The sequence below is a fragment of the uncultured Aquimarina sp. genome, assembly GCF_947500065.1.
Classification (GTDB): Bacteria; Bacteroidota; Bacteroidia; order Flavobacteriales; family Flavobacteriaceae; genus Aquimarina.
The window spans coordinates 1-57,671 of sequence record NZ_CANMQT010000013.1; the positions used below are offsets into that span (position 1 = coordinate 1).

Annotated in this window: 55 protein-coding genes, 1 tRNA gene and 1 pseudogene (1 of these 57 running past the window's edge); 24 read left to right on the plus strand and 33 right to left on the minus strand. The window is 31.7% G+C overall.

All coding sequences use genetic code 11. The features are described 5' to 3' along the window. Nucleotides 1-803 (minus strand): annotated as a pseudogene (locus tag Q0975_RS24325) (hypothetical protein); the annotation flags it as partial. 355 nt (nt 804-1,158) lie between these two features. Between Q0975_RS24325 and Q0975_RS24330 the strand changes: the two are divergent. The 3 genes from Q0975_RS24330 to Q0975_RS24340 all read left to right on the plus strand — a co-directional run bounded on the left by Q0975_RS24330 (nt 1,159) and on the right by Q0975_RS24340 (nt 2,716). Further along, nucleotides 1,159-1,231, plus strand: a tRNA-Gly gene (locus Q0975_RS24330). Between the two features lie 184 nt (nt 1,232-1,415). Next, nucleotides 1,416-1,781, plus strand: a complete 366-nt coding sequence (locus Q0975_RS24335; protein WP_299442067.1) for a hypothetical protein — start codon at nt 1,416-1,418, stop codon at nt 1,779-1,781. Beyond that, a complete protein-coding gene (locus Q0975_RS24340) occupies nt 1,781-2,716 on the plus strand; it encodes a lysylphosphatidylglycerol synthase transmembrane domain-containing protein (protein ID WP_299442070.1) in 936 nt (311 codons plus the stop codon). Before Q0975_RS24335 ends, Q0975_RS24340 begins: the two co-directional genes overlap by 1 nt. Nucleotides 2,717-2,719: 3 nt before the next feature. Here the strand turns inward: Q0975_RS24340 and Q0975_RS24345 are convergent, their stop codons facing one another. Both Q0975_RS24345 and Q0975_RS24350 read right to left on the minus strand, forming a co-directional pair. Further along, a complete protein-coding gene (locus tag Q0975_RS24345; protein WP_299442073.1) occupies nt 2,720-3,820 on the minus strand; it encodes a glycosyltransferase family 2 protein in 1,101 nt (366 codons plus the stop codon). 22 nt (nt 3,821-3,842) lie between these two features. Continuing rightward, complete coding sequence (locus Q0975_RS24350; RefSeq protein WP_299442076.1) at nt 3,843-5,810, minus strand: tetratricopeptide repeat protein; 1,968 nt, start codon at nt 5,808-5,810, stop codon at nt 3,843-3,845. Nucleotides 5,811-6,139: 329 nt separating this feature from the next. Between Q0975_RS24350 and Q0975_RS24355 the strand changes: the two genes are divergently transcribed. Together Q0975_RS24355 and Q0975_RS24360 are read left to right on the plus strand one after the other, a co-directional pair. Then, on the plus strand, nt 6,140-6,715 hold the full coding sequence (locus tag Q0975_RS24355; RefSeq protein WP_299442079.1) for an acyltransferase: 576 nt from the start codon (nt 6,140-6,142) through the stop codon (nt 6,713-6,715). 3 nt (nt 6,716-6,718) lie between these two features. Continuing rightward, nucleotides 6,719-7,675, plus strand: coding sequence for a Gfo/Idh/MocA family oxidoreductase (locus tag Q0975_RS24360; protein ID WP_299442082.1), 957 nt, complete (start codon nt 6,719-6,721; stop codon nt 7,673-7,675). 25 nt (nt 7,676-7,700) lie between these two features. Here the strand turns inward: Q0975_RS24360 and Q0975_RS24365 are convergent, their stop codons facing one another. Further along, nucleotides 7,701-8,384 (minus strand): GNAT family N-acetyltransferase, encoded by a 684-nt coding sequence (locus tag Q0975_RS24365; protein ID WP_299442085.1) that lies wholly within the window; start codon nt 8,382-8,384, stop codon nt 7,701-7,703. Between the two features lie 46 nt (nt 8,385-8,430). Further along, nucleotides 8,431-9,351 carry a glycosyltransferase family 2 protein gene (locus Q0975_RS24370; RefSeq protein WP_299442088.1) on the minus strand — a complete coding sequence of 307 codons (921 nt, stop codon included), beginning with the start codon at nt 9,349-9,351 and terminating at the stop codon, nt 8,431-8,433. 188 nt (nt 9,352-9,539) lie between these two features. Here Q0975_RS24370 and rffA point away from each other — a divergent pair, with 188 nt between their 5' ends. From rffA to Q0975_RS24385, 3 genes are all read left to right on the plus strand, one after another. Then, nucleotides 9,540-10,670, plus strand: coding sequence for a dTDP-4-amino-4,6-dideoxygalactose transaminase (gene rffA, locus Q0975_RS24375; protein ID WP_299442091.1), 1,131 nt, complete (start codon nt 9,540-9,542; stop codon nt 10,668-10,670). Nucleotides 10,671-10,677: 7 nt separating this feature from the next. Further along, nucleotides 10,678-12,903 (plus strand): hypothetical protein, encoded by a 2,226-nt coding sequence (locus Q0975_RS24380; RefSeq protein ID WP_299442094.1) that lies wholly within the window; start codon nt 10,678-10,680, stop codon nt 12,901-12,903. Nucleotides 12,904-13,032: 129 nt separating this feature from the next. After that, nucleotides 13,033-14,226 carry a hypothetical protein gene (locus Q0975_RS24385; RefSeq protein WP_299442097.1) on the plus strand — a complete coding sequence of 398 codons (1,194 nt, stop codon included), beginning with the start codon at nt 13,033-13,035 and terminating at the stop codon, nt 14,224-14,226. Between the two features lie 714 nt (nt 14,227-14,940). Here Q0975_RS24385 and Q0975_RS24390 read toward each other — a convergent pair. Both Q0975_RS24390 and pepE read right to left on the minus strand, forming a co-directional pair. Continuing rightward, nucleotides 14,941-15,855: a glutaminase gene (locus Q0975_RS24390; protein WP_299442100.1), complete on the minus strand. Its 915-nt coding sequence runs from the start codon at nt 15,853-15,855 to the stop codon at nt 14,941-14,943. Between the two features lie 7 nt (nt 15,856-15,862). Next, nucleotides 15,863-16,570 (minus strand): dipeptidase PepE, encoded by a 708-nt coding sequence (pepE, locus tag Q0975_RS24395; RefSeq protein ID WP_299442103.1) that lies wholly within the window; start codon nt 16,568-16,570, stop codon nt 15,863-15,865. Nucleotides 16,571-16,677: 107 nt separating this feature from the next. Between pepE and Q0975_RS24400 the strand changes: the two genes are divergently transcribed. From Q0975_RS24400 to Q0975_RS24430, 7 genes are all read left to right on the plus strand, one after another. Then, complete coding sequence (locus Q0975_RS24400) at nt 16,678-17,466, plus strand: carboxypeptidase-like regulatory domain-containing protein (protein ID WP_299442106.1); 789 nt, start codon at nt 16,678-16,680, stop codon at nt 17,464-17,466. 141 nt (nt 17,467-17,607) lie between these two features. Further along, the gene (locus Q0975_RS24405; RefSeq protein WP_299442109.1) at nt 17,608-18,378 is read left to right on the plus strand and encodes a hypothetical protein; all 771 of its coding nucleotides are present in this window, start codon (nt 17,608-17,610) and stop codon (nt 18,376-18,378) included. Nucleotides 18,379-18,411: 33 nt separating this feature from the next. Further along, entirely contained in the window at nt 18,412-19,170 is a 759-nt protein-coding gene (locus tag Q0975_RS24410) for a hypothetical protein (RefSeq protein WP_299442113.1), read from the plus strand. A gap of 96 nt (nt 19,171-19,266) precedes the next feature. Beyond that, complete coding sequence (locus Q0975_RS24415; RefSeq protein ID WP_299442116.1) at nt 19,267-19,773, plus strand: DUF6702 family protein; 507 nt, start codon at nt 19,267-19,269, stop codon at nt 19,771-19,773. Nucleotides 19,774-19,834: 61 nt separating this feature from the next. After that, nucleotides 19,835-22,141 carry a M1 family metallopeptidase gene (locus Q0975_RS24420; RefSeq protein WP_299442119.1) on the plus strand — a complete coding sequence of 769 codons (2,307 nt, stop codon included), beginning with the start codon at nt 19,835-19,837 and terminating at the stop codon, nt 22,139-22,141. 89 nt (nt 22,142-22,230) lie between these two features. Next, nucleotides 22,231-22,524: a twin-arginine translocase TatA/TatE family subunit gene (tatA, locus tag Q0975_RS24425; protein ID WP_299442122.1), complete on the plus strand. Its 294-nt coding sequence runs from the start codon at nt 22,231-22,233 to the stop codon at nt 22,522-22,524. Nucleotides 22,525-22,857: 333 nt separating this feature from the next. Then, on the plus strand, nt 22,858-24,348 hold the full coding sequence (locus Q0975_RS24430) for a S8/S53 family peptidase (protein ID WP_299442125.1): 1,491 nt from the start codon (nt 22,858-22,860) through the stop codon (nt 24,346-24,348). A gap of 68 nt (nt 24,349-24,416) precedes the next feature. On the opposite strand, the gene Q0975_RS24435 is transcribed toward Q0975_RS24430, so the two are convergent. The 4 genes from Q0975_RS24435 to Q0975_RS24450 form a co-directional block, all read right to left on the minus strand. Then, nucleotides 24,417-25,058, minus strand: a complete 642-nt coding sequence (locus Q0975_RS24435) for an O-methyltransferase (protein WP_299442480.1) — start codon at nt 25,056-25,058, stop codon at nt 24,417-24,419. Between the two features lie 447 nt (nt 25,059-25,505). After that, nucleotides 25,506-25,679: a hypothetical protein gene (locus Q0975_RS24440; protein WP_299442128.1), complete on the minus strand. Its 174-nt coding sequence runs from the start codon at nt 25,677-25,679 to the stop codon at nt 25,506-25,508. 178 nt (nt 25,680-25,857) lie between these two features. Further along, entirely contained in the window at nt 25,858-28,566 is a 2,709-nt protein-coding gene (locus tag Q0975_RS24445) for a CHAT domain-containing protein (RefSeq protein WP_299442131.1), read from the minus strand. A 28-nt stretch (nt 28,567-28,594) separates the two neighbouring features. Next, a complete protein-coding gene (locus Q0975_RS24450) occupies nt 28,595-29,068 on the minus strand; it encodes a hypothetical protein (protein ID WP_299442134.1) in 474 nt (157 codons plus the stop codon). A gap of 125 nt (nt 29,069-29,193) precedes the next feature. On the opposite strand from Q0975_RS24450, the gene Q0975_RS24455 reads away from it, so the two are divergent. Together Q0975_RS24455 and Q0975_RS24460 are read left to right on the plus strand one after the other, a co-directional pair. Beyond that, nucleotides 29,194-29,754 carry a sigma-70 family RNA polymerase sigma factor gene (locus Q0975_RS24455; RefSeq protein WP_299442137.1) on the plus strand — a complete coding sequence of 187 codons (561 nt, stop codon included), beginning with the start codon at nt 29,194-29,196 and terminating at the stop codon, nt 29,752-29,754. Then, nucleotides 29,754-30,569: a hypothetical protein gene (locus Q0975_RS24460; RefSeq protein ID WP_299442140.1), complete on the plus strand. Its 816-nt coding sequence runs from the start codon at nt 29,754-29,756 to the stop codon at nt 30,567-30,569. The genes Q0975_RS24455 and Q0975_RS24460 overlap by 1 nt, the downstream gene beginning before the upstream one ends. A 92-nt stretch (nt 30,570-30,661) precedes the next feature. On the opposite strand, the gene Q0975_RS24465 is transcribed toward Q0975_RS24460, so the two are convergent. Together Q0975_RS24465 and Q0975_RS24470 are read right to left on the minus strand one after the other, a co-directional pair. Then, nucleotides 30,662-30,844 (minus strand): hypothetical protein, encoded by a 183-nt coding sequence (locus Q0975_RS24465; protein ID WP_299442143.1) that lies wholly within the window; start codon nt 30,842-30,844, stop codon nt 30,662-30,664. Between the two features lie 67 nt (nt 30,845-30,911). Further along, nucleotides 30,912-31,061 (minus strand): hypothetical protein, encoded by a 150-nt coding sequence (locus Q0975_RS24470; RefSeq protein WP_299442146.1) that lies wholly within the window; start codon nt 31,059-31,061, stop codon nt 30,912-30,914. Between the two features lie 196 nt (nt 31,062-31,257). Here Q0975_RS24470 and kynU point away from each other — a divergent pair, with 196 nt between their 5' ends. Continuing rightward, nucleotides 31,258-32,544, plus strand: a complete 1,287-nt coding sequence (kynU, locus tag Q0975_RS24475) for a kynureninase (protein ID WP_299442149.1) — start codon at nt 31,258-31,260, stop codon at nt 32,542-32,544. Nucleotides 32,545-32,548: 4 nt separating this feature from the next. Here kynU and Q0975_RS24480 read toward each other — a convergent pair whose 3' ends face one another. After that, a complete protein-coding gene (locus Q0975_RS24480) occupies nt 32,549-33,400 on the minus strand; it encodes an AraC family transcriptional regulator (RefSeq protein WP_299442152.1) in 852 nt (283 codons plus the stop codon). Nucleotides 33,401-33,538: 138 nt separating this feature from the next. Here Q0975_RS24480 and Q0975_RS24485 point away from each other — a divergent pair, with 138 nt between their 5' ends. Continuing rightward, nucleotides 33,539-34,702, plus strand: a complete 1,164-nt coding sequence (locus Q0975_RS24485; RefSeq protein ID WP_299442155.1) for an MFS transporter — start codon at nt 33,539-33,541, stop codon at nt 34,700-34,702. Between the two features lie 19 nt (nt 34,703-34,721). Here Q0975_RS24485 and Q0975_RS24490 read toward each other — a convergent pair whose 3' ends face one another. The 9 genes from Q0975_RS24490 to Q0975_RS24530 form a co-directional block, all read right to left on the minus strand. Then, on the minus strand, nt 34,722-35,432 hold the full coding sequence (locus tag Q0975_RS24490) for a hypothetical protein (protein ID WP_299442158.1): 711 nt from the start codon (nt 35,430-35,432) through the stop codon (nt 34,722-34,724). A gap of 90 nt (nt 35,433-35,522) precedes the next feature. Beyond that, nucleotides 35,523-35,891 (minus strand): cupredoxin domain-containing protein, encoded by a 369-nt coding sequence (locus tag Q0975_RS24495; RefSeq protein ID WP_299442161.1) that lies wholly within the window; start codon nt 35,889-35,891, stop codon nt 35,523-35,525. Between the two features lie 53 nt (nt 35,892-35,944). Next, complete coding sequence (locus Q0975_RS24500) at nt 35,945-36,493, minus strand: carboxymuconolactone decarboxylase family protein (protein ID WP_299442164.1); 549 nt, start codon at nt 36,491-36,493, stop codon at nt 35,945-35,947. Nucleotides 36,494-36,962: 469 nt separating this feature from the next. Continuing rightward, on the minus strand, nt 36,963-37,334 hold the full coding sequence (locus Q0975_RS24505; protein WP_299442166.1) for a DoxX family membrane protein: 372 nt from the start codon (nt 37,332-37,334) through the stop codon (nt 36,963-36,965). A gap of 28 nt (nt 37,335-37,362) precedes the next feature. Further along, nucleotides 37,363-37,836 (minus strand): hypothetical protein, encoded by a 474-nt coding sequence (locus Q0975_RS24510; protein ID WP_299442169.1) that lies wholly within the window; start codon nt 37,834-37,836, stop codon nt 37,363-37,365. A 387-nt stretch (nt 37,837-38,223) separates the two neighbouring features. Beyond that, nucleotides 38,224-38,505 (minus strand): UBP-type zinc finger domain-containing protein, encoded by a 282-nt coding sequence (locus Q0975_RS24515; protein WP_299442172.1) that lies wholly within the window; start codon nt 38,503-38,505, stop codon nt 38,224-38,226. 1 nt (nt 38,506) lies between these two features. Further along, complete coding sequence (locus Q0975_RS24520) at nt 38,507-40,171, minus strand: response regulator (RefSeq protein WP_299442175.1); 1,665 nt, start codon at nt 40,169-40,171, stop codon at nt 38,507-38,509. Between the two features lie 24 nt (nt 40,172-40,195). Next, a complete protein-coding gene (locus Q0975_RS24525; RefSeq protein WP_299442178.1) occupies nt 40,196-41,032 on the minus strand; it encodes an aldo/keto reductase in 837 nt (278 codons plus the stop codon). Between the two features lie 8 nt (nt 41,033-41,040). After that, on the minus strand, nt 41,041-42,429 hold the full coding sequence (locus tag Q0975_RS24530) for an ATP-binding protein (RefSeq protein ID WP_299442181.1): 1,389 nt from the start codon (nt 42,427-42,429) through the stop codon (nt 41,041-41,043). A 188-nt stretch (nt 42,430-42,617) separates the two neighbouring features. Between Q0975_RS24530 and Q0975_RS24535 the strand changes: the two genes are divergently transcribed. Next, on the plus strand, nt 42,618-43,418 hold the full coding sequence (locus tag Q0975_RS24535) for a class I SAM-dependent methyltransferase (protein WP_299442184.1): 801 nt from the start codon (nt 42,618-42,620) through the stop codon (nt 43,416-43,418). A gap of 152 nt (nt 43,419-43,570) precedes the next feature. After that, a complete protein-coding gene (locus Q0975_RS24540) occupies nt 43,571-44,944 on the plus strand; it encodes an NAD(P)/FAD-dependent oxidoreductase (RefSeq protein WP_299442187.1) in 1,374 nt (457 codons plus the stop codon). Here Q0975_RS24540 and Q0975_RS24545 read toward each other — a convergent pair. The 9 genes from Q0975_RS24545 to Q0975_RS24585 all read right to left on the minus strand — a co-directional run bounded on the left by Q0975_RS24545 (nt 44,934) and on the right by Q0975_RS24585 (nt 53,371). Beyond that, on the minus strand, nt 44,934-46,298 hold the full coding sequence (locus tag Q0975_RS24545; RefSeq protein WP_299442189.1) for an aldehyde dehydrogenase family protein: 1,365 nt from the start codon (nt 46,296-46,298) through the stop codon (nt 44,934-44,936). The genes Q0975_RS24540 and Q0975_RS24545 overlap by 11 nt on opposite strands. Nucleotides 46,299-46,331: 33 nt before the next feature. After that, nucleotides 46,332-47,273 carry a sterol desaturase family protein gene (locus Q0975_RS24550; protein ID WP_299442192.1) on the minus strand — a complete coding sequence of 314 codons (942 nt, stop codon included), beginning with the start codon at nt 47,271-47,273 and terminating at the stop codon, nt 46,332-46,334. Nucleotides 47,274-47,435: 162 nt separating this feature from the next. Further along, nucleotides 47,436-47,861, minus strand: coding sequence for a VOC family protein (locus Q0975_RS24555; protein WP_299442195.1), 426 nt, complete (start codon nt 47,859-47,861; stop codon nt 47,436-47,438). A gap of 50 nt (nt 47,862-47,911) precedes the next feature. After that, on the minus strand, nt 47,912-48,868 hold the full coding sequence (locus Q0975_RS24560; protein ID WP_299442198.1) for a DUF4440 domain-containing protein: 957 nt from the start codon (nt 48,866-48,868) through the stop codon (nt 47,912-47,914). Nucleotides 48,869-48,962: 94 nt separating this feature from the next. Continuing rightward, nucleotides 48,963-49,832, minus strand: coding sequence for a 23S rRNA pseudouridine(2604) synthase RluF (gene rluF / locus Q0975_RS24565; RefSeq protein WP_299442201.1), 870 nt, complete (start codon nt 49,830-49,832; stop codon nt 48,963-48,965). Between the two features lie 170 nt (nt 49,833-50,002). Beyond that, complete coding sequence (locus Q0975_RS24570; protein WP_299442204.1) at nt 50,003-50,842, minus strand: alpha/beta hydrolase; 840 nt, start codon at nt 50,840-50,842, stop codon at nt 50,003-50,005. Next, the gene (locus Q0975_RS24575; RefSeq protein ID WP_299442207.1) at nt 50,839-51,207 is read right to left on the minus strand and encodes a cupin domain-containing protein; all 369 of its coding nucleotides are present in this window, start codon (nt 51,205-51,207) and stop codon (nt 50,839-50,841) included. The genes Q0975_RS24570 and Q0975_RS24575 overlap by 4 nt, the downstream gene beginning before the upstream one ends. An 18-nt stretch (nt 51,208-51,225) precedes the next feature. Beyond that, nucleotides 51,226-51,792 (minus strand): hypothetical protein, encoded by a 567-nt coding sequence (locus Q0975_RS24580; protein WP_299442210.1) that lies wholly within the window; start codon nt 51,790-51,792, stop codon nt 51,226-51,228. Nucleotides 51,793-51,835: 43 nt separating this feature from the next. After that, complete coding sequence (locus tag Q0975_RS24585; protein ID WP_299442213.1) at nt 51,836-53,371, minus strand: helicase HerA-like domain-containing protein; 1,536 nt, start codon at nt 53,369-53,371, stop codon at nt 51,836-51,838. A gap of 157 nt (nt 53,372-53,528) precedes the next feature. Between Q0975_RS24585 and Q0975_RS24590 the strand changes: the two genes are divergently transcribed. Further along, nucleotides 53,529-53,981: a RidA family protein gene (locus Q0975_RS24590; protein ID WP_299442216.1), complete on the plus strand. Its 453-nt coding sequence runs from the start codon at nt 53,529-53,531 to the stop codon at nt 53,979-53,981. 68 nt (nt 53,982-54,049) lie between these two features. Further along, nucleotides 54,050-54,679 (plus strand): 7-carboxy-7-deazaguanine synthase QueE, encoded by a 630-nt coding sequence (locus Q0975_RS24595; RefSeq protein ID WP_299442219.1) that lies wholly within the window; start codon nt 54,050-54,052, stop codon nt 54,677-54,679. A 1,419-nt stretch (nt 54,680-56,098) separates the two neighbouring features. On the opposite strand, the gene Q0975_RS24600 is transcribed toward Q0975_RS24595, so the two are convergent. Then, entirely contained in the window at nt 56,099-56,632 is a 534-nt protein-coding gene (locus Q0975_RS24600; protein ID WP_299442222.1) for a DUF2911 domain-containing protein, read from the minus strand. Between the two features lie 260 nt (nt 56,633-56,892). Here Q0975_RS24600 and asnB point away from each other — a divergent pair, with 260 nt between their 5' ends. Then, nucleotides 56,893-57,671: the 5' portion of an asparagine synthase B gene (gene asnB / locus Q0975_RS24605; RefSeq protein WP_299442266.1), read on the plus strand. The gene runs 907 nt beyond the window's last position; 779 of the gene's 1,686 nt are visible here — the first part of the coding sequence; its start codon is at nt 56,893-56,895; its stop codon lies off the right edge, out of view.

Here is a 57,671-nt window from a genome sequence, read left to right on the forward strand (position 1 = left end):
TGAATTCCCTGTGCTCCAGTTATTCCTTGCGCTCCGGTTATTCCTTGTATTCCCTGCGCACCAGTTACTCCTTGTGCACCAGTGATTCCTTGTATTCCTTGTGCTCCAGTTACTCCTTGCGCTCCAGTGATTCCTTGTATTCCCTGAGCTCCAGTTATCCCTTGTGCTCCAGTGATTCCTTGTATTCCCTGTGCTCCAGTTACACCTTGGGCTCCAGTAATTCCTTGTATTCCCTGTGCTCCAGTCGCACCTTGCGCTCCAGTAGGTCCTACAACACCAATTACTGTTGTTGAACCATCCTCAGCAGTATATGTAAATGTCCCATCACCATTATCTAATAATGTAGATATTGTTTCCGTAATACTTCCTCCTCCATTTGATAGGGTTATTGTATTTCCGGTTTTACTTAATATCTGTATTTCGTTTGTTGGATCTGGATCGGGGTCGTTAACAAGAGATGTTAAATCAACAGATCCACCATCTTCAAGGGTAAGTATATTAGTAACAGGGTCAAATGATAATACCTGATTATCATTACCACTGCATAAGCTAGTCCAGCTATTATTATTAAATTGAAAAATGCAATTATCGTCGGTGTTATATATCAAAGCTCCATTTAAAGGAGTAAGGGCATTCATTTGACTAGTAGTGATCCTTGTTAAAACAAAAGCCTTGTCAACGCTTTCTAACTCTAATATAGATGAAGCATCTATTTGATTAGGGTTGTCACCAACCTTTACTTGAGAGTATACATGGGTTATAGACGAAAGAATACATATAAAAAGAAGTAATTTTACCTTCATAGGCTGTAGGAAATTTCTTTTCAAAAAGAGTTTTACCTCTTTTTATTTGGGGTTATCACGTAATTAAGTTTATTTAAACAAAATAAATCGCTTATCTAGGTAAATATAGATAAGTTGCTAATATATTAATATTTTCTTAACTACAAAAATACATATTTTATCCGATTAAACGCATTTTTTTTCGATTAAATGCTTTTTTTGAAAAATATTTGACTTTTTATTAAGTCGTTGTTAATCAGTTGAGATAGCACATTTATTAAGGGTGAGAGCTTTTGCTATAAAAAAAAATATGTTAAAAATAATTTACTTTTTGTTTTGATTATTGAAGAAATCTAATACATTTGCCATTATAAAAGCGGGAGTAGCTCAGTTGGTAGAGCGTCAGCCTTCCAAGCTGAATGTCGCCAGTTCGAACCTGGTCTCCCGCTCAAAGCTTCATCATTAGGATGAAGCTTTTTTATTTTGCGTACTTTCTGCTTAAGGATGTTCTGGTTTTATTTTTAAGTTAATTATGACTTTGTATTGTTTGTTTTTGTGGAGTTAGAGTAGAAGTTTTGTTTAGTAATACTTACATTCGTTATTTATGCTTTAAATAATAATTAGTTTTTACCTATGAATAGTAGAGGTTTTACAAATATTGTTAGGTATTTTATGGATGAGTGGTTGCCACTGGCAATTAGAGATTCTAAATTTTTTATGTTCTCTTTTTATTATTATGCTTATAACGAGGAGGGTATAAAAACTGTTATGAATTTAAAGCCTATTATTTTTAAATGGTCAGAGAAGGAATTTTCTGATTTTTATTCTAATAGAGATACTCGGTTTTCTAATAGTAGACTCACGGATATGTTTAAACAATGTGTAAAGTATGTATTCGAACAGGAGATGAAAATGAAATTTTACTCTTGTGAAAAGATTCATGGTGATTTGATTTTTATTGGTGATATGGAAAAAGAAAAAAAAGTTGATCATAGCTAATGACAAAAAGATCTTTTTTAAATATTAGCTTTTGGTTGAAATTTCTTGGGATAATCCTACTTTTTTATCTTATTTATAAAGTAGGGTGGAGGGAAACTTTTGCTTCCATTAGTAAGATATCATTTATCCATGTTTTAGTTGCAGTGTTAATTTTATGGATAGCCTTTTATTTAAAAAGTATAAGATGGCGAATTATCTCTAATTCTTACGGAATTCCATTAGGCAGATATAGGGCGTTAAAAGTTTTTTTTATAGGACTTTTTTTAGCAAATATTACACCAGGGCGACTGGGAGATTTTGGCAGGTTGCTTTATATTAAAGATGATTTACCGACGCAAAAAATAGGATGGTCAAGTCTCATTATGGACCGTCTTTTTGATCTAATTTGTCTATTGCTTTTTAGTTTACTAGCAGTTATTTATTATCAGTTTAGTTTTTATATTCTAAAATTACCTAAAGAATATGGTGGAATTATTCTTTCATTATTAGGAGGGGTAGTGTTCTTTTTAATTCTTTTTAGGTATAGAAAAAAGTTTGTAAAAATTGTTAAACCATGGCAGGAGGCATTTACCTCTCATGATTTGGGGTGGTTGAAAAGTGCTCAAAGTTTTGTGATAACTTGTTTCAGTATGGTGTTAATTTATGGAGTCTTTAATTATATAGCTTGGGCTATGGGGATTGAGATTGATCATCTGGGATTATTTTTGGGGACTTTTATTTTAGGAATATTATCATTGCTGCCTATAACCGTATTAGGCATTGGGGTGCGCGAGACGTCTCTAGTTCTTATTTTTCAATTATATAAATTGCCTGCAGAAGATGCTATAGCGTTATCATTAATTATTTTTCTTCTTCAATTGATATCTTTTATTCCAGGTGCTATTTGGTTTTATCTTTCACCAATACGCTTACAGGATTTAAAGCAAATGAAATAATAGTTATTTGGATAGTCTTTCGTTATCCTGTATGTCCATCCACATTGCGAATAACAAGGACTGAAAACCTGATATGGTTAGGAAAATAAATATTATTAAATAATCTGTCGGTGTTTTCGAATTAGGAATAAAAAAGTTAGCTATTAACTGATATAGAAAATAACTATTTATAATGGCAATAATAAATGCAACCCAATACAATAAATATAAAGGATGAAAACTGCGATATAAATATTTTGTTTGAAGTCTCTTAAAAAAACAGCGAATTAATAAAAATAAAATAGGTAGCGAAACTTTTAATATATTCAGTTTGGATTTTTCTCCTACACCATATATTGGTTTGATTTTTACTTCTCGGATAGTGCAAAAAGCTATGTTAAGCTTAACTAATAAATCATTAGGCATGCCATATCTTTTGTAGATTTCATATAAAGGAACTGAGTTTAGTGCGTTATTCGATATAGCCGTATATCCGCTTTGAGTATCTGATATCCCCCAGTATCCAGAGGCGATTTTTGTTAAAATACTTAGTATAGAATTCCCTAAGAAACGAACGCGAGGAATAATTACCCACGCACTTTTATGAATAAGACGGTTTCCTTTTACATAGTCTATTCCTTCTTCAATTACTGGTCTGCAGATTCCATCTAATTCATCTGGATCCATTTGTCCATCCCCTGCCATTACCGCAGTACAATCAATATTGTGGTCTTTGCACCATTTGTATCCTGTTGCGATTGCGGCACCCACACCTCCATTTTCCAAGTGCTTAATAACTATGATTTTTTCGTTTTCTTGGTTTTTATTTACTACTTCAGAAGGGGTGAATTTTTTTATTTCATCCATACTTTTTTGCCTAACTTCTATGTCAGCTCTATTGTATATGGTTGGAGTTATTTCAGTTTTAAGTAATGATTTTAACGTTACCGGAGAAGAATTATCTTGTAAATGCTTCATTACAGTACCAACGGTATCGTCTTTAGAGGCGTCATCTACTACAATTATTCTGTCGACAAATGATGGCATGCTGTCCAAGACCATGTTTATTTGTTGGGATTCATTATAACAAGGTACTACTACCGCAATTGTTTTGTTGTTAAGCATTTTATGTTATTTTATTCTTTATTTAATTTTTGAGATTATCCGTTGCCCACTTCAGGTTGTTTTTGGCTAATTGATAATTTGGATTAATTTCGAGAGCTTTTCTGCAAGCTTGTGCTCCAAGTTCCCACTGTTTTAATTGGTTGTGGGCTGAACATATATTGTTATATGCATATGGGTTTTTTGGATCAATTTCTAATATTTTGTAACAAGTTTTAATAACTAATTCGTAGTCTTTTGTCTGATAATATTTCTGACTAAGATTTAAAAGTGTATTAGCGTCAGGATTATTTTCCGTTTTATTTGCTAATAAGTTTATTTCTTCTTGCATTGTTGTTTTGTTTTTTAAAACTGAATTTAAAAGACTTTTAGATTGAAGATGATTTGGGCTTTTGGTTAATGCCTTTTTTAGGTAAATTTCCGCCTCATTGTATTTTTTTTGTTTAGCAAGATATCTTGCATAGAAATAATCAGGAGAAGGAGAGACAGAATTCAATTTTATAGCAGATTTAAAATATTGTTCGGCTTTAGTAGAATTCTTTTTAGCATCATATAAAACTGCTAAATTTATATGCAAAGCATAGTAGTTAGGACTTAATTTGTCAGCTTTATTAAAATATTCTAAGGCAATATCATAATTTCCTTTTGCCATATGGGTTAATCCATAATTCATCATGCCTCTTCCATTTTTTGGGCTTTTCTGAACTACATCTAACCAAAGAGAATCTTCAGTATCCCATACGTTGTTTCTTTGTATTGTGCCATATGCATTGCCAATAAGTACTATGGCGAGAACTATCGTGATTAGAGGGAAATATCTTTTAGGATTATCAAGTATTTTGTATTTCTTTAGTAGTATTAATATTCCCCAGGGAACAGCAATAAATAAACCTATGAAAGGAAAGAACATTCGATGATCATTTGCGATCTGAAACAAAGGATTCAGTGTTGTTGGTAGTAAAGCGATAAAAAACCAAGCAATGCCAAAAGAGATTGGTCTAAGTTCTCTTTTAAACGCTGTTTTTATCATCAGAAATAACATCGCTAGTATGATAAATAAACCTACAAGCAATCTTATGTTGTACCAAGGTTTGATAATTTCAATATCGGGATCTGCACTAAGATGTATAGGAAGAATGAAGTTGCCTAAATAATGCGTAATTACATACCATTGTGTACTGATATATTCGAATCTTGTAACTAAGAAATTTGTAGAATTTGTGGATTCTGGAGTTAAATAATATTGATTAAAAACAAATAAAGAAAAAGCGATAATTCCTGCCGGAAGAGTTTTTTTAAATATAATAATTATTTTCTTTTTTGTTTGTATGCTGAAATCAGTTATTAATGAATTTTCTTCAAAAAGAATAACATATACTAGTAAAAGGGGGAAAAACATAACTCCGGTTTGTTTTGTCCAGATTCCAATAATCATCGTTATAATGTATAGATGCCATTTTCTGCCAAACGGGCTTAAATAGAGTAACAATGATGCAACTATGCATAGTGTAGAAAACGAGTCAGATCGCGCGCAAATATAGTTTATAGTTTCTGCATTGACAGTATGAAGAGCAAACCAAGCGGTAGCGAAAAGAGCAGTAATTCCTATCCATTTATATTTGGGAAGTGATTCATTATATATATGTTTAAGTAGAAAGTAATTCAGTATAATGAGTATTAGAAACCAAAAAAAGATGTGATAATGAAAATAGCGAGAATCTAATCCATCTGCAAACGAATAATCAATTGCATTCATTAGTGTGATCATAGGTCTATATGCTCTATTTGCCGGAAGAGAGCTAAAGGTATCAGCATTGGTGAAAAAGCTTGTCCAATTCTCTAAACTTCTAATGGATTCGTTTTCCGATATTGTATGGGTGTCATCAAAAAAGAATGGATTATCAAAATGGTTAAGGTATACTAAAAAAGTAGCGATAAGTATTACCAATAATATTCTGATTTCTAATTTTTGTGAGGTAAAATTTTTAAACATACAGCTTTAGAATTTCAGAAGTCTCTGGAGTATAATTATTTGTTATTGAGTGTGCTACAGCTTAATAATTCGTATTTCAGAATAAACTTAATTAGTACAATGGGTCTAAATATAGTAGTTTTTATATCTTTTTTATTGCCATCGAAGATAAATATTTTTGATAAAATTTGATATATGAAAAGTCAATAGCTCATAAAATGTTACATATGTATAGGAATGAAAGTATTTTTTTTAATGATGAAACAGAATGAATTATTTTATATTTGGAAAACATTAATTCAATAATGTTTTAAAAGAAAATTTCTTAGAGATATAAAGTAAATAGATAAATGGATAAGAATTATTTTGCTCATGAAACTTCTGTGATCGATGACGGATGTGTTATTGGTAATGATACCAAAATATGGCACTTTTCTCATATCATGACAGGTTGTGTGATGGGTAAAAATTGTAATATTGGTCAGAATGTGGTGATTTCTCCAGAGGTAATTTTAGGCAATAATGTAAAAATTCAGAATAATGTTTCTTTATATACAGGAGTTACCTGTGAAGATGATGTTTTTTTAGGCCCATCTTGCGTTTTTACAAATGTTATCAATCCTAGAAGTGCTATAAACAGAAGAGGAGAATATGCTAAAACACATGTTGGGAAAGGAGCTACAATTGGAGCAAATGCTACTATTGTTTGTGGGAATGATATTGGTGTGTATGCTTTTATTGGTGCTGGTGCGGTTATTACTAAGGAAATTAAGCCTTATGCGCTTATGGTTGGTAATCCTGCGAAGCAAATAGGGTGGATGAGTGAGTACGGACACAGATTGAGTTTTGATTCAAGTCATATAGCTACTTGTCCTGAAAGTGATGAAAAATATGAACTTATTGATGAAAATGTTTTTAAAATTTAAGACATGAATAATAAAAATTTTGCAATTATGGGTGTTGGAGGTTATATAGCTCCAAGACACCTAAAAGCAATTAAGGATACAGGAAATAATTTAATAGCTGCTCTTGATAAGTTTGATAGCGTTGGTATTATAGATAGTTATTTTCCCGATTCACATTTTTTTGTAGAATTTGAGCGGTTTGATCGGCATATTGAGAAGTTAAAAAGAAGAAAGAATATTCAGTTAGATTATGTTAGTATTTGTACACCAAATTATCTTCATGATTCTCATATCAGGATGGCATTAAGAAGAGGGGCAAGCGCTATATGCGAAAAGCCGTTAGTCCTTAATCCTTGGAATATTGATACATTAGTGGAAATAGAAAATGAATCAGAAGGAAAAGTAAATACAATTCTACAACTAAGATTACATCCTAGTATTATAGCTTTAAAAGAAAAGGTTGATAACGGTCCTAAGGATAAAATATATGACTTTGATTTAACATATTTGACCTCGAGAGGTAATTGGTATCATGCTTCCTGGAAAGGAGATGTCGCTAAATCAGGAGGAATAGCCACTAATATAGGTGTTCATTTTTACGATATGTTATCGTGGGTTTTTGGAGCGGTAAAAGGGAATAAAGTGCATTTATTAACCAATGATGCTGCATCAGGATATTTGGAATTTGAAAAAGCTAGGGTTAGATGGTTTTTGTCTATTAATTATGATAATATCCCAGATCATATAAAAGCTCAAGGTAAAAGAACATATAGATCTATTACTATTGATAATGAAGAGATTGAGTTTAGTACTGGATTTACTGAGTTACATACCAGAAGTTACGAAGGGATATTAAGAGGAGAAGGATACGGACTTTTGGACGCGAAGACCTCTATACAGATTGTACATGATATTAGAAATGCAGAAGTTACTCCTTTACAAAATGACTATCATCCGTTTGTTAAGAATATAATCAGCTAACTATAAATATAATTTTAACTAAAAATTATTTACGCCAATAGTGATAAATGTATTCTTTAGATTTTATTTGGTATCCGTTTTTTTTATAAAAATTGCAAGCAGTTTCATTATCTAATTGAGTAACTACAATTATTTTAGAATTTTTTTCTGATTTTGCAATTTCTTCTACTTTTTGTAATAATGCAGATCCTATTCCTAGACCTCTATGTAGGGGAGAGGTTGCTATTAAACCTATTTGATAAAAAGAATCGTTTTTCTTCAATGATATGAATCCTACAATTTTGTTTTCTTTTTTGTAAACAAAAACATAGTCTGCCAATTTTCCATTTAGGCTATTTTTAATCCATAAGGTGAAGAACTTTTCGAAGTGATTAGATAATCTTGGATCTAATTTGAATCTCGAATATGTTCCACTTGCAATGGATAAATTAATAAGTTCTTCATTTAATTCTCCTTTGTACTCCTCAACTTGAGAGGTTTCCCTAGCTTTAGCTTCTGAAGCTATTTTTTTTTCAAAAGTAACTTTCTTATCATAAAGAGGGATCTTGCTGTTTTCTAGTAACGTTTGAGAATGAATATATATTAAATCAAAATTAGAAATCTTTGTAAGATCTACTTTTTTTTCATCAGAATATAATCTTCCAACTCGAACATCAAAGAAATTAGAATCCCATTCTAAAACTTCTATATTTTTATCTAATTCATTCATGTTCTTTTCAGGGAGTGTGATTATAGCATAGCGAGTTATATTGTTTTTACTTATTTATTCTTTTTGATATGATGTAGGTTGGTCTTTCTTTTACCTTATCAAAAGTTTTTCCTAAATAAACTCCAATTATTCCAAGGATAAAAATTATTAATCCCGATAAGAACCAGATGGAAATAACAATACTGGCAAAACCAAGTACCTTGATTTCTCCGTTTACATATCTATAAATGTATATTAAACCAGAAAGGAACGAAAGAGAGGCAATGACTAACCCTAAACGAATTGTAAGTCTCAATGGTTTGTCAGAAAATGCAATAATATTGTCAACTGCTAAATTGATTAGTTTTCTCCATGAATAAGAGGATTTACCTTCTGCTCTTGAGCTATGCTCTACATTTATTTTAGTGCTTTTAAAACCGACCCATTGAACCATAGTAGGAAAAAAACGTACGTGGTCATGCATAGATAATATAGATCGTATCACTTTTTGATTGTAGATCCCAAAATTAGCAATAGAAGGATCTTGTTTACTATCAGTTAAATAACCAAAGGTTTTATAAAACATTTTAGAAGATATTTTTTTAAAGAGACTATCTTGTCGTAATTCTCTTTGAGCATATACAATGTCATAACCTTCTTTAGTCTTATTGAATAATTTTGGTATTTCTTCTGGTTGGTCCTGTAAGTCACAATCCATTACAACAACCCATTCTCCGATAGCAGTGCTTAATCCAGCGGTTATGGCATAATGTTGCCCGAAGTTTCTGCTTAATTTAATTCCTTTTACATTTTTGTTTTTTGCACAGATGTTTTCGATAGCTTCCCAAGAATTATCGGGGCTACCATCTTCAACTAATATGATTTCATATTGCTCAAACATTTCCGATAAAGAACGCTCTAATCGTTCTACAAGTTCATCTATAAGGTTTTGAGCTCTATAAACTGGGCTTACTATTGATATTTTCAAATATTTGATTTTATTTAAAGGTGATTATTTTCTAAAATTACTAAATAAATAGAAGAGTATGGTAAATTGCTAATCACTAATTAGATAAATAGTGATTTCTATTTTTTTGTATCTATAAAATTTTCTAAAAATACATTTACTAATAAAAAAGAACTAAATTTAAATCCCATACAACATAATCCAACTAAATGATTCCATTTAATAAACCATACATGACGGGTGATGAACTGTACTATATAAAGGATGCAGTATCGAGAGGGAAAATTTCTGGAAACGGATATTATACTCAGAAATGTCATAATTTTTTTAAAGAAGATATAGGTTTTAGAAATTGTTTATTGACATCTTCTTGCACCGATGCTCTAGAAATGGCTGCAATACTTGTTGATATAAAGCCGGGAGATGAAGTTATTATGCCTTCTTATACCTTTGTGTCTACAGCAAATGCTTTTGCGTTAAGAGGAGCAAAGATTATATTTGCGGATTCTTATAGCGATGATCCAAATATTGACGCTGGTTTGTTAGAAGGGTTAATTTCTAGTAAAACAAAGGCAATAGTAGTTGTTCATTATGCAGGAGTATCTTGTGATATGGATGCAGTTATGCAAATAGCCAATACATATAATTTGTTTGTTATAGAAGATGCAGCTCAGGCCATAGATTCTTATTATAAGGATAAGCCACTTGGCACAATAGGCCATTTGGCAGCTTTCTCATTTCATGAAACAAAAAATATTATTTCTGGCGAAGGAGGGATGTTGGTGGTAAACGATGAGCGTTTTGATCAACGAGCAGAAATTATATGGGAGAAAGGAACCAATCGATCTGCCTTTTTTAGAGGTGAAGTGGATAAATACTCTTGGGTAGATGTGGGGTCCTCTTTTTTACCATCAGATGTTACTGCAGCTTTTTTGTTTGCACAATTAGAGAACTTAAAAAAGATTCAATCCAGAAGAACAACTTTGTGGGAAACGTATTATAAAGGGCTTAAAGGTCTCGAAATCCGAGGTTTATTAACATTGCCGAAAGTACCAACATATGCAACGTGTAATGGTCATTTGTTTTATGTTGTTTGTAAGGATATAGAGGAAAGAGGTCAACTCATTTCTTATTTAAAAGACAACGGAGTCTATGCCGTTTTTCATTACGTATCTCTTCATAAAAGCCCTTTTTATGAAACAGAAAATGATAGTGTTATGCTAGAGAATTGTGAGATGTTTTCTGAAAGATTGTTACGATTGCCATTATATTATGAGTTACATATGGAAGATCAAAATAAAATAATAAAACTAGTTACAGATTTTTTTGATAAAAAATAAACATTGTATGGAATTTGATCTTAAAAAAATGATGAATTATAGAAACGGTTTTATACTAACTGCTTTTGTTATTGGTTGGACTATGATGTTTTTAAGTAAAGATTATGGTCCATTAGAAGACACAAAAATACATCAGGATCATGGTGTTAGAATTCTAAATTATTTTAAGGGAATAGATAAAGCTGCTACCTTAAGCCCAATTGATGCAGAAGGGAATTATATCGATGTTGCTTTAAGTCAGGAACATGAAAATCGTGGGATGAATGGTTTTGGAGGTTTTTTTGATCTTCTTACTAATTTCTTACATCAATATTTTAATTCTTTTGAAGTGTATCAATTTAAAAATTTGATAAATTCTATTTTTGGTTTTTTACTTTTTCTATTCTGTGGTTTGTTAGGAAAAGAATTAGGAGGGTGGAAGACAGGGTTGTTTTCATTAACTTTTGTTGTGTTATGTCCAGTGATCTTTGGGTATTCTATGAATAATCCTAAAGATATTCCTGCAGCGGCATTCTATATGTTTTCTTTATTCCATATAATAAAACTCTTAAAAGAGCTACCAAAGATTACATGGAAAAGGGCTTTTTTATTAATATTCAATATTTCTCTATTAATTAATATCAGGGTAATTGGATTAATGACTTTAGGGTATCTGTTATTAGCTGTTTTTTTATGGTGGTGGTTGCAAAACTACAAATCGAAATTTAAGCAAGTTGTTATAAAAGATACACTACTTCTAGGAGCTAAAACTTTAGGTGTATGTATACTTTCATATATCGCTGTGGCTGTTTTTTGGCCATATGCTCAAACCAATCCATTAAAGGTTCCGATTGAAGTGTTAATAAAGATGGGAGAGTTTAGAGGGTTTGAAAATTTACAATTGTTTGAAGGTGTTTGGCAAAGTAGTTTTAATACGCCTTGGTACTATGCTATTAAGAATCTGTTTATTATTATGATGCCATTACATGCTTTTATAGGTTTTTTTCTGATTCCATTGATGTATTATAAAAATGATCAGATTAATAAACTTTATGTATCAATGGTATTGTTTGCTTCTGTTTTCCCAATGATATTAGTTGTTGTAGGTACACCTAATAATCATGATGGTTCGCGACAATTTATGTTCTCTGTTTTACCGATAGTAGTAATTAGCGCATTATCTTGGTTAAAATTATTTCAGTTAATACCTCGAAAAAATGTTGTCAGAATACTGTCCGTTGGACTCATCTTGTTGATGCTTCAGCCATTGTATTTTATGAGTAAATATCATCCAATGCAAGCGCTATATTTTAGTCCAATTATAGGAGGAGTGTCCGGTGCCTTTGGGAATTACGAAATAGATTATTATGGAGTTGGAGTAAGGCCTGCTATAGATTGGCTGGAAGAAAATGTAGGAGATTTAGATAATCCTCCAAAGGTAAGATTGTACTATGGTAGTCAAACAAAAGCTTCTTTTTATTTAGATAAGACTCCCAAATTGCAACATGTCTTGACTAGAAGAGATTCCCCTAATTGGGATTATTCTATTATTATGCTTGCGGAAGGTAAATATAAAAGAGATCATATCAATGTAAATTGGTCTCCGGAAAACACTGTTCATGAAGTTAAAATAGATGGTGTTTCTATATGTTTCATTGTCAAAAATAATTATCAGGCAGAGAATCATATAAAAACTCTAGAAGCTCAAATGGAAGTAAACCCCTCTCTGAATGGATATATTCAATTGAGTTTACTGCATTATAATAAGTTAGATTACTTTAATAGTATTCAAGTATCTAAGAAAGCGCTTAGTTTAGACCCTACTAATAGTATTGTGTATAATAACTTATGTTCTGCTTATAATAGATTGAAAATGTATGATAAAGCTAAGGAAGCTTGTGAAAAATCATTAGCAGTTGATAATAGTTCTGAATTAGCTAAGAATAACCTTGCAGTTGCTGTAAATGGAATTGAGAGGTTAAAAAAGAAGCAACTAAGTATTAATGAGTATATTAATCTTAGTTATTATTATTACATATTAGGCTTTCATAAAAGATGTATAGAAACTAGTGAAGATCTATTGTTGTTAGATTCCAATAATGCTACAGCATATAATAATATTTGTTCTTCTTACAATATTCTAGGTGAATTTGAGAAGGCTGTAAAAGCTTGTAATAGAGCATTGGAAATTGATCCAAATTTTGAAAGAGCAAAGAATAATTTAGAAAGAGCAAAAAAGAGCTTGGAAAAATAAACAAATATTTTTTTGAGATAATCTATAGATCCTTCAAACTTGAATTTAGTATTAAAACATTTATCAATTTTAAAATGGGAGAATTATAAAATATTATATTTACTCATTTATGATTAAGATTTTAGTAATATGAATACTATGCATAGTAATAAACTAAAGTACATCGATATAATAGTGCTTTTTTCATTTTTCATGGTGCTTTTTTGGTTTATAATGAAGTATATTCCTACTGATATGCCTATTCATATTAATTCCATTATAAAAGTTAATTCTGGAGAATCATCCTATTTACCTCATTTTTTGTTTTTTTTTATAGTTAACCTGCTTTCTTTTTTTTCAAGCAATGTTGATTTAATGTATGTTAGTACTGCATTGGTATTATCGCTAGCTACTGTAGGGAAATTTTTGTTATCTAAAAACATGATTTTAGAAATCGCTGCAGGATCTAAACTAGAAAACAAAGAAACTATAGTGAAGATAATATCGTTTGCACTGTTGTTTTGTTTTGCGATCCCTGATATCTATAATTTTTTTGTTCTGAAGCTTATGTATTTGGGTAGAACGCCATCCGTTGTTTGGCATAATTCTACTATCATTAGTGTTTTTCCTTTTGCTATATTGTTGTTTTGGAGGCAATTAAAATTGTTTAAAAAAGATTGTCATTCATTGTTAGATAGAGAAATTTGGTTAGTTACTGCTTTAATTATCCTAAATATTTTAATTAAGCCCTCTTTTATTTTTGCCTTTATTCCAATATCTGCTTTTTTTATTTTAAAAGATTTTGATAAGAATAATATTAAGAATTCTATATTTAAGATATTGCCAATTTTTATAGGAGGCGTTTGTATTTTAGTACAGTATTTAAGTATTTATTATTTTCAAACAGGATCTTTACATGCATCTAAGAGTGGTATAACTATCGCAATGCCTTTTGAGTTTTTAAGAGCATTTATACCATCTTGGTATATCCCATTTGCTTTTTTACTTTCTTTTGCTTTTCCAATAGCAACTATGTATTATTATAGAGAAATAATTAAATTTAAACCATTTAATTATGCTTTGTATTTAACCATTTTTGGGATAATACTAAGTGCTTTTGTTGTAGAAGATGGACCAAGAAGATTCCATGGTAATTTTACTTGGCAAAATATAATCTGTTCTTATCTTTTGTTTTTAACTACTACGGCTTTTTTGTTTTCAAAATTCAAAATAGAAAATGTGCTTTCCAAAAAATCAATAATTTTATGGTCGCTTTTTATACTACATTTTTTATCCGGAGTATTATATTTATTTAAAATGTACTTTACAGGTAGGTATCACTAAATGAATGAATTTGATTTTTTTTATTTAACAAAATCAATATATCTATACTATTTGGTTGTTTATCATATGAAAATGATAAGAACCGATAAGATCTTTAAACTCTAAAAATGAAAATGCAACATATTTCTATAGTGATTTCTTTGTTTAATGAAGATGATAGAATATCAGCATTGGTCTAGATTAGGTGAAAGTGTTCGGATTTTAGCATGTTTGCCTAATGCTTATCTCAAAGGGTCTCCGGAAAATCCACCTGTAAAATTATTTAATGCGCCTGTATTTATCAGTGGATTGTTATTATTGTTTTTTGGATTTTGGAAAATAAAAAAACCTTTGTTTGGACTCCTTTTATGCATTTTAATAAATGCTATACCCTTTTTTCTTTACGAAGTATATTCTCATGAGAATATTTTTGGATTAATGGCATCCGTGTTTTTTATGATAATAGGATTAAACATACATGTGTTATTTCTAAAGTCTATAGATTATTTTAAACTCACTTTTGTTGTAATAATTTCTGGAGTATTACTTATTTTTTTTAGTGAATTTAGAAATGAAACTTCGGTAGTTATGATTTCTTTACTATTGATTTATATACTGTCTAAAAATGTTAAGATTGTTCCCAAAATAGTCTTTATTATAATGTCAATTTTTTTCTTTAATTCCAGTAAAAGATATATTAGAAACTAAAGAAGTTCAAGAATAAAATAAAAACATTTAAAAAATAGAAAATCCGGTCAAGGTCGTCAATCGTTCTAGCGCATACATCCCTAATTCAGAGTTTCCTTTGACATTAAGAGGCGGACTCCATACTGTTACTGCATATTGACCAGGATGAATAGATGCTATTCCACCGCCTACACCACTTTTTCCTGGTAGGCCTACTCTGAAAGTAAACTCTCCTGCCTCGTCATAAAAACCGCAAGTTTGCATAATAGCATTAATACGCTTTATTTTTCTTGGAGAAATTACCTGAATATTATCAGATAAGGTGTTTCCTGCATTCGCATAGATCATAAAAGCTGTTGCTAATTCTCTACAAGACATTTCTATAGAACATTGATAGATGTACAGGTCTAAGACAGTTTCTATATCATTTTTGATGTTCCCAAAAGATTTCATAAGATTCAATAAAGAAGCATTGCGGTGGCTGTGCTTCTTTTCAGAGTCATAAACTTTAGGGTTGATATCTATAGTGGGATTACCAGTAATTTTACGAGTAAAATCTAAAAGCTTCTGTTTTGGATTTTCTATAGCTGATACCAGAATATCGGCTATAACAAGTGCACCAGCATTTATAAAAGGGTTTCTTGGAATTCCATTTTCGTACTCTAGCTGAATTAAAGAGTTAAAAGGGTCTCCGGATGGTTCTACATCAACTCGTTCAAATAATTCATCTTCTAACAAGGTCATCGCTAGTGTTAAAGAAAAAACCTTAGAAATACTCTGGATAGAAAAGCGTTCGTCTTCATTCCCAAAACCATAATGACCTGAGTTAATACAGTATAAATGCATTCCGAATTTATCGGGATCAATCTTAGCCAATTCAGGAATGTATGAAGCTACTTCTCCAGTATTGGATCTAATCAATGATTCGGCTTTTATGGTATCAAGGATTTGTTGATATTGCATATATCATTTAGTTTAATTCTGATAAAGAACTATTGGGTGTTATTTCATATGGGCTTTTGTTTTGTTCAAAAACCCTTGCGGATAATTCGCCTTTTAGTCTAATTTCATTTTTATAAATTCTTATCCAACTTCCTTCTCTGAGACCAACAACAGGTTGTGAATTTAAGTTGTGAAATTCTTTTATACGAGTCTCTCTAGTTTCACCTTTATGTGTAGAATTTGGATCAGGATCCAGATAATGAGCATTTATATTAAAAGGTATAATTCCTAATGTTTTATGGCTTGGCGGATGTACTATAGGCATGTCATTAGTGTTTTGCATAGTAAGCCCACAAATATTACTTCCTGCACTAGTTCCTAGATACGGAGTACCTTGATCTATAGCGTTTTTAAGCGGTTCTAGTACTTTATTCCTATACAATTGATTTACCAGTAAAAATGTATTTCCTCCACCTGTAAAAATACCTTGTGTATTTTTGAACGCTTCTGAGATATCCGAAAACATGTGTATACCAAGAATTCTTTTATTAATCTTTTTAAAAATATTATTAACACCAATAGTGTATTCATCATGAGAAATTCCACCAGGACGCGCATATGGAATGAATAATATTTCTTCAGAATCCTTGAAAAGCTCAATTAAAGACTCGAATAGATATTCTAACGGTCCACTACCGTGAATAGTAGAAGTGCTTGCAATTATACAGTTTTGCATAAATTTTTTTTAGTAAAGGTAGTTTAACGTTTTCTTATAAAGAAATCTTCCAAGCATATTGAAAAATTGTAGTATCTTGATTACATACTAATTTAACTGAGCCTACTATGAAAATGAAATTATCCTTACTTCTTATTTGTTTTACAATTAGCTTTTCTTTTGCCCAAATTACTTCTAGAGTTATGATCGACGGTCGCATTAGTGCACCAATAGGAGATGATGTAGAGGGTGTTGTTGTGTATAATCTTACTACTAAAAAAGGAACTATTACGGATGGCGAAGGTAACTTTAGAATCAGTGTCGGTACCAACGATAAAATAGAGATAATAGCCATGCAATATCAGAAATTTGTAGTGTTAATTGATAAAGGAGTATTGAGTAATAGGAGATTGAATATTTTTTTGAATGAATCCGTAAATCTTTTAGAAGAAGTAATTGTAACACCGTATGATTTGTTAGGGAATGTATCCGTAGATATTAAAAAAATTGATGTTTCTGAAAGCGGAATTGACGAAGTAGCCAAACTAACATCATCCAGAATTAATGATACAGATTATGATTGGACAGCAGATGAATTATCTGAATTAGAAAACAAAGTGTTTTTGGAAGATAGAATGATTTATGGACTTAACTTTGTCAATCTTTTTAAAGTTGTATTTGAGAATAAGGATAAAAACAATAATAAAACTCCTGTGGATATTGATGTTAAGGTTAGGAAAATGTATAATGATGAGTTTTTTAAAACAAATTTAGCTTTAGAGATGGATCAGATTAATGATTTTATCTTCTTTGCAGAAGAAAACGGATTGGATAAATCATACCTGGAAGAAGGAAATGAGCTAAATCTTATAGAATTTTTGGTTTCTCAAAGCAAGGTGTATAAGGATCGTAAGTAATAAAGCTTTAATGGGCGCAACATTTTTTGAGCACCTACGTCTTTATGAATTAGTATGACGAAGTTTCGGAATTGATTTGTTAGAAATCACCATTTAATTAAGGTTTCTTTTTCGAATTGAGTCATAAAACTAATTCACTTTATGACCAGAATATTACTCATTGTTATACTTCTTTTTATGTCCACCAATATCTTTGGTCAATCCCAAAGATTAAAAGGTGTGATTGTAGCTGATTCATTAGAAGGTTTTGCGATTAATATTGTGAATTATACAAAGAAGATTGGAACTACTAATGACGAAAGAGGGGCTTTCGAAATTCCTGCAGCTGTTAATGACTCAATTATTTTTTCATCCGTTCAATATGAGGTTATTTCTATCATAGTATCTGAAAGAGATTTAGATAATCAGAATTTCCAATTAAAACTCTATCCTGTAATTCAGAAACTTGATCAGGTTAATGTTAGTAATATTAACCTTTCAGGGAGTATAGAAAAAGACACAAAAGATATAAAGGTAACACCTGTAGTTAATAATAAAACTTTAGGTCTTCCTTATAAGGATATAAAACAGCCTACACGTGCAGAAAGAAGAATATATACGGCAACAGCTTCCAATGGTATTTTATCCGTAGATCGAATTATTAATACAATTTCTGGAAAGCTAAAAAAGTTGAAAAACAATAAAGCTATAGAAGATTTAAAAACACTTATTCAAAAAGGAGAACAATCATTTAGTACTACTTTTTTTGTTGATGCCTTAGAATTACCAGAAAACCTTATTACTGATTTCATGTATTATTGCGCAGAAGATGATTATTTCAAGAATTTATTAGAGAACTCTAAAAAAATTTCATTACTGGAGTTTTTCAAACAAAAAGCAATATCATACAAAAAGCATAAAGAAATTGACTGATTCTGTTTTCAGAAATAAGTAAAAACATATAAAATGATTAAATCATTACTTTTTCTTTCTATTTTCTTTTGTTTACTAAACACTTATGGTCAATCTGAAAAATTGAAAGGAGTTATTGTAGCTGACTCATTAGAAGGTTTTGCGATTAATATTGTAAACTATACCAAAAAGATAGGAACTACGAATGATGAAAGAGGTGTTTTCGAAATTCCAGCAGCCATTAATGATTCAATTATTTTTTCATCTGTTCAATATGAGGTTATTTCTATAATAGTATCTGAAAGAGATTTAGATAATCAGAATTTCCAATTAAAACTCTATCCTGTGATTCAAAAACTAGATCAGGTTAATGTTAGTAATATTAATCTTTCAGGAAATATAGGTAAGGATACTAAGGATATTAAAATAAAACCACATTTAGATAATAGGGTTTTGGGATTGCCAATTAGAAATATAAAACAACCAACATTAGAGGAGCGAAGAATTTATACCGCAAGATCTGGTCCAATAGATTTATTGGTAAATAGTTTAAATGGTAAGCTTAAGAAATTAAAAAAGCTAAAAGAACTTGCAGACCTTGATCTATTAATTCAAAAAGGAGAACGCTCCTTTGACGTTGCTTTTTTTGTAGATGATTTAGAATTACCAGAGAATCTTATCTCTGATTTCATGTATTATTGTGCTGAAGATACGTATTTCGAAAATTTATTAGAGAATACAAAGAGACTCTCATTACTAGAGTTTTTTCAAGAGAAAGTGAGCTCTTACAAAAAGTATAAAGAAATAGACTAGTTTGTTCATTGGGATACAATAAAATTATAATTAGATGCTTTTGGCATAATATTTTATATCAAAATATTACATTTACCATCTTTTAAATTATATTAAATGAAGAAATTACTATTCATTGTATCAGTCCTTCTGATTTCTCTAAGCTCATTTACTGCACTGCATAAATTTTATGTTAGCGTTACCCAAATAGAATATAATCAGGAACAAAAATCATTACAGATTATTTCTAGAATTTTTATTGATGATATAGAGGAGGTACTAAGAAAGCGATATGATGAAACTATAGAATTGGTTTCAGAAACGGAAGAAACCAAGGTAGACCAATACTTAGCTAAATATTTGAATCAGAAATTAACCATTACCGTTAATGGAGAAGAGATGATCTTTAATTTTATTGGAAAAGAATATGATAACGATCTTGTGTTATGTTATTTAGAGGTAGAGAATGTACCACCATTGAAAACCATAACAATTTCTAATCAGGCTTTGATGGATTTCTTCGATGAACAACAGAATATTATACACGTAAAAAAAGGGAAAAAACGCAAAAGCCTTATCCTTGAAAAAGAAAAGGATAAAGGCATGTTAAAGTTTAGTGAATAAATCATTAAACTTTTAAAAAACAACTATTTTGCGATTTATTACATAACACAATAACACTCTAATGAAAAAAATACTTTTTATCCTTTCAGTTACTTTTTTTGTTTCTGGCTCTTCATTATACGCTCAAAATGAAAGTGAAGAAACTCGCGAGTTAGGACATACCAATCAAAACAAGTTTAAGCAGATGTATGATGAGTTTGCAACTCCTAATATGTACAGAACTGCTTCCGGAGCTCCTGGATCTGCATATTATCAGCAGCAGGCGGATTATAAGATGGATATTGAGCTTGATGATAAAAACAAAAAACTTACTGGTAAAGAAACCATAACATATACAAACAATTCTCCTGATAATTTAGAATTTCTTTGGGTGCAATTAGATCAGAATATGAGATCTAGAGAATCTAAAACTCCATTAATTCAACCAGGAGGAGTAGATGCGGCAGATCCGCCAAATCGATTTGTTGGAAAATATATGGGAGAAGGTTTTGATGGAGGATTTAATATCACAGCGGTTAAGAATGCTGCGGGTAGACCTTTAGAATATACTATCAATGGAACAATGATGCGTGTAGAGATGCCAAAAGATTTGGCGTCTGGTGCGAAGTTTGTGTTTTCTATAGATTGGTGGTATAACATCAATGATCACGTTAATGGTAGAGGTAGATCAGGTTATGAAGAGTTCGAAGATGGTAACAGAGCATATGTTATTGCTCAGTTTTATCCAAGAATGGCAGTTTATAATGATGTAGAAGGTTGGCAGAATCACCAGTTTTGGGGTAGAGGAGAATTCGCACTTCCATTTGGAGATTTTGATGTAAATATTACAGTTCCTTCAGATCATATTTTGGACGGAACAGGAGTCTTAGTCAATAGAAAAGAAGTGTTTACTAAAGATATGATGAATCGCTATAATAAGGCAAAAAAATCATATGATGAACCGGTAGTTATTGTAACTCAAAAAGAAGCTGAAGCTAAAGAGAAAACATTTGCTGAAAGCAAAAAAACTTGGAAGTTGAGTGCTAAAAATGTACGTGATTTTGGATTTGCAACATCTAGAAGGTTTATCTGGGATATGATGGCAGTTAAAATTGGCGGAAAAGATGTGATGGCTGTTTCTATGTATCCTAAAGAAGGAAATCCTTTATGGGAAGATTGGTCGACTAAGGCTGTAGCCAGTACATTAAAATCGTATAGTAGAATGACTTTTGATTATCCTTATCATAAAGCTATTTCTGTTCATGCTAAGAATCAAGGTATGGAATATCCTATGATTTGTTGGAATTATGGGAGACCTGATAAGAAAGGTAAATTTAGTGATCGTACTAAATTCGGAATGATGAGTGTGATTATCCATGAGGTTGGACACAACTTTTTTCCTATGATTGTTAATAGTGATGAACGTCAATGGACTTGGATGGATGAAGGCCTTAATACTTTTGTGCAATATGTAGCTGAACAAGATTTTGGAGAATGGTATCCAGATGCAATTGCTCCCTTAAAAAAATATCCTTCAAGAAGAGGTCCTGCAGCTAAGATTGTTCCTTATATGAGTGGAGATCAGAGTTTTATTTCTCCGATTATGTCACAATCTAATAATATTCACCAGTTCGGTTCGAATGCATATTCTAAGCCTGCAACAGGATTAAATATTCTTAGAGAAACTGTAATGGGAAGAGATTTATTTGATTATTCATTTAGAACGTATTCTCAGAGATGGATGTTTAAGCACCCAACGCCAGAAGATTTCTTTAGAACAATGGAAGATGCATCTGCTGTAGATTTAGATTGGTTCTGGAGAGGATGGTTTTATACTACGGATTATACAGACATAGGAGTTAAAGATGTAACAAAATATGTGGTTTCTAAGGAACCAAACCAAAGAGCAAAAGATTTTGCTACTGCAAGAGGAGCTAAAGTTGAGGATTTCGGTCCATTAGTATTTATGGTCGAAGAAGGTAGCGAGGAATATGAAACCATCAAGAAAAATGGTAATATCATAGATGATGCTAAAACATTAAAAGAATATTTGATAGATAATTTTTCTGTTGAAGAAAGAGAAGTTCTGAAAGAACCAAAATATTTTTATGAAGTTACTTTTGAAAAACCTGGTGGTTTAGTAATGCCATTGATAGTAGAATATACGTATGAAGATGGAACGTCTGAAACAGTAACATACCCAGCAGAAATCTGGAGAAAGAATGATTCGTCTGTAAAAAGAGCTATTGCTTCAGAAAAAGCTATTTCTAAGATCGTAGTAGATCCTAATCAAGAAACAGCAGATATTGATACTTCGAATAACAGCTGGCCTCAGAATAAAAAACTAGGTAAGTTTGATAAATTCAAAAATAAAGTAAAAGGTCAATAAGTTAAAAAACCTTTAAATTATAAATTAAAGCCGTTCGTGATCGCGAACGGCTTTTTTCTGTACATTATTGTAGCTATATTTGCATTGTTATGATAGCATTACCATTATTTATTAGCGGAACCGAAATCGCCTTTATATTAGTTATTGTGGTTATGGTTTTTGGCGCAGATAAAATACCTGAAATCGCAAGAGGTTTAGGTAAAGGAATGCGTATCGTTAAAGATGCTACTAATGATATCAAATCAGAGATAACCAAGAGTGCAGAAAAGCACGGTATTGATACTGATATTCCTTCTTCAATTACTTCTGATATCAAAAAAGAAATAACACAGGTTAAAAAGGATATCGAAGATGTTACAGGTCCTGTAAAACGTAAATTCTAATTTTTTCTGTACTTAGTTTTGTCATTTCGATAAAATAAATCTTCAATTTTTACATTTTTAATCAAAAAACTAGTCTTTTTTTGAACTATTTTTTTCTGTAGTCTTTTTCTGTAAAACCCTTATAAACATTGGTATTTAACATTATTTTTTAGTCCTATGCAAGCATAGGATTTCATTTTTTTTTTAAGATTCTTTCAATAAAACACATGAATATTTAGATTATATTTAATAAATTAGTAGTGAAATTAACTAAATGGTAATTATTTGACATTTTTAAGAAAATCGTAATCTTAGAAAGTCATTAACACACAAACTCATTAATCTTATACTAAAATGAAAAAAATTATTACTCTAATTTTAGGGCTATTCCTTGTCCTGTCATGTTCTAAAGAAGATCCAACAGAAATTATAGATGAGAGCTCAGTGTCTCAAAAAATGCTTTCCATTGAAGAAATAAACGCTTTTATAGAAACTGAACTGAAACAAAATGGTGATTTGGATTGGACTAAGGCTCCAACTAATGTGCTATATAGTGCTGTTATGCACGGAGGTGAAGTTTTAACAATAGGTTTTGGAGAAAAAGGAGAGAGTTTTATTGACGGAACTCAGCGATCGCCTAGATTGAATAATATTAAAGAAGGTATTATTACTACAGTGCAAAACAAAGAAGGAGTTACTCGTTCTAATACAGTTGTAGCGGACGATAATATTCTAAATGTTATGGATTTAAAAGTAACGGACTTCGAAACCATTGTAGAATTACAAGCAATGGATAACATTCGTTATCTTGAACCTAATGGGTATGGGTTTTATCTTCAGGAAAATGTGCAGGAAAAATCAGCAGGATGTTCTCAAAGTGGGCAATCTATTAATAGTGGAGATTATAGTGTAATCTCTCCAAATGCAAGATTACCATGGAATTATAAAAAACATAATATTGATGACGCTTGGAGTCTTAGTACAGGAGCTGGAATCACTGTAGGTCTTATTGATACTGGTTTATCGGCAAACCAAAACCTTTTAGGTAGTGGATTCAATGATGGTGCTTCTAACGGCAGATCTGTGCAACGTTTCGGAACATTTATAGATTCTCCTTGGTGGTGGTCTAATAATATAGATGGCCCTAATGATAGATGTGGTCACGGAACTCAGATGGCTTCCGCTATAGCATCACCGCGTAATAATGATTTTATGCCAGTAGGTGTTGCTTATAATTCTAATTTGGTTGCTTATAGAGGAACTGAAGATGTAGTTCTCAATGATTACCACGAACGTAAAGGAGTTAGTAATGCATTAAAAGCATTAGGAAATAGAAGTGATGTAAAAATAATCTCTATGTCTGTTGGATATCCTTGGTCAATAGGTAATGTAAAGGATGCTGTAAGGTATGCATACGGAAAAGGTAAGATGATCATGGCTGCTGGTGGAACGTCTACTACTTTTACAAACTGGTATGGTGTTATATTTCCAGCAAGTATGAGTGAAACGGTTGCAGTAACAGGATTGAAAGATAATGGATACAATCGTTGTGATATTTGCCACGATGGTAATAAAATTGATTTTACAATTATTATGCAAAGAGCTAGTAATACTAGTAGAACGGTACCAGTTTTAGGATTTAATAACGGTGCACAAGCGTATGTGGGTGGATCTTCAGTAGCAACAGCCATGACAGCAGGTATCGCTGCATTAGTGTGGGCTCGTAATCCGAATATGTCAAGAGCACAAGTATTGGATAAGCTGAAAAGAGCAGGAGAATTTTACCCAAATCGTAATAGCAAGTTTGGTTACGGTAATATCGATGCACTTAAAGCAGTACAATAATAAATGAATTAGCAATTGTAGTTACTAATACATGTAAGAAGTGGGGTCTTTAAAGATCTCACTTTTTTTTATAGTACCCTGCTAATTGTTAATCCATCTCTTATAGGCAACAATACGGTTTCCACGCGATTGTCTTCTATTAACAATTTATTGTAGTCTAATAAAGCTTTGGTAGAAATGTCATCTTCAGCAACTTCTTCAATTACTTTTCCGCTCCATAGTACATTATCGGATAAAATAATACCACCAGTATTCATTTTATTAATGATTAATTCAAAGTATGATGAATAATTCGGTTTGTCTGCATCGATAAAAACTAGATCAAATTTTATATCCAGATTAGGTATGATCTCAGTGGCATCACCTATATGTTGGTGTATTTGATTGCCATAAGAAGAAAGATCAAAATATTTACGCTGAAAACTTTCTAATTCTTCATTGATATCAATCGTATGCAAAGCACCATCCTTTTGCATTCCTTCTGCTAAGCATAAAGCAGAATAACCCGTATAAGTACCAATCTCCAAAATGTTTTTTGGATTGATAAGCTTAGATAATATGCTTAAAACACGTCCTTGATACGGACCACTCAGCATACGTGGTTGTAATATCTTTTGATAGGTTTCTCTGGTTAATTGTTGTAGTAATTCAGGTTCTTTTTCTGTGTGATTTACTACATATGTGTCTAATGCTTCGGGTATGAAATGCATGTGCTCTACTTTTTTTTGCAAAGCTAATAGTTTTATGTTGTACTTGCCAAAAGAAAACCCTTTACCATGAATTATAGATAAAGGGGTTAAATAATTTAAGTGAATTATTCTATAAAGAAATATAAGCGATTTAAACTAATTTTGTTTTAAGTTTTAGAAACCTTGACACGTAGCTCCGGCTCCGCGACATCGTTGGCCAGTACTATTTAATACACCATTTATAGAATCTGCTTCTTCCGTAAATCATGAACTTGCTGGGTTATCCGAAAATCCACAATGACAAACAAAAACTCTACTTTCTCCGGCTAAGCTATATCCTGCTATAATATCTTTTTGAGAGTTTTTTTGATAATTTTAATCCCTTTGATTTTAATTATTTCCATGAGTTTAACTATTTATGATTTAATTAATTTATTTATGATATTAGGGTTTTATAATTATATTTTTTTAAGACATACCTCCATCTTCAAATTCTGGATTTGTATGACAAAAAGCCCCGTGAGGACAGTTTCTAGCCACTGCTCTATTTAGAGAAGCTCTATCTGGGTAATCACCAATCCAAGAAGTAATACTTTTTTTACAGCCACATCTTACTCTTACACTTCCAGTTATGAATTTCAATTCAGTTTTGGTAAGTGTTTTAACGCCTTTTAATTTTAAAAGTTCTTCTAATATATTTATTTAATTATTAATTAATACTATCCTAAATGTTTAGGCATATTTAGAATATATGTCTACTCTTAATGAATGAGTTTTCATAGAGTAGTTCAAGAAGAAATATTCTGTTAGCCAGAAAAAATTATTTTTTGGAAATTCTTTTGTAAAGAAGAAATATGAAAAGAGAAGAAATCAGGATTCCAATAAGTATATACCAATTATTTATGGAAGAATACATAGGTTCAGGATTTCCTATGAGAACAAGTGAAGACCAGTAATAGGGAGAAGCATCACTGAGTGAGTGATTTTTAAGATAAGTGAGTTTAGCTAGACGTAGTGCTTCAGACTTTGATGTACCTTTTCTAAGGTGTTTATAGAAGTCAGTTATTATTTCTTGTGTTGATTCGTCATCTGCTTTCCATAAAGTGGATACCACACTATTGGCACCAGTATTAAAAAAACCACGAGCGAGACTCATAACACCTTCACCTCTTTGTAATTTGCCGATAGAAGTATTACAGGCACTTAAGGTGATAAGTTCTGCATTGTTTTTAGTACTATATATATCATTTAACGTAATATTTTGTGTACTGGTAGCTACCCAAGGTGTAATAGAATCATTAGCGTTTGCATGAGTAGAGAGATGAATAATTTTATAATCAGATAAAGAGTTTAATAGATTTTGTAGTGAAGCTTTTTCTTCTAACAGGATATCACTATCAAATGTTTTCGCTGCTTCATTTATTTCTGCACTACTTTTAGTAAGCGTTGGTAAGTTGTTTTTGTAATTTATAGGGGCAAAACCTAAAAATTCCTTATTATATGATCTTTTTAGTTGTTTATTTTGTTCTAGAAAAGAAATAGAATATGCATAACTTATATCATAATCTTCAATTAAATATCTACCTTCTTTTTTCATTAATGCTTCAAAAGGGAGGCTTTGTAAGTTTTGATCAGGAACAATAACAAGATTACTGTTATTGTCTTTTACTATAGTATTTGGTAAAAGTCTATCGTATAATTCTTTGCTGATACGATTAAATTCCTTTTTATCTTTTTTTGAGTAAAATGGTTTTGAAATCAGTTCTTTAAACCTACTTATTTGATCATGAACTAAAGAAATGCTGTCTATTTCGTATAGTATTTGTTCTTTCTCAAAAATAACTAATCCATATCCCGATTCATCGTTAAGAATATAATGAATGAACGTTGTGTTTTTTCTTTCTGCTTCTTTGATTACTTTTTCAAAAGATAGGATGTCGGTGTTATTCTTAGACTTATAATATGTAGGGTATTTATATTGCAAGGAATCCATAAATAATTCATATTCCTCTTTAATATCAAAAAGAATAATTGAGTTATTATTCTCTTTTTCAGATCCCTTAAGATTATTTTGAGCTTGGGCAATTTTTCGTTTTAGTTTTAGTTCTTTTTTAAGAATACTATCAGGCATATTAAAGAAAGTTTTAGAACGTTCTTCAGTTAGATCTTCTAATAATAACAGAGCCTTGTTCTTTTCTAAATAATAGTACGCGGATTTAGGGTTGTCAAGTAAAAAGGAAATTTTCACCAAATTGATATAGAGATCAGATGCTTGCTCTCTCCAAAATAATTTGGATTCTTGATGCGTACTTTCTAGTTTTATTAAATCGATTAGTTGATCTGCTTGTTTTAAGAATAATAATGCTTCTTCAAGATATTGTTGTTTTTTCTCTGAATACTCATATCTTCTGAGTTTTGTAATAGCCTTTGATTTAAGCAGGTTAATAGCCAGGTTTGTGTCTTTATACCTAGGAGTAGATTCTTCTGAATAACTGGAGTCGCTTGACTGTATTTTAAGTTTTTGTAACGATTGAGAAAAGGAATTTTGAGCTTGATTATATTTCTTTTGATCTAAATAACATAACCCAATATTGTAAATAGTTCGTGAAGTATTAATATCGTTGTTATGAGGGTATTTTAAGGCTCTATTAAAATAGTATAAAGCAGAGTCATTTTTTTTCTTATGATAGATATTTCCTAAGTTATTATAAGTGCTAGAAATTTTTAAACTATCCTGCATTGAAATAGCCAATTCTAATGCTTTTTTATAGTATGGCAGACAATCATAGGTTTTATATTTAGTGCCACTATTATATAGGTTTCCATAGGTTTCATTGATTAAGAAATCCTGATGTATGGAGAAGTGTTCATAAGTTCTTAAAGTGTCTAATTCTTGTAAATTTTTTATTCCTCTTTCAATATTCTTGTCAGTGAAAATTTCTTGATGTGTAATAGATAGCTTTATAGAAGTTGAGATAACTTTTGTGTAATTTTTATCAATGTAATACAACTCGATAGCTTTTTGAAAATAACTAATAGCTGTATGATAGTTTCCCGTAGATTTAAAATTTTCTCCTAACTTATTATATGCCCTTGCCTTTTGACTTCTAGAAACATCCATGGCTATGATTTTTTCATATTGTTTGCTGGAAGCCTCATAGTTTTCTTGTTTTTGATACATAGATCCAAGAAGTTGGGTGTTGATAGTAAACAATTTTTTATTTGATTGTGAAAGAGATTTTTGAAAACCAATAGCTTTTTCAGCTAGATTTATACCATCTTGTAAATCTGTATTAGAGACCCAATAAGCAAAAGCAGTTAAGTCAATTGCGTATTGCAGAGAATCTTGATTAACTAAATGTTTTTTTAATAGTTTTTCGAGCGCAATTCTTTTTTTGTTTACTGTTAAATTAGAAGATAGTAAATTTTTGTATGCGTCAGAAGGAGTAGGGTTTTGCGCAAGACTGTTAAAAATAGAAAAAAACAATAGTAAAAGAAAAACTACTAAATTGCTATAGAGTTTGCTCATATCTTTTACTATTGTTGTGCTTAATTTTTTAATAATCATTATTACCAAAAGGATCATCTACAGGACCATTCCCTCCTGATGAACTACAAGTTCCGCTTTGACATTTATCAAGACATCCTTTAAGAGGCTCACAAATCGGTTCGTCTGGATCGTGATTTGGATGATTACTTAAGTAATTTTGAATGTAGTTATTTAAACCAGAACAATCGGTATACCATTTTTCTTGAGAACTATTTAATGTTTCATAAGATAATATTACTCCAGGACCGTACGAATTTCGGATAGCATTCTTTTCCATTGGAGTAAGATTTGAGTTATAAAATGTAAATATGATTTCACAACCTTCTATAAGAGGACCCGAATTACCAACGCTAGATCCCATTTTCCCATGAAATTCTTCTGTTAATTTTGTATTTTCTTCAAATGTTTCTTCATCAGAAGAACAGCTTTGTGACAAAAATATAAACGTACCTACTAAAATTATTCCAATAACTTTTTTCATTACTTAAATTTGTTTAAAAATATTAATATTTATTCATTTTGAAAACCTTATCGTAAATAGTTTTCACACTGTAGTTCAAAATAATTAGCTTTGTTACCCATATTTAAGATTTTAGGAGATTACTAATGAAGAATAACAATTACTTTATTGAAGGGATATTACATTCTAATGAAAAAGTCATTACTGATGTTTACTCACTCTTCTTTCCTAAATGCCTAAAATTTGTGTTGCAAAATAAAGGTCAAACTGCCGATGCAGAGGATATTTTCCAAAAAGTTCTAATGCAAATTTCGGCTAGAATTAGATGTAGAGAGTTAGAAGTTGTTAACTCCACGTTTGAAGCTTATATTTTTACTGCGTGTAAAAATCTATGGCGTAGAGAATTAAATAAAAGAAAACGGGTAACAAATACAGAGGTAAAGGAACTTGTTAGTGAAGAATCGGATATGGCCTATGCTTTGTTAGAACAGGAACGATGGGAGCTTTTTAAAGAAAAATTAGAAAAACTATCTGATAATTGTAAGCAAGTATTAACACTATTTCTTAAGAAAGTGTCTTACGCGGATATTGTTATACAATTATCATATTCCTCAGAAACTGTTGCAAGACAGCGTGTTTTTAAGTGTAAAGCAAAGTTAATAGAGACCGTGAAATCCGATGAACGATTTAAAAATCTGATATCATAATGGACGCTAACCACCAAGAAAAATATCATGATCAAATCGATGCATACCTCAGAGATGAACTTTCTTTAGAGGACAAAGCTCTTTTTGAACAATCTTTACAGAAAGATCCTGAATTATTAATGGAATTCAAGGTGCATCAAGAGTTATTTGCTCAAATGGATGAATCTGTCTGGATCAATGAATCCTTTACTCCTGATATAGAAGAAGTAAAACAAGTAGAAGCGTATTTTAGGAGTGCTGAAGCTAAAAAATTAAAAGATACCATAGCCAAAGCTCAAGCCAATTATCAGAAGAAAAACAACATTTCTTTTTTGAAGAATAGGTTGTTTCTTCCGATACTCGCAGCTGCTTCTATTGCAATATTTGTGGTGTTATATACCTTGAATTCTAACAATTCTTCTCAGGACTTGTATGTGGGATATAGTCAGTGGCGGGACTTACCTTCTCTTACTAGCAGAAGTGATGAAAGTCAATTGGCAGAAGGACAACGTTTATTTGAACAAAAGAAATATAAGGAGAGTTATACTTTGTTTAAAGATTATGTAGAAGGTAAAAACGAAATTTCACCACCAGTATTGGTATATTCAGGGCTTTCTGCACTAGAACTTAATAAATATAAAGAAGCTATTTCTTATTTCGATCAATTAATAAATTCTGATACGATAGATCAGTCCAAAGGATATTGGTACAAAGCTTTAGTGTATTTAAAACAAAATAAGAAACAAAAAACGATTACCATTTTAGAAGAAATAACTACAGATAAGAATAATTATAACTATCAGGAAGCATTAGAATTATTAGATAAGTTGAAATAATAGTAGTATTTAGGTTCTAAACTAATATATAATAAGGGAGTCTCTATCTATAAAAGACTCCCTTACTTTTTATATTGATATAAGCTTATTTATTAAAGCCCACATTTACAAACTTCTTCAATTGGATCCCATCTAGGATCTTTTCCGTTAGGACAAGCTTCAAAAATACCAAAGTCACAATTAAATGGGTTTATTTGCCACCCGCCATGAATCGTCTTCTGGTTAGCCTTGCTCAATTGTTGAATTCCGTTTAATTTCAATAATTTATGTAACATTATTATCGTTTTAAAAATTATAATAAAAATATAAATAATGTGATTTATGAACCACAGAATAATTGTTTTAGCAAGGTGCACAAAACCAGTCAGGACCAGGGAAAATAATCTGACCGCACTCTCCTGGACCACATGGAGGACAATGTCCACCGTTTACATTTTTTTGAACATTTTTACTAATTGTTTTTACTCCGTCTAATTTTTTTAATTCTTTCATAAGAATATGAGTTTAAGATGATATTGTATGCCTGATCATTTAAAGACACTCAGGATATATGTCTATTCGTTGCAATTGGTTTTTAGTACGTTATGAAGATAAGAAATATGCGGTAATTTCCCTGTTATTTTTAAAGGCTTTTTAAAAGATTATTTAATTTCAGTTCTAATATGTATTTTTGAATCAAAACTCAAGAATGCGATTCGAAAACAGCAGAGAATTTGCTAAGAAATTAGATCAAGAAGACCCTTTACAATCCTATAGAGATCAGTTTCTTTTCCCTAAGGTTAATGATAAGCAAGTCATATATTTTACAGGAAATTCTTTAGGACTTCAGCCTAAAAACACAAAGAAGTATGTGGATGATGTTATGAATGATTGGGCAGAACTTGCTGTAGAAGGACATTTTTATGCCGATAAACCTTGGTGGGACTATCATGAGCGAATGGCTAAACCCTTGAGTAAGATAGTAGGAGCTAAACCTTCCGAAATTACGGTGATGAATACGCTTACTGTAAATCTTCATTTGTTGATGGTATCATTCTATAGACCTCAAGGAAAACGTTATAAGATTATTTGCGAAGAAAAAGCTTTTCCTAGCGATCAGTATATGCTTCAAAGCCAGGTTCGTTTTCACGGATATGACTCAGAGGATGCTATTGTAGAAATTAAAAAACGAAAAGGAGAACATAATTTTAGATTAGAAGATATTCTTTCTACCATTGAAACTGTAGGGGATGAGTGTGCTTTAATTTTGATTGGAGGAGTTAATTATTATACGGGTCAAGTTTTTGATATGAAAACAATCACCAAAGCAGGACATGATATTGGAGCTTTTGTGGGTTGGGATCTTGCACACGGTGCAGGTAATATTGATTTAAAACTTCATGATTGGGACGTGGATTTTGCATCTTGGTGTAGTTATAAATATATGAATAGTGGTCCTGGGAATGCTTCAGGATGTTATATACATGAACGATTTCATAATAAGAAAGATATTCCTCGTTTCGAAGGATGGTGGGGAACTAAGAAAGATTCTAGATTTCTTATGAAGCCAGAATTCGAACCAATGCCTAATGCAGATGCTTGGCAGATGAGTAATGCGCCTATTTTGTCTTTAGCTCCTTATCTGGCATCATTGGAACTTTTCGATGAGGTAGGAATGGATGCACTTATTAAAAAGCGAAATCTTATAGTCGCATATCTGGAGTTTGTATTAAAAGAAATTGATGCAGAAGTGGAGAGTTCTTTTGAAATTATTACTCCATCAAATCAAGAAGAACGAGGAACGCAACTTTCTGTATTCCTTCACGGAGAAGGAAGAAAATTGTTTGATTATTTGATGAAAAATGGAGTCATTACTGACTGGAGGGAGCCTAATGTTATTAGATTAGCACCAGCTCCTTTTTATTGCTCTTACGAAGATATGTATGAGTTTGGTCAGGTTCTCAAACAAGGAATTTTGAAAAAGAGTGTAGAATGATCCTTTACTCTAATTCTTTAATATAGTTAGAAGGAGAAACACCAGTGTATTTTTTGAATTGCCTGCAAAAATAAGATGGATCATTAAATCCACATTGATACAAAACTTCGGAAATTGAAGTATTCTTATTTTCGAAATGCTCTTGAGCTTTTTTAATTCTGAATTCATTTAGGAAGCTGATAAAACTTTTATTTGTGGATGATTTAAAGATTCTACAAAATGAATTAGGCGTCAACCCTAATTGTTCAGCAATCATTTCTGATTGAATTTTTTTAGCATAATTCTTATTTACATAATCAAAAACCTTAGATATTCTGGGTAAAGATGTTTTGTCAATTTCCAGATGATGATGAGATTTTACAATAGGTTTTTTACCCTTAGATATAGAAAGGTGATATAGGATATGTATAAAGTTTAATAATTTTTCTGTGTTGTTTTGGTTAGAAAGTTTTAAAAAAGAATCTGATAGTTCTTCTTTAACTTCTTTAGAAAAAATACAACCTTTTGATGATTTTCTAATAAATTCTAGAATAGATGAGAATTCTGGGAAAAGTTTTAGTTTTTCTGTAATAAAGCTTTCATTGAATTGAATGACTACTTCTACATTGTCTTTTAGATCTTTATTCCCAAAAGGCATATGAGGCATGTTTGGCTCGAGAAAAATTAGCAACCCATCTTCATAATTTTCGGTACTTGATGCTACCTGAACTAGACCATTTCCGTTTCTAACAAATACGATCTCATATTCTGGATGTAAATGCCAATTCACTTCGTTGCATAGAGAATCTTTAGTGTAACTTTCTATTTTTAGAGATTTGGATTGTTCCAGGTAAATTGGTTCATATGATGGCTTCATGTAACAAATTTATCATATTAATCTAGTTTATTTAGCTCTAAAGAATAAATTGTTTTAGTGTTAGGGTATTTTGTACTAATATGAAGAGTTTTTTGTAGTTAATTTTGATATAAAGTTGAACTTATTAAAAAGGAAAAATTGAATTCTTTATACTTACTTACTACAAAATTACGATACTTTGGACCGGCTTGGGTTTTTGCTTCGCTTAATATTATGACAGGTACTTGGGTGTTATACATTCCTAAAGTGAGGTCGAAATTATTAATTGATGATGCCCAATTAGGAATTGCTCTTTTTTGTTTTGCATTAGGTACGTTAGTTATGATCCCATTATCTTCTTTAATCATTGGTAAACTCGGTGTTGGTAAAGTGACAATTATTGGGATAACTCTTTTTGCTTTGTTATTCTTGATGCCAATAATTGCTCCGAGTTATATATTGCTATGTACAGTTTTATTTGTGGTTGGTTTATCAGCCTGTTTAACAGATATAGCTATGAATGCACTGGTATCAGAGATTGAGCAAGAAGATAATATTCATATAATGTCTGCCTCTCATGGTTTTTTTAGTTTAGGAGGAGTTATTGGTGCTGGTATTGGGAGTTTATTGATTACATATTTCGAAATGCCACTAACACATATGCTATGTGCTACAATATTTGTAATCGTAACCAATATTTTGGTTTGCAAAGAATACATACATTTAAAAGGGAAAAAAGAAGAACGGTTAAAAAAATCTTTCGATATAAAATTGATAAAACCACTTTTAGGGCTTACAATTATTGCGTTTTTAATTATGGGTAGTGAAGGAGCTATAGAACATTGGAGCAAACTTTATATACAAGATATCATTAAGATTTCTTCAGAAAAGATTTCTGGATTTGGTTTTGTTGCTTTTTCTATTATGATGACATTAGGACGATTTTTTGGAGATAGCGTAAGTAAATATTTTGGGTCACTCCCGATAATTATGGGTGGTTGTTTGATTAGTATTTTTGGTTTTCTTGCTATACTGGGTACTACACTACTATTAGCAGTTGTTGGTTTTGGATTAGTAGGTTTAGGCTTTTCGGTAATTATACCTGAATTATTTAGATTGGCCGGAAAAACTAAGGGCGTTTCTCCTGCAGAAGGTATATCTTTCGTTGCGGGTTTTGGTTATCTTGGGTTTCTAATAAGTCCGCCTTTTTTGGGGTTATTGTCCAAAATGGATAGCTTAATACTTAGTTTTACAGCTTTATTGGTTGCAACAATAGTCGCATTAATAGTCACGTTCTTTATTTCTAAGATAGTATCTAAATGATCAAAGTCAAGATTTGGAATTATTCTATAATGACTTTAATATTGGTGAAATGAAGTTTCCAGTTACCTTCACTCTTATTATGCGTTTTAGCAATTCTGATTCCGTTAAAGTCTTGGTAATCTTCCCAGGAAGTGGTTAAAGATGGTTCCTTTTTATTCTTCTCTCTAAAGACCCATTCTTTTATTTTAAAATCACCTTCAAAATAAAAATCATAAGCATCACCAGGTGTATATCCTCCTTCGTTTTTGTATACAATAGTGAATTTTTGCATTTCTTTTGAGCTAATAGGAGCAACTGCGTTTACGTGATGTTCTGATGTAAAACTATCTTGATCCCAAACTAGATTAAATGGAGCAAGCAACCAATATTTATCGTTAATAAATCCTTGGTCAGCTTTTAATGAAGTACTGTCTATACTAGCTCGGTTATAAGTAATAGTATCCTCTTTAGTAGTAAGGGTAATTTCATTCTTTTTAGGTTTCCAATTCCAAGAACGCTCATAATGACTACTGTCACGATCTACATTAAAAGTAAATTTTATTTCTTTTACCTTATCCCATTGTGCAAAACCATTGGCATTAGCAATAGCTTCAGCAGTTGTGGGTATTTTCTTTTTTACTGCCTCAGTATCTTTTACTTCAGTGACCTCATACTTATATTCTTTTTTTGACTCTTGTTTACAACTTATTAGCAATAAAGAAAGTAAGGTTAGTAGTACTATGTTTTTCATTCTGAAATGGTTTTTGGCTAAAGTATAGAAAACAAAAACCTTGCTAAATTGAATTAACAAGGTTTTAGGGTTTTGAAATTATTTTTAGAACTACTCTACAATCAATTTGTATTGAGGAGTTTTATTTAAAGGACAGAAGTAATTATATTCTCCTTTTTGTAATGTTACTGTTTTAGAACTTTCTGTTTTTCCCTCAGCAACTACTTTGGTTACATATGCTGTCTGAATATGATTTTTAGGATCTGAAGCATCTTTTCCTGCCGGTACCAATACGAAACCTACATCTGTTCCTGAGTTGTTGTTAGATATATTAAAAACATAACTTCCTTCTGATAGCGTAACTTGTTTCTGAGTAAATTCTCCTTTGGTTTGCTCTAGAGAAACTGTTTTAACTTCTTGAGCAGACGTACTTAATGTAATTGCGAAAATAAATGTGAATAATGTGATTAACTTTTTCATGATTTTAGATATTTATATGTTAATGGTTTTTAAATTAATTTTTGAATAGGATATTATACAGTGGCAGTTTCTAATGGCTGTGCTACTGGGAAATCAACAGGGACTTGTGTTGTGCTATGGATGTAATTAGAGATTGTTTTGTCTCCTACTAATACAATAGTATCGATTAGGTTTCCTTTATTGTACCCAGCGGCAAAGAACTCATCTACTATATTCTGATCTGTACGACCTCTATTTTCTGTAATGTTTTTAGCTAGTTTTGCTAAAGCATTTAGTTTAGGGTCAAAAGATGCAAATCCTGCTCTTAGTTCTAGTATTTGTTCATCAGTAAAGCCATTCATTTTTCCAATTGCGGTGTGTGCTGATAAACAGTAAATACAGCTATTTACTTCGCTAACGGCTAAGTTAACTACTTCTTTTTCCTTAGCTTTTAATGAGGTTTTTGCATTGGATAGATTTAGGTAATTTTCTAATGCAGTTTCACTATGCGCATAAGTAGCGTATAAATTTGGTACGAACCCCAATGCACTATTAAGGTTATCAAAAATTCCTTGGTTTGTAGTATTTACTTCTTCTCTTGTCGGTACATTAATTGTTGCCATGATTTTGTTTTTTTAATATCCTGAATTCATTTTCAGGATTAGTTTATATTTTGTTTTAATTGTTCTTATAATTTGATATTGCAAAGATGCGATGGGAATACTGATTCTGAAATGGCCATTCTTCCCTACGACTTGTCAATTTTTCCTTTCCTATATTTTTGAGTTTAGATATTAGGATCTTTCAGCATCACAATAAAAGTCATGATGACTTCTTTGATCACAGTGCGCTTTCGGATTTAAAGTATTTACTATTTTTCTTTTTCCTTGACGAAAAATTTCTATTAGATTGAATATGGATTTATTAGTATCGATCATTTTTATATTGTTTTAAATTAACAATACAAAGATCAGGCAATACGGAAGCTTCTGAAATGTTAGTTTTTCCCGACTACTTGTATATTTTTCCTTAGGCATAAAAAAACCTCCAATTAAGGAGGTTTTTATAATCTTATATATTATGTTTCTTTATTTAGAAGAACTTGATTTCTTTCCTTTTAATCCAAAGTATTATTGCACTAAGGATAAAGGTTAACATTGCTGTAATAAATAAGATTCCTCCATCACCATTAATTTCAATCCCTAATTTCGTAATGTGCATAAAAATTGCTCCACCGATAACACCGAGTGTTAAGGTAGCTCCTATCCAAACAGTTTTAGGGATTAGTATTAAGACACCAGCTATTAGTTCTGAAATTCCGATAGCAATTCTACCATAAGGTTCCAGTCCGACTTTAGAAAAGATATAAACGCTATCTGGATGTGCGGTAAATTTAAATCTAAGGGTTTGTATAAGGATAATAGCAACAACTATCCTTAATACCAGGGGTAAGGCATTCTTCATTTTAGTATGTTAGAGTTTGTGTTTATTTTTATAGAACACTGGGTAAGGCGTCTATTTTCCCATTAAAGGTATCCTTTCTGGAAATAAAATACAATTCCTCGAGGTTGTCATCAATAGAGAATTGATGGGACAACTGTGGTAAATTGTTAATCAAAAAAAGCTGAAATGCTTCTGCATTTCTACTTCTGTTTGCAGCTTTTTGTATGATTCTCAGATAAGAAGCTGTAACTAACTCAACATTATTTTTATTAGAAACAAAAAGTAAGGAACTGTTTTTTCCCTTCAAAAATTTTATTTCTTTTTTAAATTTTATTTCCTTGGAAGCAATTAAATCGTCATTATAATTGCTAAAAGTATTTTTATACACTATTTCTTTAGTGTTTTTTAAGTATACAGTTTCTAGTAGAGTTTCATATGTTTTTTTCTGTGTATGACCAGAAAAAGATACCATGAAGAAAATTAGTGTTATTATTACTGTGATATGATTGTATAAATTTTTCATGTCGTTACAATTTTTACTCGAAATAACTTCGGTAGTTAGTAAATCATTTGTTATACTACAAAGTTGGGGCAAAAACATGTAGGTTAAAAGGTCATTTCTTCCTTCTTTATTATAAATACTTCCCTAAGGCTTCAGAAGTAAAGTATTTGACATCTTTAGCATAACACTTAAGTCGTATTTAGTTCTAAAGTATTACAAACTAAGATCTATTTAACAAGTTGCTGATCATAAAATAGGATCAAGTTTATAAATATTAATCAGAATTTAGATTGTAAAATACTTTCAAATTTAGTGATTAATCATAACAAAATATGTTATAGAAAGTTTAATTGTTTTAATTGAATCTTAAGTGAGTTAGCAATGTTTTTATTGATAAGTAATTGTTTTTTAGTATTTTAAAAACGACTTGTGTTCGTAGCACCAAGCCCATTTTTCATTAGGTTCTGCAGAGATTACTACGGGATGTTTATGATCAGCATAATGATTGCTAGCGTGTTTATTGGGAGAAGAATCACAGCATAGCGTAACTCCACATTCCTGGCAAGTTCTAAGATGTACCCAGTTGTCTCCCATTTTTACGCATTGAGCACATTTATAGCTGTCGTCTTTTTTGATACTTTGGATATCTAAATTTTTTAGATGATTACAAGTTTTAGTTTTAAACCCCATATTATGTTTCTGCTAAATATTCATGTACAAATTTGATTGCCATCGCACCTTCACCAACGGCAGAGGCTACTCGATTCATAGCACCAGCTCTAACATCACCAGATGCAAAGATACCTGGGCTACAAGTTTCTAATAGGAAAGGTTCTCGGTCTTTTTTCCAGATTTTTTTGAAATTACTGTAGCGATTTAAATCCCTTCCAGTCTCTATAAAACCTCTTTCATTTTTGATAATATCCAGTGCTATCCAATCTGTATATGGTTTTGCTCCTATAAAAATAAATAATGCATCCGCATCTACATTTCTAGTTTCTGAAGTAATACTATTGGTTAGTTTTAATGAAGTAAGTCTATCACTTTCTCCATTGGCTTCCGTGATATTGGTATGACCTAGTAACATAATATTGTCAATAGCATCGATCTGATCGATTAGATAGCTCGACATACTACTTGTGAGATCTTTTTTACGAATTGTAATATATACGTTTTTAGCAAACTTAGAAAGATAAACAGCTGATTGTCCGGCAGAGTTACCACCACCTACGATATATACTTCTTTATTGCTGCAGGCTTGAGCTTCAGTCATAGATGAACCATAATAAATACCAGCTCCAGTGTAGTTTTCAATACCTTCAGCTTCAAGTTTTCTGTAATTTACACCGGTAGTGATCACCACACTTTTAGCACGAATACATTCTCCGTTACCTAGAGAAATACTTTTATATCCATTTTTTTCTGTTATAGAAGTTACTTCTTGGGGTGACAGAAACTCAATCCCAAATCGTTTGGCTTGGGTAATTGCTCGATGCGTCAATTCTTGACCACTTAATCCATTAGGAAATCCAAGGTAGTTTTCTATTCTGGAGCTAGTTCCTGCCTGGCCACCAGGCGCGTGCTTTTCAATTAACAATGTTTTTAAACCTTCGGATCCTCCATAAACTGCGGCTGCTAATCCTGATGGTCCAGCTCCAATGATTACCACGTCATATAAATTGTCTTGCGGATGTGCGTTCAAGCCGAGTGCAGTAGCTAACTCTATTATATCCGGATTTTTGTAACAGCTACCATCTTCTAATGAAATTACAGGTAGATCTTTTGCCGTTAGTTTGTGCAGTGCTATAATTTCTTTTGCTTTATTACTGTTTTCTGCATCTAACCATTGAAATGGAAATAAATTTCCAGATAAAAAATCTTTAATGTCGTGAGATTTTGGAGAATATTGATAACCAATTACACGTATTCCCTCAAACTCTGGTTGAAAATTAATCTGCCAAACATCCAATAAATCATTTAATGTAGGATATAGTTTTTCTTCTGGTGGATTCCATGGTTTGGTAAGATAATAATCTAATTGTACATCATTAATAGCTCTAATAGCCGCATCGGTATCAGAATATGCAGTTAACAACACTTTTTTTGCATTCGGAAAAAACTTTTTGGCTTCTCTTAGAAATTCGACTCCGAGCATCTCCGGCATCCTTTGATCTACTAGGAATAAAGCAATAATTTCGTTTTTCTTTTTTAGATCCTCTAAAGCTTCTAGTGCATCATTAGCAGATTCTGTACTCATTATTCGATATTCCTTTCGATACTCTGATTTTAAATCCCGAGTTACTGCGCGTAATACCTGAGGATCATCATCAAGTGCAAATATGATTGGTTTTTTCATTATTTTATTAAATTAAAAAACAGACTAAAAATTAAAGTTATCAGGGTCTGGTCCGTTTCTTTGGTTTTTATCTAAAGAATCAATATAACTCATATCTTCTTTAGATAATTCAAAGTCAAAAAGATTTGCATTAGATATAATTCGTTGTTTTTTTGCCGATTTAGGTATTGTGATTATTCCTTTTTGTAAATTCCATCGTAATACAATCTGAGCGACGGTTTTTTGATATTTTTTCGCCAAATCATCCAGTATATTTAGTTTGAATATTTTTCCTTGCATCATTGGTGACCATGCTTCATACTGAATTGCATGTGTATTGCAGAAATCAATTAAATCCTGTTGTACCAGATGTGGATGGAATTCCATTTGATTAACCATTGGAATTATAGTCGATGTTTTCATAAGGTTTTCCAGATGGTGCTGCATAAAATTACTTACTCCTATTGCTTTTATACGTCCATCTTTATATAGTTTTTCTAATGCTTTCCAAGTTTCAATATATTTGCCTTCTACAGGCCAATGTATAAGATACAGATCTAAATAATCTAATTGTAACCTGCGAAGGCTTTCATCAAAAGCTTTAAGTGTTGATTCATACCCTTGATCAGAATTCCATACCTTACTTACTACGAAAAGCTCTTTTCTTGGAACATTACTTTGGCGTATTGCTTTTCCAACACCTTCTTCATTTTTATATATACTTGCAGTATCAATATGTCGATATCCAGCATCCAAAGCCCATTGGATTGCATCAACGACTTCTTTGTCATTGTCAGACAAGTACACTCCCAATCCGAAATAAGGCATGTTTACTCCATTATTTAGTCTAAATGCTCCTTTTATATCAGTTATTGTTTTCATAATTTGAATTATGTAATAGGTAGGCAAACGGTAAATATTGTTTCTCCTTTTTTAGATTTTACTTTAATATCTCCTTGATGCTGATTAATAATTCTTTGTACTACTTCTAATCCCATACCTGTTCCTTCTCCAATAGCTTTTGTAGTAAAAAAAGGGTCAAAAATATTGTTTAGATGTTCTTCGGCGATGCCTTCACCATTGTCCGCTATCTCAACTTTTAAGAATTTTTGATCTAGAGAGGTTTTGATTTTTAAAATTCCAGAATGATCCATTGCATCAATTGCATTGTCGATGAGGTTGGTCCATACTTGATTAATTTCACTTACGAAAATTTTGGCTTCAGGAAGATTTTCTTGAAAATTCTTTTCTAACGTTATATTTTTCTTTTTTAGCTTATGGTTAAGCATAGTGAGTGTGCTTTTTAAGCCAATATGTATATCGGTTGAGGTTTTTTCTGGAGCACGATCCATATGCGTATAACTTTTGATAGAATTTACGAGATTGGATATTCTGTCAGAAGCTTCACCAATTTCATCGACCATCTTTTCTGTGGTTAAGACATTCTCTACCCATTCGATAGCGTGAGGAAAGTTATTTTGGCCAGTTACTTTGTATATTTCTTCTAAAGCTGGGACATCCATACAAAAATCCAAAAGCGTTTCTGTTAACTCATAAGCATTATCTAATCCATGATTCTCTAACCAATCTTCTAATTCATCTTCTTTTTCATTGCGTTCCATCAGTTTCATATTGTTTTCTGGACGATTATTTAGTTTTTCAAAAAGGATTTTATTAAGACTGTCAATTTCTTGATCCGAAATCCTTATAGAAACCACTCTTTTGAATTTCTCAGGAACATTGCCTAGATGTTTTTTTAACTCTTTAGCACTACGAACCATTGCAGAAGCTGGATTATTAAGTTCGTGAGCTAGTCCAGCGGATAATTTTCCTAAGGACATCATTTTTTCAGCCTGCACATTGTTTTTGGTAAACTCTCTCACCCTAGAAGTCATGGTATGCACTAAAACTTCAGTAAGCTCATAATGATTGGAAATCATTTCTCTGAACAATGGTTTTTCGAGAACTAAAATTTTGCTATCGATTAGTACATCACCAAAACCAGCAGCAGAACTTGCTCTGGAAAAAGGCAGTAGCCCACCAATTTGATTGGTATCCATAAGTGCAATATGCTTATAGTTTCCATTCTGTTCTACTTTGATTTCAATTTTACCTTCTAAAACAACAAAAAGTTTGTCAATAGAGTCTCCTTGCTGAAAGAGATATTCTCCTTGTATTAAAACTTTAATATAGGATTTGTCAATCAACCATTGTAATTGATCAACTGGAACTTTAATAAACTCTGGAATTTGTTGAAGTCTTTCTGTTGTAAGTTTCATTAGTTTAAAATTAGCCAATAAAAAACCTCTTTCCAATACCTATAAAGAGAAGAACTCTTAAGGTTTTTATAAAGTTTCTTCCATTTGGAACTAAATATTAATTTTTTAAGAATTGTTTATCGAAAAGCAACTATTATTATTGAGTTTATAATGAATTGTTATATTTAGAAATTATTAAATAAAAGGGTATGTCTAAAGAATTTCAAAAGTTTTTTAAAACTAACAAAGCAACTTGGGATGAGAAAGTAAAGGTTCATGCATCTAGTAATTTTTATGATTTAGAATCTTTCAAAAACGGCAATAATTCCTTAAATAAATATGAGTTGGAAGCGTTAGGAGATGTTTCTGGAAAATCACTTTTACATCTTCAATGCCATTTTGGTCAGGATACGTTAAGTTGGAGTAGGATGGGAGCAAAATCCACTGGAGTGGATCTTTCTGATAAAGCAATTGAGCTAGCAAAACAACTAAATACGGAATTGAAATTAGATGCTGAGTTTGTGTGCTGTAATGTTTTGGATACATCTGATCATTTAAAAAATCAATTTGATATTGTATATACCAGCTATGGAGTTATTGGATGGTTACCTGATCTAAAACCTTGGGGTAAAATGATTGCGGAAAGATTAAAATCTGGAGGAACTTTTTATATGGTGGAGTTTCATCCCATTGTATGGATGTTTGATTATCTGGAGGGATTGCCTACGATTAAATATGGGTATCATCAGAAAGAAGTAATTTATGAAGAGTATGAAGGTACATATGCCGATATGAATTCTAAAATGGTTAGTAAAGAGTATGGCTGGAATCACGGATTAGGAGAAGTGATTTCCTCCTTATCTGAAGCGGGATTAACTATTGAATACCTGAGGGAATATGACGAATCTCCGTATGATGTTTTTCCAGATTTAATTGAAAATAAAAACGGAATGTTCGAGAGTTCTGATAAATTATTTCCGTTACTATTTGCGATTAAAGCTTTTAAGTAACAATTCTTTGATAATTTTTTTACATTTGTTATAGGTTTTAATGTTTGCATAAGCTCTAAAATATATGGAGCAGGTTTGTCAAGAACATTAAGACTCGGATCTTATGACATAGTTCCTTTTCATACTTTGACAAACCGGAATCACTAAAAAGTATGCAAACAAAAAATATAGCTATCGTAGGGAGTGGCTTAGCAGGTTCACTATTAGCAATTTACCTAAAAAAACGGAATCATCAGGTTACTGTATTTGACAGAAGGCCAGATATTAGAAAAGTTCAGTTTAGTGGTCGTTCTATTAATCTTGCGATGTCTGTTCGTGGTTGGAAAGCATTGGATAGAGTTGGTATTGGAGAAGAAATCAGAAAATTGGCAATCCCGATGAATAAAAGAGCCATGCATGTCAATGGTCAAGCTGAATATCACCAATACTATGGCAAAGAAGGAGAAGCTATATATTCTATTTCGAGAGGAGTTTTAAATCGAAAAATGATTACACTGGCAGAAGAATCAGGTGTTGTCTTTAGATTTAACGAAAAGGTATGGGATGTAAACTTACCAGAAGCTAAAATATACACAGGAGAAACAGAAAAGGGTGAATGGAAAGAATATCAATATGATATGATTTTTGGTTGTGATGGTGCTTTTTCTAGAGTTCGACATAAAATGCAAAGGAGAAGTAGATTCGATTATTCGCAGGATTTTCTGGATGCAGGGTATAAAGAACTGGGTATTCCTGCTAATGAAAATGGTACTCATAGACTGGATAAAAACTCCCTTCATATATGGCCAAGAGGTAAGTTTATGCTAATTGCATTGCCGAATCTAGACGGTAGTTTTACCTGTACATTGTTTATGCCTCATGAAGGTGAAAATTCTTTTGAGAGTTTAAAGAAAGATGCCGAGGTAATCGAATTCTGGAAACAACATTTCCCTGATACTATTGAATACATGCCTACCTTACTTAAAGATTTTAAGAGTAATCCGACGAGTGCATTAGTAACAATGAAGTGTTATCCTTGGTCTTATTGGGATAAGGTAGCTTTGGTTGGAGATTCCGCTCATGCAATTGTACCATTTTATGGACAGGGTATTAATGCTGGTTTTGAGGATATTTCTGTACTTGATGATATCATAGAAGCTTATGAAGGTGAGAACTGGCAGGAAATTTTCGAAAAATATCAGGAAGCCAGAAAACCAAGTGCAGATGCTATAGCAGAACTTTCGTATCGTAATTTTGTGGAAATGAGTAGTAAAACTGCTAATCCAGATTTTCTGTTAAGAAAGAAAATTGAAAAGAAATTCTCTGAAAAGTACCCTGATAAGTGGATCCCGCTATATACTAGGGTGACCTTTACCCATAGACCTTATGCAGAGGCTTTAGAGATTGGAGATCGACAAGCTAGGATTATGAATGAAATTATGCAGTTGGATAATATTGAGAGTATCTGGGATACTGATCAGGTGGAGGAAGAAATTATGAATCGCATAAATGTTTATGAGAGCAGTGCTAAAAATATTATCCAATAAGTCTCTTCAGCCATTTTAACTTCGAGCCAGTGTAGGGTGCATACTTAAGATTCAATTCTATTAAAAAAGATTTTTGTAAAATACTTTTATAATGAGAGAATGCTTCGAATCCTGCTTTACCGTGATAATTTCCGATACCACTATCACCAACGCCACCGAATGGGAGATTTTGTTCCATAAAATGCATCACAGCGTCATTCACTGCTCCGCCACCAAATGATATTTCATTCAAAATTTTATTTTTTATCCCTTTGTTTTTTGTGAAAATATAACAGGATAAAGGTTTGGATAATGTTTTAATATCGGCAATGGCACTATCTATGTTTTCAAATGATAAAACGGGTAAAATAGGGCCAAAAATTTCTTCCTGCATTACTTTATCAGAGAATGTAACTCCACTCATAACAGTAGGGGATATAACTCTACTCTCTGCGTCACATTGACCTCCGAAGTATATTTTGTCTTTTTCGATAAAACCTTGTAAACGTTCGAAGTTCTTTTGATTGACAATCTGAGTATAGTTTTGATTTTCTATTTTATAATCAGCATTTTCTATATGTTTTTTGATAGCAGATAAAAGCTCATCTTGTATAGCAGATTCAACCAGTATATAATCAGGTGCAATACATGTTTGACCGGTGTTTAAAAATTTTGCCCAAACTAAACGTTTAGCGGTCATGTCAATATTAACATCCTTCGTAATAATTGCAGGGCTTTTGCCTCCTAATTCTAAGGTAACCGGAGTAAGGTGTTTTGCAGCAGCTTGGTATATAATTTTACCTACTTGTATACTTCCCGTAAAAAATATTTTGTCAAATTTAATTTTTAACAATTCAGTGGTTTCTGCAACACCTCCTTCTATTACCTTAAAAAATTCAGGGCTAAAGTTTTGATTTATAATTTTGGTCATTACAGCCGAGGAATGAGAAGGAATCTCACTAGGCTTAAGTATAACAGTACAGCCTGCTGCTATTGCTGCTATTGCAGGAACTATTGATAATTGATAAGGATAATTCCAAGCGCCCATTACCAATACAGTTCCAAAAGGTTCTGGTATAATATAACTTCTTCCAGGAAGATTAGCTAATCCAGTAGATACACTTTTCTTTTTAGACCATTTTTTGATGTTTACTAAAGCAAGATCAATCTCATGATAGATGATACCTAATTCTGTAGTATACGTTTCGTATTTAGATTTTTTAAAATCATTATAGATTGCTTTATAAAAAAGGTCTTCATGCTGTTGCAAAACATTTTTCAATCGCTTTAACTCTTTTATTCTAAAAGATATGTCTTTAGTGGTATTGGTATTGAAAAAGGCGTTTTGAGCATTAACGATTTCCTGATAATTCATAGCGAAGTATATAGAGTTGTTAGGAAAAAAGAATTATGATTCGGTACCCATACTTTTTTTGAGTTCCAATTCTTGCTGCATTTGTTTTACAGTAAGGGTGCTTCCATCATGACTCCAGCCTGGAGGACCAAAAATATACATGAACTTGTGATACCAATTTTTAGATTTTTTAGTATCGTTCCAAATATCCTTGTACTCATGCGTAAGGATAACCCAAGGATTGTACGAATTTGGAGCGTGTGTTACGCCATATTGTACATCGATATCATCATCTAGCTCTTTCCAGGTTCCAAATATCTTATCAAAAATATTAAGAAATCCTCCATGGTTTTTATCCATATATTCTACGTTCTTGGCGTGATGAACCTGATGCATTGTATGGGTATTAAAAATCTTTTCTATAAAGCCCATTTTCGGAATAAATACAGAGTGCAATTGGAATTGCCATAAAGCTTCTATACCTAGACAAACAATAACCATCTCTGGAGGAAACCCTATAATTGGCATCCACATATAAAATAAAGGTTTATATAGAAGAGTAAACCATCCATTACGAACGGCTGTTCCAAGATTAAAATTATCCGAAGAGTGATGAACGATATGTGCAGCCCATAATGCTCTTATCATATGATTTTGTCGATGAAACCAATAATAAGTAAAATCATCAGCTAATTGACATAATAACCAAACATACCACGCATATCCAAATGACTCCCAACCCATAATGTTAGTTCTAACACCATTAACTTCTGGATTAAAAAGATTGTACATGAAAGTAAATAGAACTACCGAAAAAACTGTTTTAAGAAGAGGGCCTAAAAATGCTGATCCAAGACCCATAGTAAAGCTTGCTGATAAATCCTTCCAATTGTAAAGGTTTTTATGATCGTGGTGGTTTTTGCTGTAAGCCAATTCTACTACAATAAGTATTAGAAATAAGGGTACACCATATTTTAGGGGTTGTATAAAATCCATTTTCTTTTTGTTGTCTTCTAATTGGGGCAGAATATAATAAGAATTTGTAGTATAACTTTAACATTTTATCTTTTTAAACAAAAAAAAGACATTTTTAACGATTGTTTACTTGCTAGGTTCTAGTTTTTCATATGGCTAGTTAATTTTAAGGGTTTGTGAGTATTACTTTGTAAATATTTGAGAGGAATCTTTGAAAGATTTAAATTCTAATGCATTTCCACAAGGGTCATAGAAAAACATAGTTGCCTGTTCTCCAACTTCACCTTGAAACCTTACATAAGGTTCTATAACGAATTTCACTTTTTTTTCAGAGAGCATATTTGCGAAATTTTGCCAAGTATCCCAGTCTAAAAGTATACCGAAATGAGGTATAGGAACTTCTTTACCATCGACACTATTATGGTGTTTAGTGTCAGCATCCGATTTTTGTTTGTAATGTATGACTAATTGATGTCCAAAAAAGTTGAAATCTACCCAATGATCACTACTACGTCCTTCATCAAGACCAAGTGTGTTATTGTAAAAATCTCTGGCAAGATCTAAATTATCTACAGGAATTGCTAGGTGAAAAGGAGATAATGATTGCATGTTTCTGTTTATTGTTTTTTTTATATAGTTAGAACTCTAAATTGAAGGGATTATTCTTTTATCTGATTCCAAATATCTAAATACATTTTCCAGGTACCGTTAGTTTTTTTCCAAACTACTACATATTTTCCTTTATAATTTACCTCAGTTCCATCGTCATTTTTATTTTTTCCTTGATAATATCCATAATCATGAGCAGTATCACCAAGAATGACTATTTCTTCTGGTGTGATTCGATGTTCTATTGGTGTGTACCCTGATGAACCTGACCAGCGCTTTTTAATAGCTTCATATCCAGATATAATCGATGTGTTATTAGGAAAGATTTTTGCATCGTTTGTATAGCTTCTGGCAATGGCTTCATAATCTTGCTTAAGATAAGAGGCTGAAAATGCTTTGGTAGCAGCTTTAATTTGTTCTTCGTCTGATATTTTTTCAGAATCTTTTCGCTTTATGCATTCTATTTTCCAGGTAGGAAAAGAAATTGTTTCATTTTTATCTACCCATTCTCCGAGCCATTTAAAACCATTTTCGCTAATATCGTAAAAATTGATTTTATAAAAACCATCCATACCATTTGGAGCTTTTTGTTCACGATAGAGAATAATTTTATCTTCTTTTTTGTTTCCTTCCCATGCGGAAAGTACTGTGGTAGGTTTAGTGTTAGAATAATAGTGAACATACCATCGACTACTATCTGCAATAAATTGTCTTATGCTACCAGAATTCTTTCCATCTTCTTTTACCGTTTGATCTTGAACCCCCATACCATTCATGATATATTTAAATTCCCAAGTCATTTTATTTGGATCTGCCCAAGTTTGATCTTGATTTCTGGTTTGCGAACTACAATCACAGATTCCAATTAAGGGATCGTAATCTTTGATTTCTTTAGGAGCTTTTGGATTAGGTCTGCCAAAAGGATACGCGTCAGAAGGCTCGTACTCACTCTGAGCGGTTGATAAAACAGAGGTGAGAAGTAGTAAACATATTACTATTGATTTCATAAATTTTATGAATTGATTAGTAAGGTAATTTACCTATTTTGAAATATTTATAAATGAAAGATGTTGGTAATTAAGATATAATTAACAGTGAATCTTAACGTCTGCGGTCACTGCGTTTTCTTTTTTTTGAAGCTAAAGAATCTTTTTGATTAGAACTGTTCCTGCTTTGGTTTTTAGGGTTGAAATTTTTGGTATTGTTTTTTGATCTTTTTGGCTTTTTTTCTTCAGTAACAGATGCTTCTTCAGTTTTGCTAGAGTCTCCAACATCAGAATTGATGATTTGCAATTCTTTTTCTGTTAAATATCGCCATTCACCAACAGGAGTATCTAGGCTAATATTCATAATGCGAATTCGTTTCAGTCGTATTACTTCATATCCTAGATATTCACACATTCTTCGAATCTGTCTATTCAAACCTTGAGTAAGTACGATCCTAAAATCGTATTTATTGATTTGTTCAACTTCGCATTTGCGTGTAACCGTGTCTAAGATGGGGATACCATTTCCCATTCTTTTAATAAAAAGAGGACTGATCAACTTGTTTACAGTAACTATATATTCTTTTTGATGGTTATTCCTTGCCCTGAGTATTTTATTAACGATGTCACCATCGCTTGTTAATAGAATTAATCCTTCACTTGGTTTATCTAATCGACCAATAGGAAAAATACGTTTAGGGTAGTTTATATAATCAACAATATTGTCCTTTTCATTTTGAGCAGTAGTACAAACAATTCCAACGGGTTTATGAAAAGCAAGATATACGTGTTCTTCCTTAGGTTTATTGATTAGTTCGCCATCAACTCTTACTTCATCTCCTGGAGCTACTTTAGTGCCCATTTCCGGCACTTTATTGTTTAGCGTAACACGACCTTGATCGATCAATTTATCTGCTTCGCGACGGGAGCAGTATCCGACTTCACTAAGAAATTTATTGAGCCTGGTGAGATTAGTATCTGACATATGAAATATAAAGTGCAAATATACTTGATACTATTTTAAAAACAACACTTTAGTAGCATGGCAAAAAGAATTGTGTATAGAGTTTTTTTGTAATGTTACTTTCTATGTAAAATCCAGTAATCATTAGTATTATCAATAATCCATCCTTATCTAATAATTTAGAGTTTAGATTATTTTGCTACAAAATCAATAATCATATCATCCACTTCATCAAAAAATAGCGAATGCCCAAAATCCTCTGTGGTTATAAATTTTACATTAGTCCAACTTTTATGAATCTTTTCAGCACCTGAATATGGCGCAACATCATCATGTTTATCATGTATAAGCAATCCCGGATGTGTCAGGTTTTTTGCAAATTCTGCAATAGAGAATTCTTCAAAATTATAACCGAACTTATTCTTAAAATACTGACTTAACGCTTCCATGAATTTGTCAGATAACCCAAGCGTTTTCTGGTAGCCTTTCATAATTACAGATAATTCTGTTGGTGCAGCAAGAACAATTAGTTTTTCTATTTCATGATTAGGGTAGGTGAATTGGTGAAATATAGTAGTCATTCCTCCAACAGAATGCCCCATGACATAATTAGGTCTGTATAATTCTACAATTTTTTGTAGACATTCTGCATACAAAGGAACATTAAGGATCTTGCCCGAAGAATTACCATGTGCAGGTGCATCAAATGCTATGATGTTATAATTTTGTTGATGTAATTTTTCTATAAGTGTTTTCCATCGATGACTATTACTATCCCATCCGTGAACCATCAATATGGTTTCTCCCATATTAGACCAACGATAGGTTTGAATATAATTTCCATTGACAGAAATAATTTCATCTTCTGCTTCTTCAAGGAAGTACTCTTGATCGGGCAATATTTTTCCTTTTTGAGGAGTGCAGAACAAAAGATATGCTTTGTGTAACGCCTTTTGCTTATTAAAAAAGAAAATTAATAAAAGACGTTTCCCGATAATAATCGGCAGGTACTTTTTTAATTTCTCTCTCATAATTCTTCTCTGTGTACAGCTTCAATAGAAAACGCAGGAAGACAAATTGAAAGATATTCACATGCTGATTTAAAGGGATTAGCATATTGAACTCTGGTGTTTTTTTCAATTTTAATTGACTGGCCGGATTCCAATACTATTTTTTCATTATCAATAATAAACTGTTTCTTCCCACTAATAATGTAAGTATATTCATCAAATTCTGGAGTTTGGAATGGTTCGCTCCAACCTGGTGGAGCAATCATATGAGCAATACTAATCTCAGGATTGCCATCGGTAGCTTTACCAAAATGCTCTTCTATTAGTTTGCCATCAGTGGTAGGTACTACAAAAGGTGATTTCTGAATTTGATATTTTTTACTCATAACTCTAAACCTTAGAATTTAATTACGCTCCCAATTAATAATAAAATGTTTAATGTTAGCAGAATCTGGAATTTGAGAAGCTTCAATTTTTTTATCAGTATTAAACTTTAATTCACTAGATAGTTCTTTTTTATCAATAGTTATAGATGCCTGAATACTGTCCACAAATATAACCGCTGCACTAAGTGTATTGGTAATCTTAGTGATGGTGTAATTATCTTTGATATCCTTAAAAATACCATTTGCCGATAGTCCGGATATAGTCTTATATCTAGGATCAATGATTTGTATACTCTCAATCGATGATTCAGGATTGTTTTCTTCTCTTGGTTCAAGAGATAGTAATTTCGCTCCACCTTTTTCATAAATTTCTATCGTATTAGCAACATCTAAGAATTTATCATTCTCAGACATTTTTACTATAGAATCATTTATATAGATTGAATCTAATTGACTTACTTTAGTAATATTGGTCAAGTTTCCGATTCTATTATAAGAAATTTCGAATGGATCTTGTTTTTTGTCATTTTGACAACTTAATATACTTATACATATAAGTAAAGTACAGCTAATTTTTTTTAACATAATAGGTTAGTTATTCCCAAGATTAAACAATGATTCGTGTTGTTTAGCGTAATAATTTATTTAGTACACCTAATGCTCCTCTAATAAAGGTAGCACTGGTTAAAACTTTAATAACAGCTTTTTCTGTAGTACTAGATTTTCTGCTTCGTGAGCGGGAACTGGATGAACTTCGATTAAGTTTCTCTCTTTCCTTTTTAGCAGCAGCTTTGGCCTCTTCAGCCTCGGCTTTTTCTATTTTTTCATTAAGAATTTCATAGGCACTTTCTCTATCTATATCTTCATTATATTTCTTAGAAAGCGTAGATTTTTTTAATAAATTTTTCAATTCACTATCGGAAAGTATATCCATTCTACTCATTGGAGCTCTTAGCATAGTTGCCGCAAGTGGAGTAGGACGCCCTTTTTCGTCAAGAGCCGATACTAAGGCTTCTCCAATACCTAGAGATGTTAATACTTCTTTGGTGTCATAATATTCCGATATTGGATAGTTCTCTGCGGTGAGTTTGATCGCTTTACGATCTTTTGCAGTAAATGCTCTTAATGCATGCTGTACTTTTAGACCTAATTGTCCTAGTACTCCATCCGGCACATCAGTGGGGTTCTGAGTAACAAAATAAAGCCCAACCCCTTTGGAACGTATTAATTTTACAATACTTTCTATTTGATCCATCAGTGCGTTAGAAGCTTGCTTAAATATCAAATGTGCTTCATCGAGGAAAATAATCAATTCAGGTCTTCCACTATCTCCTTGTTCCGGAAATGTGCTATATACTTCTGCAAGAAGACTAAGCATAAATGTAGAGAACAGTTTGGGTCTATCTTGTATATCTGTTAATCTCAGAATGTTTATAAACCCTCTTCCATCTTCATCAACTCTACATAAATCTTGAACGTCAAAAGACCTTTCTCCAAAAAAGGCATCAGCTCCTTGTTGTTCTAATGCTACTATTTTTCGAAGTATAGAGCCTGTAGACGCTGTAGAAATTCTTCCATAGTCTTTTTCTAATTCTTCTTTCCCTTCGCGAGTTGCAAACTGTAGTACTTTTTTAAGATCCTTTAAATCTAATAAAGGGAGTTTATTATCATCACAATATTTAAAAATGATAGAAATAATACCAGCTTGAGTTTCTGTTACATCTAAAATTCTTGAAAACAATACAGGCCCAAATTCACTAACAGTAGCTCTAAGACGCACACCGTCTTGATCTGATAACGAAAGAATTTCTACTGGAAAATCTTTTGCTTCGAATGGGATTCCTATTTTTTCGTGTCGTTCATCAATTTTAGGGTGGCCAGGACTGGCGGCAGCTAAACCACTAAGATCACCTTTAATATCCATAAGAAGAACAGGTATTCCTTGTTCGCTTAGGTTTTCTGCTAGAACTTGTAGTGTTTTAGTTTTACCAGTTCCTGTAGCACCGGCAATTAGTCCATGTCTATTCAATGTTTTTAATGGAATTTTAACGTGTGCATCTGTCACAGTTTCTCCATTATGCATTGCAGCTCCTAAGGTGATGAATTCACCTTTGGTAGTATATCCTTTATTTATATGATCAAAAAATTCTTGATTACTACTCATAGTTGATGTAAATTTTGATAAAAATAGCAATCTTACTTATGCTATCGAAATGAATGTGGTTTTGTTTTAGGTAAATTTATAATTTTTATATCAATATGAAGAGGTGTAGAAAATTATAGTTTATTTTTATAAGTAATAAATCATAACCTTTATCCTAATGAAAAAGATATATCTATTAATAATAGTAGTCACTTGTTTGTTTGGTTGTAAAAATAATTCTGGATCAGATATTTCAGTTATTTTTCACGAAACTCATGAACCAAAAAAGACAAATGCTCCGTTTTCGGATGCAGTACAAGTGGGTAATTTATATTTTCTCTCTGGTCAAGTAGGGATGGATCATTCAACTCGCAAATTAGTAACAGGAGGAATACAGCAAGAAACAAAACAAACACTCGAAAATATTAAGGCAGTATTGAAGCATCATGATCTGAATATGAGTGATGTGGTGAAGTGTACAGTTATACTTTCGGATATAGATGATTTTTCTGCATTCAATGAGGTGTATAAAACGTATTTTCCACAAAAGCCTGCAAGAACTACTTTTGCAGCCAAAGGTTTAGCAGTAGGAGCAAAGATTGAAATAGAATGTATCGCCGTTAAAAATTAAAGTTAGATTACTTTTCCATTTAAATTTTATATTTTTAATTATCTAATGTTGTGTACCTTTGCAGCCTTATGCAAGAAAGTACAGAGAAATTGGTGAATGAGGGTAAAATGCTTCCGCTTATGGAAGAGTTTTATACGATACAAGGAGAAGGTTTTCATAAAGGTACGGCCGCTTATTTTGTAAGGATTGGTGGTTGTGATGTTGGATGCCATTGGTGTGATGTCAAAGAAAGTTGGAATGCAACTCTACATCCTCCGACTTCTACAGAAATTATTGTGGAAAATGCAGTAAAATATAGTGATGTAGTGGTAGTGACAGGAGGAGAGCCTTTAACTTGGGACATGACAGCGCTCACCAAGGGGTTAAAAGATAAAGGCGCTAAAACACATATAGAAACATCAGGAGCGTATCCGCTTACTGGCGATTGGGATTGGATATGTCTATCACCTAAAAAAGTAAAACTCCCTAAGTCAGAGGTCTATATGAAGGCTCATGAGTTAAAATGCATTGTTTATAATAATAGTGATTTTGATTTTGCTGAGAAACAAGCCGCTCAGGTTTCTGAAGATTGTGTACTCTATTTACAACCAGAATGGAGCGTTAGAGATAAAGTAATTCCTCTGATTGTTGATTATGTGATGAAAAACCCTAAATGGAAGGTGTCTTTACAAACGCATAAGTACTTGAATATTCCTTAATTAACACATTTTTTTTACGGTTTTGTAGCTTTTAGGCGAAGTTTTAACCTGTTGATTTTTAATTAAATACGGTTTTACCATAATGTTACAGGGAATTATCCCCTATTATGTCAGATAAAATGTAGGGTAATTCTTTCTTTTTTATTGTTTAATTTTAGTTTTTTGTGTATTACGTCATATGTATTAGTTTTTTGATCTAAAACTATAATTTTTTTAACATTTATGTTTGAAGATTCGTAAAGTAGTTGTTAATTTTATGTAAATAATTAAAAAACAAAACACTATGAGAAATTTTTACACTATTTTAAGTTTACAATTTAAGTCTGTTATCAGTTTTATTAAGGAGCTACCTTCTGCTTCTAGCCATGTAATAAGACACTAAACTATTTATAATACATAAAACCCAAATTCTATGTATTTTACAAAATTATAAAAGGGATATCTGTTAGATAATCCCTTTTTTTTATATCGTATATTAAAGGTATTATACGATAGTTGTTGGAATGATAAAATTCAAAAACTACAAGATGTTGTTTTTAGGTTATATGATTATGGTTTGCAAATAATACAATTTTAATCTAGGTTTTTGGTTCGTAAATAATATTGGATATTAATGACCTACGAAAAAACAGGGGGATAAGCCCCTAGTTTCATACTGTTTTTGTAGGTTAATTCTTCAAAATTTAACACTGTCTGAATTTCGTTTGTTCTTATATCGTGGATAGATACTCTTATGTCTAAAATTTTAATTTATACATGTTAATTTTTTTTAATGATGAGGATCTGGAGTCTATATTTGCATAACAAATTAAAAATCAAACTATTATGAAATTTTTTTACAATATACTTTCAATAGATATCAAAGCATTAAAGAGTTTTTTAAGAGAATTGCCATCTGCTAGCAGCAATGCGATTCATAGATAAAGTAATGTGTTTTACTTGTATAAGTAAAAGTTGACTTTAAAATGAAGCGGGAATTCTGTGTTTATTAAAACAGAGGTATATATTATATTTTTTGTTTATAGATACGGATAGGATGAATGAAGTAGGAATAGATTTTACTTGTATAATTAAAATTTGCGCTTTTGATCGGTTAATTTTTACTTTACGTCTAAAAGTTCTTACGTTTTATGTTAAAAATGTTGATTTAAAGGCTTTTAGGTGTTATCTTGTAACTAAATAAATTGGAAATATTATGGGGCTATTTTACACTAAATTCAGATTAACTTTTAGGATTGTCATGGACTTTCTTAAAGAATTACCGGGAGCGTCTAGTAACGCTATCCACCGATAGGTATTGTTTCAGTGAAATAATTATACCTTTCTAGTCAAAAGGTAATCTTTGAAAAAAAATAAAAAAGAGGTTAGTTTAAAAAACTAACCTCTTTTTTATTTTTTGATGATCATAATGAATAGCATTTAGTTGTAAAAAGGAACCTCTACTCTAGTTGTTTCCCATCCTAGAACCATATGATAGCCTTTGTCTACTTTTTTAAAGGCAATAGAGAATGCTTCTAATTCATCACCTTTTCCAGCTGGTACCTTTAGTCTTGCAACATCGTTTTTGTCGTTATAAGAATATGCTCCCCAAACATCCAAGTCAGTGTTTAAGATAATCGTCCATTCTTTTTCTCCAGGTATTGTAAATAATGAGTAAGTTCCTGCTTTCACAGTTTGATCTCCTAGTTTTACATCTTTAAAAAGTTTTATTTCTGTAGCTTCATCAGCTCCAGTTCTCCATACTTTTCCATAAGCTACTTTGTCTCCTAGCATAGTCCTACCTTTTTTCTGAGGTCTACTGTAAACTACTTTGATGTCCGGTTTTGCATTTCTATCTGTTTTAGCATAAGAAATATCTGTTGGGCTTTTCTGTAATCCTGCAAATTTCTGAGCATTTATACTAGTTACAGTTCCTAAAAACATAACAACTGCAAGTAAGAGTGATTTTTTCATGATTCTTTATTTTATTTTTTTTAACCGTCGTAAAGATATGTGTGAACATACTTATGAAATGTTAATCCTGTCTTTAAGTTCTGTTAAAAGAGTTAAATAACAACTTGATAGTTTTTATGCCATTTTTGATACTTCTTGTTTTTAATATTTACTTAAATAAGTGTTTTTTGTTTTAATTTGAAACTAATAAGCTTAATAATGTTTAAATAATGTAACTATAATTGCATATTTGACTTCTCAATTAATAGAAAAAGAAGAATATGTGTGGAATAGTTTGCGCTTTTGAATTAAAAGAAAAAGCAGAGGTCTTAAGGCCCCAGTTATTGGAGATGTCAAAGAAAATACGTCATAGAGGTCCAGATTGGAGTGGTATTTTTTCAAATGAAAAAGCAATCTTAGCTCATGAGAGGTTAGCAATAGTAGATCCAGTATCCGGTAAGCAGCCTTTGTTTAGTGAGGATAAGAAGTTGATATTAGCTGCTAATGGAGAGATCTACAATCACAGTGAGATCCGTAAGGATTTTGATGGTAAATATAATTTTCAAACAGAATCTGATTGTGAAGTTATTTTGGCTTTGTATAAAGAAAAAGGAGTACGGTTTTTAGATGATCTAAATGGTATTTTTGCTTTTGCATTATATGATGCAGAACAGGATACGTATCTGATTGCTCGTGATCATATGGGGGTTATTCCATTATATATGGGGTGGGATCAGAATGGTACTTTTTATGTGGCTTCAGAATTAAAGGCATTAGAGGGAGTTTGTACTAAAATCGAATTATTTCCACCTGGACATTATTTGGATAGTAATACAGGTGAATTGACAAAATGGTATGTTAGAGACTGGTCGGATTTTGATGCGGTAAAAGATAATCAAACTAGTATTGATGAATTAAGAGATGCTCTAGAAGCGGCTGTACATAGACAGTTAATGTCAGATGTTCCTTATGGTGTATTGTTGTCTGGTGGTTTGGATTCTTCAGTTACTTCGGCTATAGCGAAAAAATATTCAGAGAAAAGAATTGAGTCTGGGGATAC

What these genes read in the sequence shown, in the direction of transcription:
- Q0975_RS24335 (WP_299442067.1), top strand. Translation starts at nt 1,416, where the DNA reads ATGAATAGTAGAGGTTTTACAAATATTGTTAGGTATTTTATGGATGAG.
- Q0975_RS24340 (WP_299442070.1), top strand. Translation starts at nt 1,781, where the DNA reads ATGACAAAAAGATCTTTTTTAAATATTAGCTTTTGGTTGAAATTTCTT.
- Q0975_RS24345 (WP_299442073.1), bottom strand. Translation starts at nt 3,820, where the DNA reads ATGCTTAACAACAAAACAATTGCGGTAGTAGTACCTTGTTATAATGAA.
- Q0975_RS24350 (WP_299442076.1), bottom strand. Translation starts at nt 5,810, where the DNA reads ATGTTTAAAAATTTTACCTCACAAAAATTAGAAATCAGAATATTATTG.
- Q0975_RS24355 (WP_299442079.1), top strand. Translation starts at nt 6,140, where the DNA reads ATGGATAAGAATTATTTTGCTCATGAAACTTCTGTGATCGATGACGGA.
- Q0975_RS24360 (WP_299442082.1), top strand. Translation starts at nt 6,719, where the DNA reads ATGAATAATAAAAATTTTGCAATTATGGGTGTTGGAGGTTATATAGCT.
- Q0975_RS24365 (WP_299442085.1), bottom strand. Translation starts at nt 8,384, where the DNA reads ATGAATGAATTAGATAAAAATATAGAAGTTTTAGAATGGGATTCTAAT.
- rffA (WP_299442091.1), top strand. Translation starts at nt 9,540, where the DNA reads ATGATTCCATTTAATAAACCATACATGACGGGTGATGAACTGTACTAT.
- Q0975_RS24380 (WP_299442094.1), top strand. Translation starts at nt 10,678, where the DNA reads ATGGAATTTGATCTTAAAAAAATGATGAATTATAGAAACGGTTTTATA.
- Q0975_RS24385 (WP_299442097.1), top strand. Translation starts at nt 13,033, where the DNA reads ATGAATACTATGCATAGTAATAAACTAAAGTACATCGATATAATAGTG.
- Q0975_RS24390 (WP_299442100.1), bottom strand. Translation starts at nt 15,855, where the DNA reads ATGCAATATCAACAAATCCTTGATACCATAAAAGCCGAATCATTGATT.
- pepE (WP_299442103.1), bottom strand. Translation starts at nt 16,570, where the DNA reads ATGCAAAACTGTATAATTGCAAGCACTTCTACTATTCACGGTAGTGGA.
- Q0975_RS24400 (WP_299442106.1), top strand. Translation starts at nt 16,678, where the DNA reads ATGAAAATGAAATTATCCTTACTTCTTATTTGTTTTACAATTAGCTTT.
- Q0975_RS24405 (WP_299442109.1), top strand. Translation starts at nt 17,608, where the DNA reads ATGACCAGAATATTACTCATTGTTATACTTCTTTTTATGTCCACCAAT.
- Q0975_RS24410 (WP_299442113.1), top strand. Translation starts at nt 18,412, where the DNA reads ATGATTAAATCATTACTTTTTCTTTCTATTTTCTTTTGTTTACTAAAC.
- Q0975_RS24415 (WP_299442116.1), top strand. Translation starts at nt 19,267, where the DNA reads ATGAAGAAATTACTATTCATTGTATCAGTCCTTCTGATTTCTCTAAGC.
- Q0975_RS24420 (WP_299442119.1), top strand. Translation starts at nt 19,835, where the DNA reads ATGAAAAAAATACTTTTTATCCTTTCAGTTACTTTTTTTGTTTCTGGC.
- tatA (WP_299442122.1), top strand. Translation starts at nt 22,231, where the DNA reads ATGATAGCATTACCATTATTTATTAGCGGAACCGAAATCGCCTTTATA.
- Q0975_RS24430 (WP_299442125.1), top strand. Translation starts at nt 22,858, where the DNA reads ATGAAAAAAATTATTACTCTAATTTTAGGGCTATTCCTTGTCCTGTCA.
- Q0975_RS24435 (WP_299442480.1), bottom strand. Translation starts at nt 25,058, where the DNA reads ATGCATTTCATACCCGAAGCATTAGACACATATGTAGTAAATCACACA.
- Q0975_RS24445 (WP_299442131.1), bottom strand. Translation starts at nt 28,566, where the DNA reads ATGAGCAAACTCTATAGCAATTTAGTAGTTTTTCTTTTACTATTGTTT.
- Q0975_RS24450 (WP_299442134.1), bottom strand. Translation starts at nt 29,068, where the DNA reads ATGAAAAAAGTTATTGGAATAATTTTAGTAGGTACGTTTATATTTTTG.
- Q0975_RS24455 (WP_299442137.1), top strand. Translation starts at nt 29,194, where the DNA reads ATGAAGAATAACAATTACTTTATTGAAGGGATATTACATTCTAATGAA.
- Q0975_RS24460 (WP_299442140.1), top strand. Translation starts at nt 29,754, where the DNA reads ATGGACGCTAACCACCAAGAAAAATATCATGATCAAATCGATGCATAC.
- Q0975_RS24465 (WP_299442143.1), bottom strand. Translation starts at nt 30,844, where the DNA reads ATGTTACATAAATTATTGAAATTAAACGGAATTCAACAATTGAGCAAG.
- Q0975_RS24470 (WP_299442146.1), bottom strand. Translation starts at nt 31,061, where the DNA reads ATGAAAGAATTAAAAAAATTAGACGGAGTAAAAACAATTAGTAAAAAT.
- kynU (WP_299442149.1), top strand. Translation starts at nt 31,258, where the DNA reads ATGCGATTCGAAAACAGCAGAGAATTTGCTAAGAAATTAGATCAAGAA.
- Q0975_RS24480 (WP_299442152.1), bottom strand. Translation starts at nt 33,400, where the DNA reads ATGAAGCCATCATATGAACCAATTTACCTGGAACAATCCAAATCTCTA.
- Q0975_RS24490 (WP_299442158.1), bottom strand. Translation starts at nt 35,432, where the DNA reads ATGAAAAACATAGTACTACTAACCTTACTTTCTTTATTGCTAATAAGT.
- Q0975_RS24495 (WP_299442161.1), bottom strand. Translation starts at nt 35,891, where the DNA reads ATGAAAAAGTTAATCACATTATTCACATTTATTTTCGCAATTACATTA.
- Q0975_RS24500 (WP_299442164.1), bottom strand. Translation starts at nt 36,493, where the DNA reads ATGGCAACAATTAATGTACCGACAAGAGAAGAAGTAAATACTACAAAC.
- Q0975_RS24505 (WP_299442166.1), bottom strand. Translation starts at nt 37,334, where the DNA reads ATGAAGAATGCCTTACCCCTGGTATTAAGGATAGTTGTTGCTATTATC.
- Q0975_RS24510 (WP_299442169.1), bottom strand. Translation starts at nt 37,836, where the DNA reads ATGAAAAATTTATACAATCATATCACAGTAATAATAACACTAATTTTC.
- Q0975_RS24515 (WP_299442172.1), bottom strand. Translation starts at nt 38,505, where the DNA reads ATGGGGTTTAAAACTAAAACTTGTAATCATCTAAAAAATTTAGATATC.
- Q0975_RS24520 (WP_299442175.1), bottom strand. Translation starts at nt 40,171, where the DNA reads ATGAAAAAACCAATCATATTTGCACTTGATGATGATCCTCAGGTATTA.
- Q0975_RS24525 (WP_299442178.1), bottom strand. Translation starts at nt 41,032, where the DNA reads ATGAAAACAATAACTGATATAAAAGGAGCATTTAGACTAAATAATGGA.
- Q0975_RS24530 (WP_299442181.1), bottom strand. Translation starts at nt 42,429, where the DNA reads ATGAAACTTACAACAGAAAGACTTCAACAAATTCCAGAGTTTATTAAA.
- Q0975_RS24535 (WP_299442184.1), top strand. Translation starts at nt 42,618, where the DNA reads ATGTCTAAAGAATTTCAAAAGTTTTTTAAAACTAACAAAGCAACTTGG.
- Q0975_RS24540 (WP_299442187.1), top strand. Translation starts at nt 43,571, where the DNA reads ATGCAAACAAAAAATATAGCTATCGTAGGGAGTGGCTTAGCAGGTTCA.
- Q0975_RS24545 (WP_299442189.1), bottom strand. Translation starts at nt 46,298, where the DNA reads ATGAATTATCAGGAAATCGTTAATGCTCAAAACGCCTTTTTCAATACC.
- Q0975_RS24550 (WP_299442192.1), bottom strand. Translation starts at nt 47,273, where the DNA reads ATGGATTTTATACAACCCCTAAAATATGGTGTACCCTTATTTCTAATA.
- Q0975_RS24555 (WP_299442195.1), bottom strand. Translation starts at nt 47,861, where the DNA reads ATGCAATCATTATCTCCTTTTCACCTAGCAATTCCTGTAGATAATTTA.
- Q0975_RS24560 (WP_299442198.1), bottom strand. Translation starts at nt 48,868, where the DNA reads ATGAAATCAATAGTAATATGTTTACTACTTCTCACCTCTGTTTTATCA.
- rluF (WP_299442201.1), bottom strand. Translation starts at nt 49,832, where the DNA reads ATGTCAGATACTAATCTCACCAGGCTCAATAAATTTCTTAGTGAAGTC.
- Q0975_RS24570 (WP_299442204.1), bottom strand. Translation starts at nt 50,842, where the DNA reads ATGAGAGAGAAATTAAAAAAGTACCTGCCGATTATTATCGGGAAACGT.
- Q0975_RS24575 (WP_299442207.1), bottom strand. Translation starts at nt 51,207, where the DNA reads ATGAGTAAAAAATATCAAATTCAGAAATCACCTTTTGTAGTACCTACC.
- Q0975_RS24580 (WP_299442210.1), bottom strand. Translation starts at nt 51,792, where the DNA reads ATGTTAAAAAAAATTAGCTGTACTTTACTTATATGTATAAGTATATTA.
- Q0975_RS24585 (WP_299442213.1), bottom strand. Translation starts at nt 53,371, where the DNA reads ATGAGTAGTAATCAAGAATTTTTTGATCATATAAATAAAGGATATACT.
- Q0975_RS24590 (WP_299442216.1), top strand. Translation starts at nt 53,529, where the DNA reads ATGAAAAAGATATATCTATTAATAATAGTAGTCACTTGTTTGTTTGGT.
- Q0975_RS24595 (WP_299442219.1), top strand. Translation starts at nt 54,050, where the DNA reads ATGCAAGAAAGTACAGAGAAATTGGTGAATGAGGGTAAAATGCTTCCG.
- Q0975_RS24600 (WP_299442222.1), bottom strand. Translation starts at nt 56,632, where the DNA reads ATGAAAAAATCACTCTTACTTGCAGTTGTTATGTTTTTAGGAACTGTA.